Source organism: Variovorax sp. CCNWLW186 (assembly GCF_037203865.1).
GTDB lineage: Bacteria > Pseudomonadota > Gammaproteobacteria > Burkholderiales > Burkholderiaceae_C > Variovorax.
This window is the reverse complement of sequence record NZ_JBBCBO010000005.1, coordinates 1-57,671: the sequence shown is the minus strand read 5'-3', so window position 1 is coordinate 57,671 and position 57,671 is coordinate 1. Positions and strand designations below refer to the sequence as shown.

General features: G+C 66.6%; 48 protein-coding genes (1 of these 48 running past the window's edge). 26 read left to right on the top strand and 22 right to left on the bottom strand.

The window, feature by feature from the left end:
* From V9K97_RS08030 to V9K97_RS07995, 8 genes are all read right to left on the bottom strand, one after another.
* Positions 1–1,162, bottom strand: partial view of a DUF5682 family protein gene (locus V9K97_RS08030; RefSeq protein ID WP_337317414.1) — the beginning only. The gene continues 1,421 nt to the left of window position 1, outside the view; the window shows 1,162 of its 2,583 coding nt (coding positions 1–1,162); it begins with the start codon at positions 1,160–1,162; its stop codon lies beyond the left edge, outside the window.
* A complete protein-coding gene (locus V9K97_RS08025; RefSeq protein ID WP_337317413.1) occupies positions 1,153–2,274 on the bottom strand; it encodes an ATP-binding protein in 1,122 nt (373 codons plus the stop codon). Before V9K97_RS08025 ends, V9K97_RS08030 begins: the two co-directional genes overlap by 10 nt.
* A complete protein-coding gene (locus tag V9K97_RS08020; protein WP_337317411.1) occupies positions 2,271–4,130 on the bottom strand; it encodes a VanW family protein in 1,860 nt (619 codons plus the stop codon). Before V9K97_RS08020 ends, V9K97_RS08025 begins: the two co-directional genes overlap by 4 nt.
* The gene (locus V9K97_RS08015; RefSeq protein WP_337296514.1) at positions 4,127–4,732 is read right to left on the bottom strand and encodes a DUF6891 domain-containing protein; all 606 of its coding nucleotides are present in this window, start codon (positions 4,730–4,732) and stop codon (positions 4,127–4,129) included. The genes V9K97_RS08020 and V9K97_RS08015 overlap by 4 nt, the downstream gene beginning before the upstream one ends.
* 21 nt (positions 4,733–4,753) lie before the next feature.
* The gene (locus tag V9K97_RS08010; RefSeq protein ID WP_337317410.1) at positions 4,754–8,581 is read right to left on the bottom strand and encodes a DUF4132 domain-containing protein; all 3,828 of its coding nucleotides are present in this window, start codon (positions 8,579–8,581) and stop codon (positions 4,754–4,756) included.
* A gap of 94 nt (positions 8,582–8,675) precedes the next feature.
* Positions 8,676–10,778, bottom strand: coding sequence for an SWIM zinc finger family protein (locus tag V9K97_RS08005; protein ID WP_337317408.1), 2,103 nt, complete (start codon positions 10,776–10,778; stop codon positions 8,676–8,678).
* The gene (locus V9K97_RS08000; protein ID WP_258503608.1) at positions 10,754–11,881 is read right to left on the bottom strand and encodes a VWA domain-containing protein; all 1,128 of its coding nucleotides are present in this window, start codon (positions 11,879–11,881) and stop codon (positions 10,754–10,756) included. Before V9K97_RS08000 ends, V9K97_RS08005 begins: the two co-directional genes overlap by 25 nt.
* Before the next feature lie 153 nt (positions 11,882–12,034).
* The gene (locus V9K97_RS07995; RefSeq protein WP_126748835.1) at positions 12,035–12,415 is read right to left on the bottom strand and encodes a helicase SNF2; all 381 of its coding nucleotides are present in this window, start codon (positions 12,413–12,415) and stop codon (positions 12,035–12,037) included.
* Positions 12,416–12,755: 340 nt separating this feature from the next.
* Here V9K97_RS07995 and V9K97_RS07990 point away from each other — a divergent pair, with 340 nt between their 5' ends.
* Entirely contained in the window at positions 12,756–13,469 is a 714-nt protein-coding gene (locus V9K97_RS07990) for a YebC/PmpR family DNA-binding transcriptional regulator (RefSeq protein WP_157611670.1), read from the top strand.
* Here V9K97_RS07990 and V9K97_RS07985 read toward each other — a convergent pair.
* Complete coding sequence (locus tag V9K97_RS07985; protein WP_337317594.1) at positions 13,466–15,388, bottom strand: sensor histidine kinase; 1,923 nt, start codon at positions 15,386–15,388, stop codon at positions 13,466–13,468. The genes V9K97_RS07990 and V9K97_RS07985 overlap by 4 nt on opposite strands.
* Before the next feature lie 383 nt (positions 15,389–15,771).
* On the opposite strand from V9K97_RS07985, the gene V9K97_RS07980 reads away from it, so the two are divergent.
* From V9K97_RS07980 to V9K97_RS07960, 5 genes are all read left to right on the top strand, one after another.
* Complete coding sequence (locus tag V9K97_RS07980) at positions 15,772–16,278, top strand: Csu type fimbrial protein (RefSeq protein WP_337296518.1); 507 nt, start codon at positions 15,772–15,774, stop codon at positions 16,276–16,278.
* Positions 16,279–16,330: 52 nt separating this feature from the next.
* Complete coding sequence (locus tag V9K97_RS07975) at positions 16,331–17,017, top strand: fimbrial biogenesis chaperone (RefSeq protein ID WP_337317407.1); 687 nt, start codon at positions 16,331–16,333, stop codon at positions 17,015–17,017.
* Between the two features lie 40 nt (positions 17,018–17,057).
* A complete protein-coding gene (locus V9K97_RS07970; RefSeq protein ID WP_337317405.1) occupies positions 17,058–19,376 on the top strand; it encodes a fimbria/pilus outer membrane usher protein in 2,319 nt (772 codons plus the stop codon).
* Positions 19,373–20,389 (top strand): Csu type fimbrial protein, encoded by a 1,017-nt coding sequence (locus V9K97_RS07965; protein ID WP_337317404.1) that lies wholly within the window; start codon positions 19,373–19,375, stop codon positions 20,387–20,389. The genes V9K97_RS07970 and V9K97_RS07965 overlap by 4 nt, the downstream gene beginning before the upstream one ends.
* 166 nt (positions 20,390–20,555) lie before the next feature.
* The gene (locus tag V9K97_RS07960; protein WP_258503601.1) at positions 20,556–21,026 is read left to right on the top strand and encodes a hypothetical protein; all 471 of its coding nucleotides are present in this window, start codon (positions 20,556–20,558) and stop codon (positions 21,024–21,026) included.
* Between the two features lie 28 nt (positions 21,027–21,054).
* On the opposite strand, the gene V9K97_RS07955 is transcribed toward V9K97_RS07960, so the two are convergent.
* Positions 21,055–21,801, bottom strand: coding sequence for an SDR family oxidoreductase (locus tag V9K97_RS07955; RefSeq protein ID WP_337317402.1), 747 nt, complete (start codon positions 21,799–21,801; stop codon positions 21,055–21,057).
* Positions 21,802–21,959: 158 nt separating this feature from the next.
* Complete coding sequence (locus tag V9K97_RS07950; protein WP_337317401.1) at positions 21,960–22,865, bottom strand: AraC family transcriptional regulator; 906 nt, start codon at positions 22,863–22,865, stop codon at positions 21,960–21,962.
* 152 nt (positions 22,866–23,017) lie between these two features.
* Here V9K97_RS07950 and V9K97_RS07945 point away from each other — a divergent pair, with 152 nt between their 5' ends.
* Positions 23,018–23,854: an oxidoreductase gene (locus tag V9K97_RS07945; protein WP_337317400.1), complete on the top strand. Its 837-nt coding sequence runs from the start codon at positions 23,018–23,020 to the stop codon at positions 23,852–23,854.
* Positions 23,855–23,887: 33 nt separating this feature from the next.
* Here V9K97_RS07945 and V9K97_RS07940 read toward each other — a convergent pair whose 3' ends face one another.
* Together V9K97_RS07940 and V9K97_RS07935 are read right to left on the bottom strand one after the other, a co-directional pair.
* Positions 23,888–24,697, bottom strand: coding sequence for an AraC family transcriptional regulator (locus tag V9K97_RS07940; protein ID WP_337317398.1), 810 nt, complete (start codon positions 24,695–24,697; stop codon positions 23,888–23,890).
* A gap of 232 nt (positions 24,698–24,929) precedes the next feature.
* Positions 24,930–25,373, bottom strand: coding sequence for a DoxX family protein (locus tag V9K97_RS07935; protein WP_337317397.1), 444 nt, complete (start codon positions 25,371–25,373; stop codon positions 24,930–24,932).
* 309 nt (positions 25,374–25,682) lie between these two features.
* On the opposite strand from V9K97_RS07935, the gene V9K97_RS07930 reads away from it, so the two are divergent.
* The 4 genes from V9K97_RS07930 to V9K97_RS07915 are packed head-to-tail and all read left to right on the top strand — an operon-like array spanning position 25,683 to position 28,695.
* Entirely contained in the window at positions 25,683–26,459 is a 777-nt protein-coding gene (locus tag V9K97_RS07930; protein WP_337317395.1) for an SDR family NAD(P)-dependent oxidoreductase, read from the top strand.
* A gap of 22 nt (positions 26,460–26,481) precedes the next feature.
* A complete protein-coding gene (locus tag V9K97_RS07925) occupies positions 26,482–26,916 on the top strand; it encodes an ester cyclase (protein WP_337317394.1) in 435 nt (144 codons plus the stop codon).
* Between the two features lie 10 nt (positions 26,917–26,926).
* Entirely contained in the window at positions 26,927–27,700 is a 774-nt protein-coding gene (locus V9K97_RS07920; protein ID WP_337317392.1) for an SDR family oxidoreductase, read from the top strand.
* Positions 27,701–27,738: 38 nt separating this feature from the next.
* Positions 27,739–28,695 carry a zinc-binding dehydrogenase gene (locus V9K97_RS07915; protein ID WP_337317391.1) on the top strand — a complete coding sequence of 319 codons (957 nt, stop codon included), beginning with the start codon at positions 27,739–27,741 and terminating at the stop codon, positions 28,693–28,695.
* Positions 28,696–28,745: 50 nt separating this feature from the next.
* Here the strand turns inward: V9K97_RS07915 and V9K97_RS07910 are convergent, their stop codons facing one another.
* Both V9K97_RS07910 and V9K97_RS07905 read right to left on the bottom strand, forming a co-directional pair.
* The gene (locus tag V9K97_RS07910; protein ID WP_337317389.1) at positions 28,746–28,874 is read right to left on the bottom strand and encodes a hypothetical protein; all 129 of its coding nucleotides are present in this window, start codon (positions 28,872–28,874) and stop codon (positions 28,746–28,748) included.
* Positions 28,871–29,773, bottom strand: coding sequence for a pirin family protein (locus tag V9K97_RS07905; protein ID WP_337317388.1), 903 nt, complete (start codon positions 29,771–29,773; stop codon positions 28,871–28,873). Before V9K97_RS07905 ends, V9K97_RS07910 begins: the two co-directional genes overlap by 4 nt.
* A gap of 101 nt (positions 29,774–29,874) precedes the next feature.
* Between V9K97_RS07905 and V9K97_RS07900 the strand changes: the two genes are divergently transcribed.
* Positions 29,875–30,786, top strand: coding sequence for a LysR family transcriptional regulator (locus V9K97_RS07900; protein ID WP_337317386.1), 912 nt, complete (start codon positions 29,875–29,877; stop codon positions 30,784–30,786).
* A gap of 31 nt (positions 30,787–30,817) precedes the next feature.
* Here the strand turns inward: V9K97_RS07900 and wrbA are convergent, their stop codons facing one another.
* Positions 30,818–31,417, bottom strand: a complete 600-nt coding sequence (wrbA, locus tag V9K97_RS07895; RefSeq protein WP_337317385.1) for an NAD(P)H:quinone oxidoreductase — start codon at positions 31,415–31,417, stop codon at positions 30,818–30,820.
* Positions 31,418–31,628: 211 nt separating this feature from the next.
* A complete protein-coding gene (gene ssb / locus V9K97_RS07890) occupies positions 31,629–32,180 on the bottom strand; it encodes a single-stranded DNA-binding protein (protein WP_337296522.1) in 552 nt (183 codons plus the stop codon).
* Positions 32,181–32,353: 173 nt separating this feature from the next.
* On the opposite strand from ssb, the gene uvrA reads away from it, so the two are divergent.
* Positions 32,354–35,470 carry an excinuclease ABC subunit UvrA gene (gene uvrA / locus V9K97_RS07885; RefSeq protein WP_337317383.1) on the top strand — a complete coding sequence of 1,039 codons (3,117 nt, stop codon included), beginning with the start codon at positions 32,354–32,356 and terminating at the stop codon, positions 35,468–35,470.
* 53 nt (positions 35,471–35,523) lie between these two features.
* A complete protein-coding gene (locus tag V9K97_RS07880; RefSeq protein WP_337317382.1) occupies positions 35,524–36,417 on the top strand; it encodes a DMT family transporter in 894 nt (297 codons plus the stop codon).
* A gap of 10 nt (positions 36,418–36,427) precedes the next feature.
* On the opposite strand, the gene V9K97_RS07875 is transcribed toward V9K97_RS07880, so the two are convergent.
* The 3 genes from V9K97_RS07875 to V9K97_RS07865 are packed head-to-tail and all read right to left on the bottom strand — an operon-like array spanning position 36,428 to position 40,433.
* Complete coding sequence (locus tag V9K97_RS07875; protein WP_274708928.1) at positions 36,428–37,165, bottom strand: GntR family transcriptional regulator; 738 nt, start codon at positions 37,163–37,165, stop codon at positions 36,428–36,430.
* A gap of 20 nt (positions 37,166–37,185) precedes the next feature.
* On the bottom strand, positions 37,186–38,949 hold the full coding sequence (locus V9K97_RS07870) for a glycerol-3-phosphate dehydrogenase/oxidase (protein WP_337317380.1): 1,764 nt from the start codon (positions 38,947–38,949) through the stop codon (positions 37,186–37,188).
* The gene (locus tag V9K97_RS07865) at positions 38,946–40,433 is read right to left on the bottom strand and encodes an FGGY family carbohydrate kinase (protein WP_337317378.1); all 1,488 of its coding nucleotides are present in this window, start codon (positions 40,431–40,433) and stop codon (positions 38,946–38,948) included. Before V9K97_RS07865 ends, V9K97_RS07870 begins: the two co-directional genes overlap by 4 nt.
* A 180-nt stretch (positions 40,434–40,613) precedes the next feature.
* On the opposite strand from V9K97_RS07865, the gene V9K97_RS07860 reads away from it, so the two are divergent.
* The 12 genes from V9K97_RS07860 to V9K97_RS07805 all read left to right on the top strand — a co-directional run bounded on the left by V9K97_RS07860 (position 40,614) and on the right by V9K97_RS07805 (position 56,134).
* A complete protein-coding gene (locus V9K97_RS07860) occupies positions 40,614–41,654 on the top strand; it encodes a substrate-binding domain-containing protein (protein WP_337317377.1) in 1,041 nt (346 codons plus the stop codon).
* Positions 41,655–41,715: 61 nt separating this feature from the next.
* The gene (locus V9K97_RS07855; protein ID WP_337317375.1) at positions 41,716–43,227 is read left to right on the top strand and encodes a sugar ABC transporter ATP-binding protein; all 1,512 of its coding nucleotides are present in this window, start codon (positions 41,716–41,718) and stop codon (positions 43,225–43,227) included.
* Complete coding sequence (locus V9K97_RS07850) at positions 43,224–44,240, top strand: ABC transporter permease (protein ID WP_337317374.1); 1,017 nt, start codon at positions 43,224–43,226, stop codon at positions 44,238–44,240. Before V9K97_RS07855 ends, V9K97_RS07850 begins: the two co-directional genes overlap by 4 nt.
* Positions 44,241–44,248: 8 nt before the next feature.
* Positions 44,249–45,229 carry an aldo/keto reductase gene (locus V9K97_RS07845; RefSeq protein ID WP_337317372.1) on the top strand — a complete coding sequence of 327 codons (981 nt, stop codon included), beginning with the start codon at positions 44,249–44,251 and terminating at the stop codon, positions 45,227–45,229.
* A gap of 43 nt (positions 45,230–45,272) precedes the next feature.
* Entirely contained in the window at positions 45,273–46,124 is an 852-nt protein-coding gene (locus V9K97_RS07840) for a class I fructose-bisphosphate aldolase (RefSeq protein ID WP_337317370.1), read from the top strand.
* Positions 46,125–46,274: 150 nt separating this feature from the next.
* Positions 46,275–51,008 (top strand): LamG-like jellyroll fold domain-containing protein, encoded by a 4,734-nt coding sequence (locus tag V9K97_RS07835; RefSeq protein ID WP_337317368.1) that lies wholly within the window; start codon positions 46,275–46,277, stop codon positions 51,006–51,008.
* A 142-nt stretch (positions 51,009–51,150) separates the two neighbouring features.
* On the top strand, positions 51,151–51,390 hold the full coding sequence (atpE, locus tag V9K97_RS07830; protein WP_337296532.1) for a F0F1 ATP synthase subunit C: 240 nt from the start codon (positions 51,151–51,153) through the stop codon (positions 51,388–51,390).
* Positions 51,391–51,561: 171 nt separating this feature from the next.
* On the top strand, positions 51,562–52,767 hold the full coding sequence (locus tag V9K97_RS07825; RefSeq protein WP_258503586.1) for an ABC transporter substrate-binding protein: 1,206 nt from the start codon (positions 51,562–51,564) through the stop codon (positions 52,765–52,767).
* The gene (locus V9K97_RS07820; RefSeq protein WP_337296533.1) at positions 52,764–53,684 is read left to right on the top strand and encodes a branched-chain amino acid ABC transporter permease; all 921 of its coding nucleotides are present in this window, start codon (positions 52,764–52,766) and stop codon (positions 53,682–53,684) included. The genes V9K97_RS07825 and V9K97_RS07820 overlap by 4 nt, the downstream gene beginning before the upstream one ends.
* Before the next feature lies 1 nt (position 53,685).
* Positions 53,686–54,666, top strand: coding sequence for a branched-chain amino acid ABC transporter permease (locus V9K97_RS07815; protein WP_337317366.1), 981 nt, complete (start codon positions 53,686–53,688; stop codon positions 54,664–54,666).
* Positions 54,663–55,418, top strand: coding sequence for an ABC transporter ATP-binding protein (locus tag V9K97_RS07810; RefSeq protein WP_337317364.1), 756 nt, complete (start codon positions 54,663–54,665; stop codon positions 55,416–55,418). The genes V9K97_RS07815 and V9K97_RS07810 overlap by 4 nt, the downstream gene beginning before the upstream one ends.
* The gene (locus V9K97_RS07805) at positions 55,415–56,134 is read left to right on the top strand and encodes an ABC transporter ATP-binding protein (protein WP_337317362.1); all 720 of its coding nucleotides are present in this window, start codon (positions 55,415–55,417) and stop codon (positions 56,132–56,134) included. The genes V9K97_RS07810 and V9K97_RS07805 overlap by 4 nt, the downstream gene beginning before the upstream one ends.
* An 11-nt stretch (positions 56,135–56,145) precedes the next feature.
* Here the strand turns inward: V9K97_RS07805 and V9K97_RS07800 are convergent, their stop codons facing one another.
* On the bottom strand, positions 56,146–56,754 hold the full coding sequence (locus V9K97_RS07800; protein WP_337317360.1) for a class I SAM-dependent methyltransferase: 609 nt from the start codon (positions 56,752–56,754) through the stop codon (positions 56,146–56,148).
* Positions 56,755–56,803: 49 nt separating this feature from the next.
* Positions 56,804–57,517: an SDR family oxidoreductase gene (locus V9K97_RS07795; protein ID WP_337317358.1), complete on the bottom strand. Its 714-nt coding sequence runs from the start codon at positions 57,515–57,517 to the stop codon at positions 56,804–56,806.
* Positions 57,518–57,671 lie beyond the last annotated feature (154 nt).

Here is a 57,671-nt window from a genome sequence, read left to right as displayed (position 1 = left end):
CCTGCCGGCCGGGACCGGCATTGCCGCGCAGCGCCGCAAGCCGCATGGCCTGCGCGGCGGCGGCCTGCACGAGCGCGGTGGACACCGCATCGGCATGGTCCTGCGCGCGGGTCTGGCGCGCAAAGCGGGTGAGGCTGTCGAGCGCCACCGCGGCAAACGGGTCGGCGTCGCCGGCTTCAAGGCGCTCCCACACCTGCTGGTAGTAGCCGGGTGATGGCATGCCCGAGGCATAGCCGTTGAGCGCGTCGAGCCGCTCGAAGCTGTAGCGGATCAGCCATGCGTTGTCTGGTGCGTCCTTGCCGGAGGGCACCCTCGAGGGCTTGGCCTTCTGCCACTGATTGACCAGCTCGAGCGTGTGGAAGCCGCCGGTGACGACCACGATCGGCCCCTCGACCTCGTTGCGCCAGCGGCGGATGTGCGCCGCCATGTGGCGCTCCCGCGGCAGGCTCAGCTCGGCCTCGAGCACCTCGGGCTCGTAGTCGAGCCGCGCCATCGCGCACCAGCTGAACACGTCCGAAAAGAAGGCGCGCCAGTCGCCGAGAGCGGCCGACGTGCGCAGTTCGAACAGCCGGTCCCACAGCTCCTGGTGGTCGACGCAGCCGAGCTGGGCGGCCATGGCGTTCAGGTAGCGGCTGTGTGCGAAATGGCGCTCTTCCATAAGGCTGCGCGCTGCGTCGCGTGCATCGCCCTCACCCTGGTCGCCTTCCTCGCGTTCGTCGCGATGCCAGGCCTTGTCGCTCCAGGGAAGATCGATCAGCCCCAGGCGTGCGCCGAGCGCCGCGCCTTCGCGCACGGCAATCCACTCGGGGCTGTAGTCGCAGAACGGAAAGAACGACGCACGCGATTCCGTGCGCGTCTTCTCTTCCGAATCGGGGTCGTCGACCGGCACCTGCCGGGTGCTCTGGCACAGCCATGCAACGGGAGTCGCGGTCTGCGCGTGCTGCAGCAGCGGCAGCAGGGCGTTCAGGTCGTCCGGTCCTTCGATCAGCACAGCCGCCGGCCTGATCTCGCGCAGCAGCGCCCTCAATGCGAATGCGCAGGCCGGGCTGTGGTGCCTCACGGGCACGAAGAACACGCCCTCGCCATCCTCGCCGAACAGCCGGCCGCGCGCGGCTTCCAGCGCCGCAGGCAGAACGCTGCCGGCTTCCGCAGCTACTGCCACAGCGCGCGCGCCGCGTCGTGAAAGGTCTTCCATTGCGCGTCGCGCTTGCCGCGTTCGCGCACCACCGTGTCGAAGTAGTGGCGCACGCGCTTCACATCGTCGGTGCTGTCCTTCAGAACCACCCCTTGCAGCTGGCCCGCGATCTCGCGCGCAGTGAGCTGGCCGCCGTTGAAATGGCGCGCCTGCAGGGCCGCCGCATAAGCCACGTTCACGGCCTCCGCGGTGGACATGACGGCATCGAGGCCCTTGATGGCGGTGCCATCCTGCGTCTGGCCCGAGCGCAGTTCCTGGAAGGTGGTGACCAGCAGCGCCACCACGTCGCGCGGCACATCGACCGGCGATTCGCCGCCGCCGTCGAGTTCGCGCTTCAACTGGGCCATCACCAGCTCGACCTCGAACGAATGGTCGCGGATGGGCTTTACCGTTTCGAAGTTGAAGCGGCGCTTGAGCGCGGACGACATCTCGTGCACGCCGCGGTCGCGCAGGTTGGCCGTGGCAATGATGTTGAAGCCGCGCTGTGCATAGAGCCGGGCATCGTCGCCCAGCTCCGGAATCATGAGCTGCTTGTCGCTCATCAGCGAAATCAGCACGTCCTGGATCTCGGGCGGGCAGCGCGTGATTTCCTCGAAGCGCACCAGCTTGCCCGCGCGCATGGCCTGGTAGAGCGGAGAAGGCACCAGCGCGCGCTGGCTCGGCCCCTCGGCCAGCAGCAGCGCGTAGTTCCAGCTGTACTTGATGTGGTCTTCGGTGGTGCCGGCCGTGCCCTGCACCGTGAGCCCCGAATCGCCGCTGATGGCGGCCGCGAGCAGTTCCGAGAGCAGCGACTTGGCGGTGCCCGGCTCGCCCACCAGCATCAGGCCCTGGTGGCCCATGAGCGTGACGATGGCGCGGTCCACCAGCGGATCGTCGCCGTAGAACTTGCGGCTCACCTGCAGCTTTTCGTCGCCGAGGATGAAGCGCCGCACCGCGCGCGGCGAGAGCTTCCATCCGGTGGGCCGCGCATCGGTATCGGCCGCATGCAGGCGCGCAAGCTCGTCCGCATAGCGCGCCTCCGGGGCCAGGCGCACGGCCTGCGTTGCAGGGGAAGAAGACGGTGATGTGCCGGTGCTCATGATGGTGTTGCTGCTGGTTGCTTCTGTAGGTCGGCGTGGGTGATCGTAGCCGCTGGTGCGGTGGCGATCGAGGCGCGCAGCGCAGCGCGCAGGCCTTCCACGTCTCCCGCCTTGACCTGGCGCACGCCCGCAAGACCTGCAAGGCCGCAGGCGGTCGAGGCCACGACCGGCACATGGGCCGCCAGTGCGCGGAGGAGCGCGCGCGGCGCATGCTCGACATGGGCTGGCAGCACGACCACGCAAGCGCCGCGGAGCCAGTCGCCGCCGCGCCACTCCATATGGTCGACGCGGTCGATGCCGCGCCACATTTGCGTGTCTCCCGAGGGCGAGCCCAGCACGCGCAGGCGGCAGGGCCAACCCTGAAGCGCGGCAGCCAGTTCGCGCGCGCCCTTGCGGGCAAGCGAACTCGCGGCAAACACGATCAGCGGCGGTTCATCGCTCGTAGCAACAGGTTGTGCGTTGGATTGCACGGCCGGTTGCACCCAGTCGAGCCGCACCACCGAGGCCTGCGGTGCAGCAAGGGACAGGTGGTCCGCGGTTTCCGCATGCGGCGTAACCAACGCCGCCGCCCGCGCCAACGCGGCACCCTCGGCCCGCACCAGCGCGGGCGCGGCGCGAAAGTCGCGCAGCGTGGCGTCTTCGGGCCATTGCCGTGCGGCCGCATCGAGCCGCCGTTCGATCTCCGCCATCGGCAAGGCGCCGGCCAGCACCGTGATGCGGCGGCCGTCGAGTGCGCCGGTCTGCTGAAGGTGCGGGAGGAAGGCCTGGTCCACCACCAGTTGCGTGTGTTCGGGTTTCAGGCGCGCGCCAAAGGCCAGCGCCAGCCAGCGCTGGCCGTCGACCACGCTGGCCTGCCGCCGGCCTGCGTGGCGCGCCCAGAGCCGCTGCCACAGTGCGCGGCGCAGGCTCGTCCACCAAGGGCGGATCGCCGCGGAGCCGTCCGGCCGAAGGGCGGCTGGCAGCGGCCGCCAGAATGCGAGCCGCATCGGCACCGGCTGCATGCGGTCTGCACCGGCATGGTGTGCGTCCAGGTAGCGCGCAAATTCGGGTGTGACGGCGTCGAGCAGCACGGCCGTGCGCCCTTGCTGTGCAACCAGGGGCGGTGGCCGATGGCGAAAGCAATCCGTCTGCTCGCAACTCAGGCAGCCGCGCGCCATCGGCAGCGCCTGGCTGGCGCCCTCCCGCACCACCCTCGGCATGCCGGGCGGCGCCACCGGCACCGCCAGGGGCGAACGCGCACGAATGCGCAGCACCAGCTCGGTGGCGGTCAGCTCCACCTCGAGCCGCCAGTCATGCCTGGCGCGCACCTTCAGGTCGACGTAGTTCCAGAACACCGTTGCGTCGACTGCATCGTCCGCGGCTTCGGCCGCCTGCTCGACCCGCGCCGTATGGCCATGCCGCTCCACGAGCTCAAGGCCCGCACGCGCCGCGGCGGTGGCAAGCGCGTTCGACAGCTGGCAAAGGCCGCCGGCCAGCGTAGGGACCACGCAACCCGCACGCAGCTCCCGGCCCGCCACGAAGCCGCGCCCTGCGCCCGGCCGGCCCAGCTGGCGCCAGAAGCTCAGCACCTCGCCGGCCGGCACCTCGACAGCGTCGAAAGCGCGGCGCGCCACGCGCAGGTTCTGCACCTTGCCGGCCACCAGAGGGAATTCGTCATCGCGGCCGTCGGACCAGAGCGCGGTGCGGTACTGCGCCAGCACGGGCGCATCGGCCAGGGCCTGAGTGCCGCCAGGCCAACGCCGTGCCGAGGGCCGCAGCGCCTCGCGCAATGCATGAGCCGTAGCCAGCAGCCTGGAGCGCAGCCAGAAATCGACAGCGTCGATGCGGCGCGGCGGCTGCCAGGCTTCGGCGCTCACACCGAGGGGCCTCGCTTGCGCCACTGGCCCAGGTCGGCTTCGATGCGCTGGCTGACGTCGCCGTTCCAGCGGGCCTCGAAACCGGCCGCGCACAACAGCTCGACGATGCGGTGGCCGATGGCGACGGTGTTGGCCTCGCGCTGTTCGATCTCCGGGATCATGCCGCCGCTGAACGCCAGGTGCATGCGGCCGGTGCGCACCGCAGAGTCCAGGTCCTGCGAGTGATAGAAGCAGCAGCCGCGAATGCCCGATTCCAGGCGCCCCGCGGCGCGCCACTGTTCGCGCACATCGTCATGGCCGTCGGACAGCGTGTTGCCGGCGCGGTGCAGGGCAATGATCTTTTCGCTGCGCAACTGGGCGAACACGGCTTCGAGGCGGTCGTACTCCGTCTGCTCGGGCCACCGGGCCTCGTCGGCACGCTTGGCGGCGCAGATGCGCGCGGCCTCGGCCTTGACCCAGGCGCGGTCCTCGCCCGTGAGCTCGTCCGGGTCGAGATACTCGTCGGTGATCAGCCACTCGACGTCGGCATCGGGATAAAAGCCGCACCACACGAGCTCGTGGATGCGTGCGCGCGTATCTTCAGGGTCGAGTGTGAGGGCCATGCGTGTCTGGATTGCCGCTGCCTACCAGGGCATCTTCTTTTCCCAGCCCGCATCGAACCCGGCGCAGGCCTGGGCAATGGCCAGGTAATCGGCATAGGCCTCGGCCAGCAGCACCGGCGGCACGCTCGACAGCGGCAGCGCACGGTCGCTGTAGCCGCGGGTCTTCATGTCCTCGAAGCCCAGTGTCTTGAGCGCTGCGGGCACGTTTTCCTCCGGCAGGGTATTGCCCGAGAACTCGATGGCCACGCGCACGCCGGCCGACGAGAATTCCTTGGTGTACTGATAGAAGAAGCCGCCGTCCTCGGCCTGCGCGCGCTGATAACCGAGCTTGGCAAAGCTGCCGCGCAGCGTGAAGGTGTCGCTGATCCAGCCCAGCCGGTCGTTGATCTCGCTCACCGGCTGGCCCTTGTCGTCGGTGAACGCAACGGCCGGCGGCTTGCGCGTCATCTGGGCGAAGAGCGGCACCAGCTTGTAGTCCTTGAAGTGCTTGTTCCACGCGGCGGCCGTGGCCTCATCGACCAGCGAGGCATGGCCCAGGCGCAGCTGGCTGTCGGCCGCGAGCTCGACCTCGTCGTCCTGCGTGTCGATCAGGCTGCCGTCCTCGGTAGGGCGGAAGCTGCCGCGCACCGCGCCTTCCGCGTCCAGCTCGAGCCACACGAGCCGCTGTATCAGCCGCCCGGCAATCGGGTGCCGGTGCAGGTATTCGCGCCACTCGCCCTGCGGCCAGACACGGCCCGTGCACATGGCCTCGAACAGCCGCGCGGTCTGCAGGTCGATGACCTGCTTGAGCTCTTTCTTGCTGGTCGAGAACTGCGCCTTCGCGTCCTTGATGAGCGCGGGGTCGTCGTTCTGGCGCGGCTCGGGCAGCGCCTTGACGACCTTGCCTTCGGGGTTGCGCAGTTCGGGCTTCATCGCGGCGTCGAGCACCATGGTGAAGATGCGGTCGCCGTACGCGAGTTCGAGCTTGCCGGTGTCGTCCAGGCCCGCGGTGGGAATGGTGCGGTCGGCGAGCTGGTCCTGCGTCCAGCTGTTGCGGTCGGCAATCTGCTGCACCAGCGCGCGCGCCTTCTCCTGGACCGAGGCCGTGCGGTAACGGCGCGATAGGCCCAGCAGCAGCTGGATCACCACCGGATCGTTGCCCGGCGCCACGCCTTCGAGCATGGCTTCGATCTGCGAACGACGCTGGTAGTGGTCGCGCATGTACTGCTGCAGCAGCGTGACGACCTCGTGCCCCGGCGTGTGGGCCGTCAGGGCGAGGATGCCTTTTTCGCCGATCGCGCTGCCGAGGTATTCGCTCATCTTCTCGCGCTTGCACTCTTCGAAGACCTGATCCTGCGTCTTCTGGAAGTCGGCTTCGTAGTACTGCTTGTGCTCGGCCTTCGCGTTCTGGTAGCGCTGCTGGTTGCCCTGGTAGCGCTGCGGCGCGTTGGCGTTGGCATGCGCAATGCCTTCGTCGAGCGTGGGGTGGCGCGTGTCGTGCGCAATGAACTGGCGCAGCACCAAACTGCCGACGGCCTGGCGACTGGCTGCGTCGAGCAGGCCGAGGTAGCGCGTGAGCAGCGCGTTGCCGCCCGGCTCCTTGAGCTTGCAGGCGAGCACCACCCACCAGCGCACGATTTCGGGTTCTACCGGGCTGCCGTCCAGCCATTTGCAGGCGGGCAGTGCGTCGAGGGAGAACCACGCAAGGCCCGCCGGAGGCTTGGCCTTCAGGCCCTTCTTCGCCTCGGCCAGAAGAATCGCAGGTGCAAGGCGCGCGGAGATGTCGTCCCCCAGCGCCTCGAGCGCCGTGAGGTAGGCCGCCCGCACGGTCTCGCGGGTTTCCTTTTCGAGCGCCTTGGTGATCGCGGGCACGGCATCGGCGTACTTGAGCTCGGCCAGCCAGTTGGCGGCCTCGATGCGCACCTCGCTCTTCGTAGAGCCGAGCGACTCGACCACACGACGGCCGATATCGGGCAGCATCGACAGCGCCTTCTGCGCGGCGGCACGGTGCGTCTTGCCTTCGCCGAGCGCCAGCTCCATCACGCGCGGCAGCCAGCGTGCCTGCACGGTCGGAAAGATGGCCAGTGTGCGCAGCGTGGCGTTCAGGTCGAGCTGGGTCTGGCGGCCTTCGCGCTTTGGCGGCGCGACAAGGCCCAGGCCTTCGTCGATGTACTCGGGGTGCTCCGCGAAGAAGGGCCACACGCGGTCGGCGGGCAGCACCTCGACCGCGGTGGGCTGGTTCCAATACTGGTAGAGCGCGGTGTGGGCCACATCGTCGATCGGCATGCCGGAGCGCTGGAGCAACTCGGCCAGCGCGCGCAGGTCGACCGAGCCCACGGGCTGGCGGGCGAGCCACTTGTGAAAGCCGTCGTCGAACCAGAAGCTGCTCCAGTGGCGCGACACGGCCAGCCAGCGGATCAGGTGCGGCATGCCGAACCCGGGCATTGCCTGCAGGCGATTGCCGAAGCCCACCACCTGGTGCAGCTGGCCATTCTTCACGCGGTTCTGGTCGTGCTTGCTGCCCTGCCCGTTGAGCACGCGCACGGCCACGCGCATGTCCTCGTCGGTGAGCTTCTTGTGGGCGGCGTAGTTGTCCTGGCGCCACTTGTACCTGTAGGTCTGCTTGGAGGCCTTGTTCTCCTCGATCTCGGCCTCGGCCGCGAGGCGGTTCTTCTCGAGCAGCTCGAGTCGGTTGGCAATGAGCAGTTGCACCGCCTCTTCGCCGAGCGGAATGTCCTCGAAGGGCTGCCAGGCCGGCGGCTCGGGCAATTCGAGCTCGCCCGCATCGCCCGCCGCGTCGAGCCGCGACATGGCCGAGCGGATGGCCTGCTGCACGGCCTTGCTGGTTTCGGTCTCGGCGGCCGCGGCAAGCAGCGCGCGCGCCGCGTCGCCCGGCAAGCGAGCAAGCAGCTCGGCGGCCTGCGTGCGCTGGGTGGTGTCGCCGTCTTTCAGCAGCTGCCCGAGGAGTTCGAGCCGCTGCGCCTCGGCAATGCCCTCAAGGTGCGGCGTCGCCTCGGCGCGCACTGTCTTGCTGCCGTCGATGGCCAGGCGCACGAAGAGCGGTGCAAAGTCGTTCAAGAGCGCCTTTTCCTTGCCGATGCGCCTGGCCAGCAGAACGCGGCCCGCGGCCGACAGCTTCGCGGGCAATGCCTCGGTGGCCTCGCGCTGGCTGCGCATGTAGTCGGCCACGGCAGGGGCGTCGACCAGGCCGTCGAGCCGGTCGTGGTACCAGCTGTCCAGGCCCTTGCGCTCGAAGACCTCTTGCAGCGCGAGGTGCGGGTCGAGCCCTTCGTGCGCGAGCAGGGCGGCAATGAGATGCACGTTCCACGCGGGCCGGTGCTTGGCAAGATCGCGGTCGGCGGCGTTGCTGGAGCCGCTCTTGTTGAAGCTCGCGAACACCGCGTCGTTGACGAGGTACTGAAGCCACTCCGGCACCGGCGCGCCGGGATGCTCGAGCGATTGCCCGCCGTCGGCCGCCGCAAGCAGCTTGCCCAGCCGCACCAGCACATCGAGCGGGGGCGCACCGGCATTCACGCTGGCGTAGAAGCGGCCGCGCTGCTCGAGGCTCTGGTTGCCGATCTTCTCCAGCGGCTTGTTCTGGTAGTTGCTGTAGCCCCAGCGCAGGCGGCCGGGGGCTCCGAGCAGTTGCCCGGGCTCGAAGGACCTGGCAGCCTGCAGATCGAGCAGCACGGTTTCCTGCGTGCCGTCGACGAGGAATGCGGCGGCCTTGTCGGGCAGCTCCTTGCCTGCTTTTTCGAGCGGCTCGAAGGCCTGCTTCAACAGCTGCGCCTGCTCGCGCGTCAGGCCGTTGGCGGCTGCGGGGCCGGCGCCGCCCGTGACGGCGCCCAAGATCTTGTCCAGAAATCCCATGCGTTCTCCTCGTTCTCCTGGGGGCTGATTTTGGCAGTTGGACGTGACGCTTTGGCCAACTCGCGGCCTGCGGAAGCAACCGAAGCCAAAGGTTCTAAGCCGGCTGCGCTTTTCTTTGCTCCGGCAAACCGTCGAGTTCACCAAGCAACTGGCACAGAAAGCCCAGCTTCAGCAACGGCACCGCGGCGGGCGCGGCAAGGTGCGCGCGCAGCGCACTCGACAGCACCTCCAGGCCGACCGAACCCGCGCGGTCGAGTGCATCGTGCAGGCGCTGCCGCTGCGCCACGGTCAACGCCATGCGCCCCGTGGCGGCCTGCGTCTCGGCCACCTCGGTCACGGGCGCGAGCAGGCGCGCCGCCAGCGTGGGCGAACCCACGGGCGCCGCCTGCCGTTGCTGCTGCCGCGCCTCGAACATGCGCAGGATCCGGTTGGCCAGCGACGTGGTGCGCGCGGCCTCGTCGGCAAAGTCGAGCGACACGGCCTGCAACGCCTTCTTCGCATTGCTGCTCAGCACGGCAATGGGCATGAGTTCGGTGCTCGCGGCGGAGCGCTCGATGCGCACCAGCACCCCGTGCACCGGCGCGCGGCGCGCGGTGAGACGGTCGAGGTTGTCGACGCGCTGCCGGTGCTCCGGACCGACTGGAATGCCAAGCCGCAGCCATTGGCCCGCGTCGTCCTGCACCAGCCAGTCGAGGCGCTGCTGTGCTTCGTCGAGCACCGGCGGACGCGTATCGGAAGGCCGCAGCAGCACTGCATCGAAAGGCTCGGCCGCGAGGCCGGTGGCGCCGCGCAGGCGCTCGCCGAGTTCGGACCAGTTGCCGCAGCCGATCGACTTCAGCCGCGGATCGTCGGCCGCCCACGCGGGCAGGGGCTGCGCTCGCGTGGCGCCGCTGACCGCCAGGCGGCCGTGTTCGGCGAGGCGAGGTTGCTCGAGGCGCAGGGCGGCTTCGCACACGCTTTGCGCGGCGCCCGCGCCGGACCACAGCGCGTTGGCGGACCATGCGCCGCTGCGCGTGAAGGCCGTGTCGCTGCCGTCGGGCCGGGCCAGCGACGCCTGCAGCACGCGCGCACCGGCCAGGTCCCAGAACGCCACGGTGAGCCCGCGCGCGCCGCCGCGCGTCTGCCACCAGTGGGCACCGAGCGGCAGCAGGTCGAGGGCGGCCGATTCGTCGAAGTCGCGCTTGAGCCGGCCGCGCAATGCCACGGCGAGCTCGCCCTCGGCCCGCGCAAGCGCCGCGCACAGCGCATGGATGCGCGCCATGAGCGCGAAGGCGTCGCGCTCCTCGGCGCGGTGGTCGCGCCGCACCAGCAGGTCGACCGTGCCGCCAAGGTTGCGCAACAAGGCCGCCAGGCGCGGCAAGCCCTCGCCGCGCGCCGACATGTTGAGTGCCAGGAGGCGCGCCGACGTCAGCTCGCTCACATGCGAGAGGCCGCCCGTGAGCAGTTCTTCCAACATCGATTCGACCTGCAGCAGGAACGCACGCTCCCGCTCGCCGAGGCGCGCGGTGTCTTCGACCGGCGCGGGCCGCGCGCCCTCGGGCCATGCGAGGGGCTGCGCGTGCGCGCTGCGCAGCGCCGCAATGGCGACCAGGTGCACCGCCTTGCGCTCCGCGGCAGGTACCTCGGACACCATGCCCGCATAGCCTGCACCCGCCACCCATCGGCATGAGGCGCCGAGCTCGGGCAAGTCCATGACGAGGGTGCCGCCCTGCACCCGCCATTCGACGACGCTGCTGGCAGCCGCTGCGGCGCGCCGCACGGCCGCCGCGCCCGCGGCCTTGAAGAGTGCCGCGGCATCGAGCGCGAGGATTTCCGCGAGCGGGTCGGCAACGGGCGGCGCCTGTCTGTCTTCCTGCTCGGGCGAGGGCGCTCCGGCTGCGATGCCCGAAGCCGCCGGCTCCAACGCCCGCAGCCACAGCGCCGCGCCGAGTATGTGCTTGCAGATGCCCGGAGCCGGACAGTCGCAGCGCGCCTGCTGCGGGCCGCGCGCATCGAGCTGCACGCGCTGGCCGTCGGCCGCCACCACGCCGCTCTCCGCGCCCTCGCCGCCCTGCTCCGCCCATGCGACCTTGCCCGCCTCCACATCCTTTGCGGCGCGCCGCAGCAGGCCGGGGTTGGCGAGCGTGGCCAGCGTGTCGTCGTCGTAGGCGCGGTAGCCGTCGTACCAGTCCATCAGTTCATCACTTCCGCGAGCCACTGCGCAAAATGCGTAGGCGTAAGGGCCGCCACGTGCATGCCCTTGTCGGCCAGGCGCTGCGCCATTTGCCTGTCGTACACCGGGTTGGCCGATTCGTCGAGCGCGGCCAGCCCGAGCAGCTTGACGCGCGCCTGTGCCATGCGTTGCACAGCGGCCAGGAGCGGTCCGGGCGCGGCGCCTTCCATGAAGTCGCTGATGAGCGCGAACACGGTGCGCTGCGGGTTGCCCACCAGCGACTCGCAATACGCCACCGCACGGCCGATGTCGGTGCCGCCGCCGAGCTGCACCGTGAGCAGCACCTCGACGGGATCGTGCGCCAGGTGGGTGAGGTCGACCACGCTGGTGTCGAACACCACCAGCTTCACACGCACCGCGGGCAGCGAGCTCATGATGCCGGCAATGACGGCGCTGTAGATCACCGAATCCATCATCGAGCCGCTCTGGTCGACGCAAAGCACCACGTCCCAGGGAAGGTTGCGCTTCACGCGCGCGTTGAAGCGCGGATGCTCGATGACGAGTTGCTTGCGCTCCACGTCGTAGTGCTTCAGGTTGGCCGCGATGGTGGCGCGCGCATCGAAGTTCTGCGCACTCTTGATGTGCGAGCGCCGCATGCGGTTGCGCCGGCCGACCAGCGCGTTGACGAAGTCGTTCCTGAGCTTGCGCGTGATCTCGTCGACGGTCTTCTGGATCACCTCGCGCACCGCGTCGCGCATCTGGCCCGACAGCCGTCCGCGCATGCCGAGCAGCGCCTTGGCAAGGCCGGGCGTGGCGTCGAGCGAGCGCAGCACCGCCGGGTCGGAAAGCAGGTCGGTCAGTTGGTAGCGATCGATTGCCTGCGTCTGCATGCGCTCGAACACCTCTTGCGGAAAGAGACTGCGCGAGCGGTTGAGCCAGTCGACCGCGCGCAACTGGCTCGGGTCGAGCGAGCCCGGGCCGCCGCTGGATCTGGCGAGGCCGCGGCCTTCGTATTCGCGGCCGTAGAGGTATTCCAGGGCCTGGTCGAGCTTCCAGTCGCCCGCCGAGAACTGCGTCTGCGACAGGGGTTGCGCCGCATAGCGGCCGAGGATCAGGCGCCAGCGGCGCAGGGTTTCTTCGGACGACATGCGCAATGCATTCGCAAGGACAGGTGGAAGGAACGGTCAGGGAAGAGAGGAGCGCAGGCAGCTTATCAGACGGCCAAGTACGCCAAGGCAGAAAAGAAAAAGCCGGCCCATGCTTTCGCATGGCCGGCTTCTGGAGCAGACGCTCGCCGAGGATTACAGCGGCAGCGAGTCGCCGCGAGCAGCAGCGCGGGCTGCGGCACGCACCGTGGCGCGGTCCACCGTGCTGGCGACGATGGGTGCGACGCCGGCGGAAGCGCCTTCGGCATACGGATCGGCGCTGCGGGCGGCTGCAACGGCGTCGGCACGGACTGCATCGCGGCTGGTCGACGAGACGAACACCTGAGCCGGGCCTGCGTTGGCGCCGGTGGCGTAGGGGTTGGCGCTGTGCGCGGCAACCACGGCCTGGCTGGCGACTTCGGCGCGGCTGGCGGCCGAGGTCAGTTGATGCACGCCTTCATAGGTTTCGGCGTGGGCGGCACCGGCAACGGCCATGAGGGCAACAGCAACGGCGGAGAGGATCTTCGAGGCGTTCATTTTGATTTCCTTCAATTCAGTTCAGTTTTGACTTTGGATGATTTCGAACCGGTCTTGGGTGGGTCACCGTCCCTTCGGGGGGCGGCCACCTCGCTCGGGGCCCTGTTCACCCAGATCGGCTTGGGGGCCGGTCTGTGAGATGAATTGTGCGCCGTTCTCTAAGTAAAAACCCTCATCAAAAGGAACCTCGGCGTTCACAGAACGGAAACAATGGCAGCGTCAGGAGGCACAAGACCTGAGCTACCTGGAAGAAAATCTCTGCCTGCGGGCTCCGGCTAAAGTAGTCGCCCCAAACCGGCTGTCCAGCAACGCCGTACACACAACACACAGGAACATCAGCATGGGCGCACAGTGGAAAGCAAAGCACAAGGACCTGGCCGCCAATGCCAAGGGCCGGCTGTTCGGAAAACTGGCCAAGGAAATCATGATCGCCGCGCGCAGCGGCGCCGATCCGGCCTCGAACGCACGGCTGCGGCTGGTGGTGGAGCAGGCCCGCAAGGTCTCGATGCCCAAGGACACGCTGGACCGCGCCATCAAGAAGGGCGCCGGGCTCACAGGCGAGGCGGTGAATTTCGAGCATGTGATCTATGAAGGCTTTGCGCCGCACCAGGTGCCGGTGATGGTCGAATGCCTCACCGACAACGTGAACCGCACCGCGCCTGAAATGCGCGTGCTGTTCCGCAAGGGCCAGCTGGGCACCTCGGGCTCGGTGTCATGGGATTTCGACCATCTGGGCATGATCGAGGCCGAGCCTTCGCGACCGGACGCCGACGCCGAAGTGGCCGCCATCGAAGCGGGCGCGCAAGATTTCGAGCCGGCCGGCGAGAACGGTGCCACCGTGTTCCTGACCGACCCCACCGATCTCGACCTCGTCAGCCGCGCGCTGCCGGCCCAGGGCTTCACCGTGCTCTCGGCCAAGCTGGGCTACAAGCCCAAGAACCCGGTCGATCCCGCCAGCCTGAGCGCCGAACACCTGGAAGAGGTCGAAGTCTTCCTGGCGGCCATCGACGCGAACGACGACGTGCAGAACGTGTTCGTGGGCCTTGCGGGCTAGGCGCCGAGCGGGGCCGCGGAAGCTGCGCCGGCCGGCTGCCCTCCGCGCTTGAGCGGCAACCACAGACTGAAAAGCGTGCCCTCCGCCCCCGAGCGCCAGGAGACGGTGCCGCCGACCACCTGGGCCCGGCGCTGCTGGTTCTGCATGCCGCGGCCTCCGGCCTCGCGCATTGCCTTTTCGACATCGAACCCGTGGCCGTTGTCTTCGATGGTGACCTGCACGCCTGAGGCATCCGCCGCGGTGCCCACTCGAATCTCGGTGGCGCGGGTGTGGCGCAGGATGTTGGCAATGCTCTCCTGCACGATGCGCAATATGTGCAGCGCGCTGGTCGGGTCGAGCCAGTCCAGCGCAGGGAGCTCCTGCACGTTCCACTGCAGGGCGACACCCGAGCTCTCGAGCCGGGGGCCCAGCCGGTAGCGCAGCGTGGCCAGCAACAGCAGCAGGTCGTCCTCGAGCGGCTCCATCGAGTCGATGGTCAGCTTCAGGTCGTCCAGGCAGCTCTTGAGTACCTGCGAGACCTTGTCATCGCTCATGCCGCCGCTCTCCACCGAGCGAATGGCGCTGATCAGCGACGAGCCCAGGCCGTCGTGCATGTCCTGCATCAGGCGCTGGCGCTCGTCGCTGATGGTCTGCAGCTTCTCGACTTCGCGCAGCCGCTGGTGGCTGCGTTCCAGCTCGGCTTCGCGCGCGCGCAGGCGCTCGGCCAGGCCGGCGTTGACCCGCTCCACCTCGGCAATGGCGTTGACGTAGCGCCGATACATCAGCACTCCGAACACGCTGAACGTCACTGCGTTGGTGTACGCGCCGAGGTACCAGCCTTCGGGGCTGACGAAGTTGTTCTGCAGCAGCCAGTCGGACACGCCCAGCAGCACGCAGGCGCCGATGCCGACAGCCACCAGCCGCCCTTCGCTGGAACGCTTCCAGGCGCTGATGCCGCCCACCAGCGCCACGGCCACGCCCATCAACGCCGCCCCGATGTAGATCAGCGGCGTGACTTGCGGGGTGTTTCTCAATATGGCGGGGCCCGGCAGCGTCAGCACGCCGATCAGCACCGTCCAGGCGACCACCGCAAAGGTCAGCCACCTGAGCGGCCGGCCGTGCAGCTGGCGCAAGGCGAAGTGCACCACCGCCACCAGCCAGAACAGCGAGTTGACGGTCAGCCAGGCGAACCAGTCGTTGGCAATCGGGACCGCCACATAGAAATGCAGGCTCCGCAGGAACGAAGTGATCGCGAGGTTGAAGAAGAGCAGGTAGCCGATTTCATGGCTGCGCCTGAACCACACGAACAGGGCGAACACGCCCACGGCCATGAAGGCCGCGCTGAGCATGGCCGGCAGATCCTGCTGGAGCCACTGCCGCATGCGATGGCGCACTTCCAGCGCCTCCACGGGGCCGAGCCACAGCGACGAAACCGCCACCTGCACGGTTCGCGTGTGCTCGATCCGAAGCAGGATCTCGTCCAGCGGCTCGCCGTCGGGCGCCTTGCCCAGCAGCACCCACAGCGGCGTGCGGGTGCTGTTCCAGAGCAAGCCTTGCACTTGCGCGCGGTAGGCCAGCCGCCCGTTGGCATACACCGCAATGGGGCCGTCCGTCTTGATGCGCGCGCCATACAACGCAAGCGGTGCCGACGTGGTGGGCAGTTCGCGCGCTGAAAGCCGCAGCCAGGTGATGCGGGTTGCGCCTGTGGATGCGCTGCCGTCGGCCTGGCGCAGCAAGGCGGCGGGAAGCGCGCGAGGCAGTTCGACGGGTTGCCAGGCGAGCGGAAGGGCCTTGCTGTCCACGGCAAGCGGCAACGGACCAAAGCGCGGCGCGGCCGCATCCTCCTCCTGCCAGTCGGCCCGCACCATGTGCAGGACCGCCGATTCATGCTCGGCGTCGGTCGCGCTGAAGTAGGCCGCCATGGCCACCAGCAGCGCCATGGAAACGACGAGCACCGCGTTCGCCCAGAACGATGCGAAGCGGTATCTGGACAAATGCTCGAGGAGACGCGCGCGCAACCGGCGCGGGAATGTGGAACTCATCGGCGCGTGGCCGGCGCAGCGCGGCCATGGCAGTTCACGGACGTGTCCTCCAAATCAGATTGGCAACATTTTGTCCGCGTTCAAGACTGTTGTTTACGCTTTTTTCGGACGAAACGGACCGAGCCCAATCCATCAGATGTAACAGCGCTTGTTAAAAACTTCGGCCGCATTGCAACTAAATGTGCAATTGTGTGAACTATTCTACTATTCAGCTGCGACAATCGTTGGCACCATCCGCACCCGTTCTCCCGTCGTTTCCTTAACAACTGTTGGCATCTCTCATGAAAAAACCTTCCCTTCTCCTCGCTTCCATTCTCGCAATCACCGCCACCAGCGCTGCCATGGCTGCAACCTCCGGCGGCTCGTTTCAGGTTCTGATCACCGTCGCCAAGGCCTGCTCGGTTACCGCAGGTAACGCCTCCAACATCGACTTCGGTACGGTCAACTCGTCCGCCACCGGCCTGGTTGCTTCCAGCAACATCAGCGTTACATGTTCCAAGACGACGCCCTACAACGTGGGCCTGATGCCTTCGAACACCAACACCGCGGGTGCCGGTGTGATGTCCGCCCCTCCTGGCAATCCCGACACCGTCGCCTACCAACTGCGTTCGGTCAGCGCCACAGGTCCGGTCTGGGGCAACACCGCCACCCCCACCACGGTGGGCAACGGCGTGGCCGGCACCGGCACGGGCGCGGCGCAGGTGATCCCTGTGTTCGCCACGGTCGCTAACGCCAATGTGACCCCTGGTTCCTACTCGGACACCGTGACCGTCCAGGTCAACTACTGATCGACTGCCCGTGCACCACTTGCTCCGTTACACCGCCGCCCTCGCGCTCGCCTTGGCGCACGCGTTCGCCTCGGCGAGCGGACTGCAGGTTTCGCCGGTCACGCTGACGCTCCAGGCCTCGCAAAACGCCGAGGGCCTTTGGCTCAGCAACACCGGCGACACGGTGGTGCACGCCCAGGTACGTGTCTATCAGTGGACGCAGGAAGACGGCGCCGAAAAGCTGACACCCTCGCGCGAACTTCTCGTAAGTCCGCCGATGGTCCAACTCGACGCGTCGGCGCGGCAACTGATTCGCGTCATCCGCACCGGCGTTCCCGCCGGTCCGGTCGAAGGCTCGTACCGGGTCATCATCGATGAGCTGCCGGTCGAGATGAAGGAAAAGAAGGGCCTGCAGCTGGTGCTGCGTTATTCGGTGCCCATCTTCATCGCGGCCGCGGGCGCGCAGTCGCCCGCACCCCAGCTCACATGGTCCCTTCGCAGGGAAGAAGGCCAGGCCGTGCTCGAAGTCGCCAACAAAGGCGGCATGCATGCCCAGCTGGCCGATCTGGATTTTGTCGATACCGTCGGCCGCCGCACTCCGGTGCATGCCGGACTGATGGGCTATGTCCTGCCCGGCGCGCGCATGCGCTGGCCGCTGAAGACATCCACAGAAACATTCGCCCTCGGGGGCGTTCTGGAAACGAAGATCAATGGCAACGCGACGCAGGAAAACATCCCGCCGCTCCCACGCGTCCGCTAAGCGCCTGCTGCCACTGTTGCTTCTTTCCGGTCTGGCGTCCTTGGCCGCTCAGGCCCAGAACGTTGCAGCCGTGTCCAGCTCGCTGGTGGCCGCGTCCGCGGAAGAAAACCTCGCCGGAACCGGCGGCGGCGACCTCTACCTGGAACTGAGCCTCAACGGCAATCCCCAGGGACTGGTTCATTTCGGCCTGCGCGGGAACGAACTCTGGGCCGCCGCCGCCACGCTGCGGCAGCTGGGCTTCGTGCTGCCGCCGGGCGTGTCCGACCCCGTGCCGCTCAAGAGCCTGCCGGGCGTACAGATCGACTACGACGCTGCGGGCCAGCGTCTGGCGATCGTTGCCGCGGCCGATGTGCTGCGCCTGCCCACGACCGTGGTCGACACGTCGAGCATCGTTGCATCGAAGGCCAATGCGGCGCCCGGCCTGCTGCTCAACTACGACCTTTACGGCACCCAGGGCCGGGGCAATACGTCCAGCTTCAACGCGCTGACCGAACTGCGCGCGTTCAGCGGCAGCGCCGTGTTCAGCAACACGCTGATGTCCCGAGCAGCGCGCCTTCCGGGAGAAGGCTGGCAGCATGACTCCGTGCGGCTCGACACCACCTGGAGCAAGTCGTTCCCCGATGACATGCTGACGCTCCGCGTGGGCGACACCACCACGGCTTCGCTGCCGTGGTCGCGCTCCACCCGCATCGGCGGCATCCAGCTTTCGCGCAACTTTGCGCTGCAACCGTATCGCACCACCACGCCGCTGCCGGCGTTCCTGGGGTCGGCCACGCTGCCATCGCAGGTGGAGCTGTACATCAACGGCCTGCGCCAGTACTCGGGCCAGGTGCCGGCCGGGCCTTTCCAGCTCAAGACGGTGCCGAGCATCAACGGTGCCGGCAACGCGCAAGTGGTGCTCACCGACGCCTTCGGCCGCGCCACGACGCTCGATTTTTCGCTCTACGACACGCAGCGGCTGCTGCAGGCGGGCCTTTCCGACTGGTCCGTCGATCTCGGCATGGTGCGCAAGAGCTACGGCCTGCGCTCCTTCGACTACGGCAGCGATCCCGCGGCCAGCGGCACCTGGCGCTACGGTGTGAGCAACAGCTTCACGCTGGAGGCGCATGGCGAGGCGACCCGGGGCCTGGTCAAGGGCGGCGTCGGCGGCGCATGGCTGCTCGGCCAGAGCGGCGTGGTCGCAGGCGCCGTGGCGCACAGCAGCTACGGCGGAGAGCAGGGTTCCCTGATGAACCTGGGCTACAGCTGGCGCGACAACCAATTCAACTTTGCCGTCGAAGGCACCCGCACGCGCGGCGAGTACCGCGACGTTGCATCCCTCTACGGCGGCCCGCCGCCGCGCGGTTCGGGCCGCGCCTCCATCGGCTACACCACAGGCAGCTTCGGCAGCTTCGGCCTCAGCTACCTTTACCTGCGCTATCCCGCGCAGCAGGCAACGCGCCTGGCAAGCGTCTATTGGTTCAGGGCCGTGGGCCGCAATGCCTCGGTGAACGTCAGCCTAAACCAGAACCTGGATGACCGCCGCGAGCGCAGTCTCTTCGTCGGGTTCACCTGGGCGCTGGACGGCAACGTCACGGCCAGCGCCGGCCTTCAGCGCGAGCGCGACCGCAACATCTACACCGTCGATGCGCAGAGCTCCACACCGGGCGAAGGCGGCATCGGCTGGCGCGCGGGCCTGCGCCAAGGCGGTGGCCAGAACGGCGGACAGGCCGAGATCGATTACCTGGGCCGCTATGGCCGCGCCATGGCCGGCATCAGCGTGCTCGGCGACAGCCGCTTTGCCTATGCCGGAGCCACCGGCTCGGTCGTGTTCATGGGCGGCCAGCCGTTCGCGGCCCGCCGCATCGACGACGCGTTCGCGGTGGTCTCCACCGACGGCATCGCGGGCGTGCCGGTAAGGCTGGAGAACCGTGACATCGGCACCACCGACGGCAACGGCATGCTGCTGGTGGCCCCGCTCAGCGCCTATCAGAACAACCAGCTTTCCATCGACCCCATGCAATTGCCCGCCGACGTGAGGATCGAACGCGTGAAGACCATTGCCACGCCGAGCGACCGCGCCGGCACGCTGGTGCGCTTCGGCATCACGCCGGTCAGCGCGGCCGCACTGCTCCTGGTGGACGAGACGGGCAAGCCCCTGCCGCTGGGCAGCCGCGTGCGCGCCAACGCACAGGGCGGCGAGCCCGCCCTGGTCGGGTTCGACGGCGCGGTGTACCTCGAATCGCTCCAGCCCCGGAACACGCTCGACGTACAGACGCCTTCTGGCCGCTGCCGCGCGAGCTTCGACTATCGCAAGGAAGCCTCGGGAATTCCGCAGATCGGCCCGCTGCGCTGCGCCAAGGAGACCAAGACGCCATGAGCCTTCTGACCCGCTCGTTGAAGGGCCTCGGCCTGCCCCTGCTCTGTGCATTTCTGTGGTGGCTGCCTGCGGACAACGCGCAGGCGGTGGTCACCTGCACTGCGAACATGTCGAACGTGGCTTTCGGCAGTGTCGAACTTGTCGACGGGAGCGCGCCGCCTTCGGCCAATGCAACGCTGACCTACACCTGCAACAACACCGGCAACAACGCCGAGTTCGCCAGGGTCTGCTTCAACATCGGCGATGGCGATGAAGGCCTGACGAACTTCAATCCGCGCATCATGAAGAACGCCGCCGGAAACAACTTGCGGTTCCAGCTCTACCAGGCCACGAGCGGCACCATCTGGGGTTCGAACGGCAACGCAGCGGTGCCCAATCCCCTGGTCGTCACGATGAGCATTCCCCGCCGGTCGAGCACCTCGGGAAGCGCCACCATGCGCGGGGAACTGCTTCCCCTGCAGAGCACAGTGCCTCCGGGTGCCTACCAGGACAACTTCGGCGGTATCCACACCTCTATTACGCTCTCGTCGAGCACAAGCGCCACGCCGGCGACGTGCAACACCTCGATGACGGACAACTTCGCTTTCTCGGTCACCGCAACCGTCGCCAAAAGCTGCCTGGTCACCGCCGATCCACTGAACTTCGGCACAGTCAACGGCCTGCCGGGCCAGGCCGACAGGGACCAGACCAGCACGATCAACGTCACCTGCACCACGCCCACCCCGTACACGGTTGCGCTGACTCCTTCGAACGGCTCGACAACCGGCGCAGGAACGATGACGCCGACAGGCGGCGTACCCGGCAACGCCGACGCGGTGCCCTACCGGCTCTATCGCAACGCCGCGCGCACCGCCATCTGGGGCAGCGTCACGGGCACGGGCGGCAACGTCGCTACGGGCACCGGCAATGGAGCCGCCCAGGCGCTGACCTTGTATGGCCGCGTTCTGGGCACCAGCGCCAACGTGCGGCCGGACAGCTACCGCGACGTGGTGACGGTCAGCGTCACCTACTGAACTCCGCCGGCAAGCAAGCCGGTGCGGAAAAACCTGCTAGCCAACAGCAGGTTATGGGTAAAGAATGGCTCGGACGGCCTTCATTTTCCCGCGACTCTGCCGATAAACCAGGACGGGGCATCAATGCGATGCCCTCCACCCGGTTGCGACGAGAGGAGGAGTTCCAATGTCCGGAAACATGTCCGCTGCAGGTGCAACTGCCCTGCGCCCGACGCGAATAGCGCCACCGTTGGCTGCCGCCGGCATGCTGCTGCTCTTGCTGCCACTGCCGCTGCGGCTCAGTTCCGCGGAGCCGACGCACGGCATGAACAGTTCCACGGCCCGCTTCACCATCTCGATGGTCGTTCTGCCGACCTTCAAGGTGCTCGAGGTCACACCGGTCAAGGGCGGACATGAATACCGCGTGTGGACCAACATGAAGTCGGTGGTCATCAAGGGCCGCGAGTACCGGTTCGACAAGATCGGCGAAACGACGCTCATGGTGGCCGGAAACGATGCCGACGGCCGCGATAGCCTCGCTTCCGCCTGGCAAGGCGTCATCGGTGCCATGGCGGCGACCACGGGCTCCGCCCCGTCGCAAACTGCCGCTCCGGCCGGCGACGGCAGCAATGCGATGCGGGTGACGGTGACCTACTGACCTACTGCCCGAAAGCCGCCCCGATCCCTCACCAGGGCTGGTCGGTCGGCAATACGAACAGTTCGGCCACGTTCACGTGCGCAGGCGCCTGCAGCGCGAACATCACCGTGTCGGCGATGTTGTCGCCGCTCAGGAAAGACATCTGGTCGCGCAGCCCTTCCATCTGGCCGCGGTAGCCCTCGTCGGAGATGTGCTCGAACAGCTCGGTATCGACCGCGCCCGGCTGGATACTGGTCAAGCGGATGTTGTGCTTCTTGCCGACTTCCAGGCGCAGGCCTTCGGTAAACGCCGAGACGGCATGCTTCGTCGCGCAATAGACCGCCAGCCCGGCAAATACCTTGCGGCCGGCAATCGACGACGTATTGACGATGTGGCCGGAGCCCCGCTCGATCAGGTGAGGCAGCGTTGCAGCCGTACTGTTCATCAGGCCCTTCACGTTGACGTCCACCATGCGGTGCCATTCGTCGACCTTCAAGGCTTCGACATCCGAGATCGGCATGAGGCCGGCGTTGTTGAACACGATGTCCAGCCCGCCAAAGGCTTGCACGAGCTTTGCCACGCCCGCTTCCACAGATGCACGATCGACCACATCCATCTCGATGGCGATGGCTTCGCCTCCGCTCGTCTCGATCCGGTCGGCCAGCTTGTCGAGTCGATCGACGCGGCGGGCGGCAAGCCCCACCTTTGCACCCGCTGCCGCCAGCTTGAGCGCCGTCGCGGCGCCTATGCCACTTGAAGCACCGGTGACCAGAGCGATTTTTCCATTGAGTTCCATGACAGTTCCTTGCGGTAGTTGAGTTGGAAAGCGCGGCGGCTGCAGACTCGGGTTGTCTGTGCAGCTGCCACGGTTGTCATGGTGCCGAGGGGGCCCCGAGCGGTCGCTCGCCGATTTGCTGTCGATATCGAAGATTTGCTGCGAAAGCGAGGTGCCGGTCAGCGCCCGCTGCGGTAGTCGCTCGGGAGCACGCCCACCTCCTTGCGGAACACCTGCGCAAAGTGGCTGGGGCTCGCGTACCCGACCTCCAGGCCGATCTCCACGATGGGCGTCTCCGTTTCCCTCAGAAGACGCCGTGCACGCTCCATGCGCAGCCGTGCCAGGTATTGAGACGGGGAGAAGCCCGTGCTCTTCTTGAAAGCCCGCGAAAAATGGGCCTCGCTGAGCTGCGCCGCTTTTGCCAGGCGCTTGAGGTCGAGCTCCTGGTCGATGCGCTCCTGCATTGCAGCGAGCACCCGGTGGATCTTGAAGGCCGGCAGTCCCCCGTGCGGGGTGGCCGGATGCCGCGTGCCGCTTGCATAGGCCCTCACCAGGTGAACTGCAAGGCTGCTCGCAAGGCCCTGCACGAGCATGGTGCTCGGCACTCGGCGCTCCAGCAACTCGTTGCGAAGCAGGCCCATCTGGCCGGCGACGACCTCGTCTGCGGCGCCGGAGACTTCCCTGAGCGGAACGAGCGGGCTCTCGGGCCCATGCACATCGATGGCCGCCCTTCTCATCAGCGGGAGCCCCAGGTAGACGTGCATCACGCGGAACGGCTCGCTCGTCAGCGTGCGCCAGCGCAGCTCGCATGGTCGCGGAGATGTCTGCAGGAAGAACTCGCCTGCGCGCACCTCGTTGGCCATCCATTCGCCTTCGATCTGCCGCTCCTCCACCAGCGCCGAACCGGAGACGACCCACACGATGAGCGGCTCTGGAACAGCCGGAATGAGCAAGCTGTCCTGCACCGGCCGCCTGGTGAAGATCTGCACCAGGAGATCGCGCCAAGGCCGGCCCTTGCTGGTTGCAACGAGATCGCCGGGCACGCGCTCGTCAAGCGCTTCGGCGGTACTGAGTTGAAGGTCCATGGTTCAGCGTATTCAATACTCCAAAGATTCTCCAGTCCGTCGGTTTGTGCAAGTCCCCGCCAGAAACGGGCATGCGACCGAGGGCCTCGGTTCCTACGATCACTCCATGTTCAACCGGCGTGTGAATCACGCAGCAACTTGGAGAGTGAAAAATGAGCAAGGTCTGGTTCATCACGGGTGCTGGCCGCGGTATTGGCGCACAGATCGCCAAGGCAGCCCTGGCGGCTGGAGACAAGGTTGTGGCAACGGGTCGCGATACCGCCCAGCTTGAAAAACTTTACGGCGAGTTCGGCAGCAGCGCCCTGTGCCTCCCGCTCGACGCCACGCGCGAGCAAGATGCCATTGCCGCCGCCCGGGAGGCTGGCTCTCGATTCGGAAGCATCGACGTACTCGTCAACAACGCAGGCTACGGCCAACTTGGCCTGTTCGAAGAAGTCTCGGGCGAGGACGTGGAGCGCCAGTTCCACACGAACGTCTTCGGCATGATGCACGTGACGCGTGCCGTGCTGCCGGTCATGCGCAAGCAGCGCGGCGGTCACATCCTGAACCTCGCGTCGGTGGGGGGCTTCATGGGCTTCGACGGAGCGTCGATCTACTGTGCCGCCAAGTTTGCAGTGGAAGGCTTCTCCGAATCCCTTGCCCTCGAGGTTGCGCCCTTCGGCATCAAGGTGACCATCGTCGAGCCGGGATTCTTTCGTACCGACTTCCTGGACAAGAAGTCGGTCCAGTATGGCTCCCGCAAGATCGCCGACTATGCGGAGTTTTCGAGCAGCTCGCGTTCGGCCTACGAGAGCTACAACCACAAGCAACCCGGCGATCCGGCGAAGCTCGGCCGTGCCATCGTCGAGCTGGCCGGAATGCCGCAGCCGCCGCTCCACTTTGCGGCCGGCACCGACGCCGTCGACTTTGCGGCGAAGACCTTCGAGCGCCGCCGCGCCGAGATCGATACCTACGCCGCGCTCTCGGTCACGACAGACGGGGACTTCTGACGCCATCGTGCCGGCGGCGCGTTCCCCGTTTTGCTAGCCGGCCATCATCTCGAAGCGGGACACATCCTTGGACGGAGGCACGCCGAACAGCCGGCTGTATTCGCGGCTGAACTGGGACGCGCTCTCGTAGCCCACCGAATAGCCCGCTTTCGAGACCTCGATGCCTTCGCTCAGCAGCAAGCGGCGAGCTTCCTGCAGGCGAAGCTGCTTCTGGTACTGCAGCGGGCTCATGGAGGTGACGGCCCGAAAGTGGTGGTGCAAGGAGGACGTGCTCATGCAGCATTCGCGTGCCAGGTCGTCCACCTTCAGGGGCTCCGCAAAGTTCGACTTGAGCCGGGAGACCGCCCGCATCACGCGGCCTGCGTGGCTGTCGGCCCTTGCCACCTGCGCAAGCCGCTCCCCCTGCTCGCTGCGCAAAAGCCTGTAGACGAGCTCGCGGGTAGCCAGCGGTGCGAGGGCGGCCACATCTTCAGGCGAGTCCAGCAAATGCATGAGCCTGATTGCAGCGTCCAGCATGCCGTTCGAAACGCTGCTCAGGAAAAGACCGCGAGGCGTGGCCGTGCGCCGTGCCGGCGGCGGCCCGAGCTGGAGAACCAGTTCGGAGATCTCCGCAGGATCCAGGTCCAGCCTGAAGCACAAATACGGCTCGCCGGGTTTTGCATGAGTGACCTGCGCGCTGATGGGCAAGTCGGTCGAGAAGACCAGGAACCGCGAGGCGTCATAGCTATACACCTCATCCCTCAGCATGACCCGCTTTGCGCCCTGCGCAATGATGCAGACAGCCGGCTGGTGAAGGGCGTGGACCAGCTCGTCGCTGGGTGCAGAGAGCTTGATGGCCGACACGCGCGGAATCGAAGTCGGGCAGATGCCCTCTCTCGGGGCATGCCGCGCGACGAGCGAAGCCAATTCCCGGACCCGCGCGGCATCGGGCGGCGAAACATGTGGCAGAGCGGAAGAACCAGGGGCTGCGGCTGTGGAATTCAGGTTCAAAGAATCCATGCTGGGCGTTGCATCGGTCGATGTGAAGACCCGAAATCCTAACAACAAGCGGGCCCGCCAGCCGCTTGCCGGCGCCTCAGCGAGCGGCGCCCAGTGCAACCGGAAGCTCGGCGCGACTCTCATCCAGGCTGAAACTGCCGGCGCCGAAAGCAACCACCTGCAGCAGCCCGCCGGCCAGCGCGAGGTTCTTGAGGAAATGGAACAACTGGTTCTGGTCGCCCAGTGCGCTGTGGAAGATCACCGCGGAAACCACCGAGAACAGCGCCAGTGCGGCAGCCACCCAGCGCGTGCGGTATCCCGCGACCAGCAGCAGGGCCCCGCCGAGCTCCATGGCAAGCGCGCCGGCGTACGCCAGCTCCGGCAGCGGAATGCCTACGGATGCGATGTAGCCGATGGTGCCGGCCGGCGCCATGAGCTTGCCCGCGCCACTGATCAGGAAGATGGCGGCCATGAGCAGACGCCCGATGAATGGCGCCACGGAGGCTGACGAGAGGATGGAAGCGTTGTTTGTGGATTGCATGACGAGGGACTCCTATAAGTTCGAGACAGGGTGAAAAGAACGGTGAGGTGCGCCAGGCAAGCCCGGTGCGTTCCGACCGCTGAGACGAACTTTAGGAATTTCTCGTGTAGCTGAGTAGCCTATATTTTTAGATGCAATGGATCTGATTTATCGATAGGTCGCCTCCAAGTCCATATTGATCCAGGAGGGCCAGAACTTATCGTCCAAGACGATGCTTTCCATCGAAACAAATAGGCTATCGCAATCGATCACCCATCCCTACTCTTCAGGTCATGCAGCAATCAGCTGCACAACACCAAGGAGTAGCAGATGGAACTTAAGGACTTCGATAACAAGGTGGTGCTGGTCACCGGCGCGGGCTCCGGCATCGGCCGCGAGGCCGCCCGGGCATTTGCCGGACGCGGTGCGACCGTCGTGGCGGCAGACCTGAACCAGGGCGGATTGGACGAAACCACGCGCCTGATCGCCGAGCTCGGCGGGCGAGCGCTTGCCGTCACGGCGGACGTCTCCGACGAGCCGCAGGTGCGCGGCCTGATTGCACGTGTGCAGAAGGATTTCGGCCGCCTGGACGTCGCTTTCAACAACGCGGGAATCACGGGCCAGGCGCACCGCGTGGAGGACTACCCGACCGACGACTTCGACCGCGTGATCGCGGTGAACCTCAGGAGCGTGTTTATCGGCATGAAGCACCAGATTCCGCTGTTGCGCCGTACCGGAGGGGGAGCCATCGTGAATACGGCTTCCGTCGCGGCCTTGACCGGGCCAGGCGGCATGAGCGCGTATGCCGCTTCGAAGCACGGCGTGCATGGGCTCACCCGAGTTGCGGCAATGGAAAACGCCGCCCACGGTCTTCGCATCAACGCCTTGGCACCGGGCTGGACCGAAACCCCCATGGTTGCCGCCGCAAGCGCACAGAACCCCGGCTTCACCCGGTTGGCCACGTCGGCCATTCCGGCGAAACGGGGTGCCCGGCCCGCAGAGATCGCCGCGGCCGCGGTATGGCTCGCCTCCGAAGCCTCCTCCTACGTCATGGGTCAGATGCTCGTCGTGGACGGCGGAATGACCATCGGCGGATTCGAACTCTGAAACACATCACGAAGGAAACACCATGAACAGCATCAACATCGATATCGGCGAAGCAGCAAAGACGGTCATTCGCCGCAATACGGACGACGTTCAAGGCAAGGGCAACTGGGCCTTGTTCGACGAGCTTTTTTCCGACGCATTTCTTGATCACACCCCGCAACCGAATTGCACGCCGGACAAGGCCGGCGCGCTGGGCCTCTACAAGAAGCTTCGCGAAGCTTTTCCTGATTTCCATGCCGTGATCCATTGGCAGCGTGCGGACGGCGACGTGGTGACAACCTACAAGACGTACCACGGCACGCACCGCGGCGACTTCCTGGGGGTTGCCGCAACCGGCAAGGCCATCCATTTCGAAACCGTCGACGCGATGCGCGTGCAAGACGGAAAGATCACCGAACACTGGGGCGTTGCCAACCTGTACTCGGTCCTGCAACAACTGAACGCACTGCCTCAATAAAGAGATCCATATGAACACGAACATCCTGCAGAACAAGGTCGTCGTGGTGACGGGTGCCGCAAGCGGCATCGGCCGCGCCATTGCAGTCAATGCCGCGAGGCATGGCGCCAAGGCCGTCATCGTCTCGGACATCAGCCGCGAGCCGCGCGAAGGCGGCGTGCCGACCACCGAGGAGATCGAAGCCCTGGGCGTTGCCACCGCTTTCGTCAAGGCCGACGTGAGCAAGAAGGAAGAAGTCGACGCCCTGGTCGATGCATCGGCACCGTTCGGCGGAGTGGATGTGATGGTCGCCAATGCGGGCATCACCCTTCGCGCCGACGGTTTCGATGTTTCTTCGGACGACTTCCGCAAACTGATGGCGGTCAACCTCGATGGCACGCTCTTCAGCGCCCAGGCCGCAGCCCGCCAGATGAAGGCCAACGGCAAGCAGGGAAGCATCGTGCTCATGGCCAGCATGGGCGGGTTGTCGGGCGCCGGCATCACGGTGGCGTATTCAACGAGCAAGGGCGGCGTCGTGTTGATGGCCAAGTCGCTTGCGGACGCGCTCGGGCCCGATGGCATTCGCGTGAACGCCGTTGCTCCCGGAACCATCGACACCCATCTTCTGCGAACCAGCCCGGGCATTGCAGAAGCGGCCGAGGGTTTCCGGCAACGCACGCCCCTCAGGCGGCTCGGCCAACCTTCGGAGATTGGCGATGCGGTGGCGTTCCTCGGCTCCGACCTTTCGAGCTACATCACCGGAACCGCCCTGCTGGTCGACGGAGGCCTGCTGGCCGTCATCTGAAAATCCAACACCTTTCCATTCGAATACAGAAAGTCATCATGAACACCACCATCCGCTTTCATTCCTACGGCGGCCCCGAAGTCCTCGAGGCCGAGAACCAGCCGGATGTCGGCGCCCCGTCCGAAGGGCAAGTGCGCCTTCGTCACCTGGCCATCGGCGTGAACTTCATCGACACGATGTTCCGCAGCGGCATCGTCCCCGTTCCGCTGCCGGCGGTTCCCGGCGTGGAAGGCGTCGGCATCGTCGAGGCCATCGGGTCGGGCGTCGGCGGCCTCGCGGTAGGCCAGCGCGTTGCCTACTATCTCGCGCCGGGCAGCTACACCCAGGAGCGACTGATCGGCGCAAGTGCATTGGTGCCGGTGCCCGACGACATCGGCGCCGGGCAGATCGCAGCCGTTCTAACCAAGGGCCTGACCGCCTGGGCCGGGCTGAACGGCTACCACCGGCTGCAAACCGGCGAGACGATCCTCGTGCAGGGCGCCTCGAGCGGCGTTGGCAGCCTGCTCGCGCGCTGGGCAAAGGCGCGCGGCGCCACGGTCATCGGCACCGCAGGAAGCTCGGAAAAGCGCCAGGCGCTGGAAGGCACCATCGACCATGTGCTGCCCTCGGATGCGCAAGACCTGGCGCAGCGGGTGCGCGAGATCGCGCCCGGCGGCGTCGATGTGGTCTATGAGTTCGTCGGGAGGTCGACGTTCGACGCAACGCTTGCTTCGGTCAAGGATGGCGGCGTGGTCGTGTCCATTGGCGCGGCCTCCGGCGCGCCGGTCTTCGACAAGGAAGCGGCCGCAAAGCGAGGACTGAAGATGGTCGGCGGCCCGATGGCGCCTTTCCTGGCGGGCCAGGTCTCGCAGGCTGTGGACGACGTGTTCGATGCTTTCAGGGCTGGTGTATTGGGCGATGTTCCGTTTACGGAGTACGCCCTGCGCGATGCATCCGAGGCGCATGCGGCCATTGCGGCGCGCACGAAGACGGGAGCCTTGGTGCTGATGCCCTGAACGCAGCACCAACCCATCACTAAAAAGAGATGCCTGGCCAGGCATCTTTTTTATTGCAGCAGTTGTCCGAGCCAGAAGGCCAGTACCGCCGCGGCCATGGTCACCACGAGGCAAGGCAGGATGAAAAGGCCAACGCCCAGTTCTTCGTGGTGTGCCTCGATGTACTTCCAGAACTTCATGAAACGCTCCTGGCAAGATTGGCATCCGACACGGGCGGCAAGCGCCCTTCATGCCGGAGGCGGCTGCCGATGCGTGCGATTTCCGCCTCGCCCCTGCGAAGCGCCTCTACCGAGGTGTGTACGGAGTAGTAGCCCAGCACGAGGCTGTGAGGGTGCTTCACTGCAGAGCCAAGAACGAATTCGACCTCGCCCTCTGCTTCGAATTCCAAGATGCCGTCATTGCTGTCGAAGACGGCCAACTCGTTCTTGAGGCGCTCGCCCGCCACCCTGAGCACGCCGCGATCGACATGCACCCAAGCCACGTCCTGGCCAGCTGGCGGCGTATAGCGCCAGTGCTGTCCGCTGCCGAGGCGCACATGAAGAAGATCGATGCCAGCGGGCGAATCGACGGGCGACCGGACGCCGGCATGGCGTCCGAGCACCAACCTGGCGGGGCCTATCGCAGGCACGGCCGCAGGCGGCAGGTATTGGCTGTAGGCAGGACCGTTTTCCAGTTCCGGCGGCAGTGCGACCCAGACCTGGTAGCCGCGGAAGGGGGCGCCGCTCGACGGGCTCGCGTCGTGCCACACGCCGCTGCCCGCGCGCATCCACTCGATGCTTCCGCCCGACAGGGTTCCGGCTGCTCCCGTGGTGTCCTCATAGCGCAGATCGCCGGAGAGCAGCACGGTGACCGTTGCAATGCCGGAATGGGGGTGCATCGGAAAGAGCGAGCCTTGCTTCGGCACCATGTCGAAATGGTCGACAAACACGAAAGGCTTGATCAGCTCTCCGATGTCCGAAGGGCTGACGAGGCGTGTCACGGGCCCATGCGTGCGCCCGTTGGTGCGAGCCACGACGCGGCGATTGCCGCGTGCAGGCGAGCGCTGCGGCGCGGGCGGAACGAAGGTCGTCTGGGTCATTGGAATTTCCTTTGGGTTGGTAGAACGACCAAAGGTTAAGGACTGGACTTCCCTCTGCGAAGCCTATATCTTTCGATGCAAACCATCTAAAGAGGCGATACATGCTTGACGGCGTTTCCATGGATCAGCTGCGCACATTCATTGCGGCAGCGGATGAAGGCAGTTTCTCGGCCGCAGGTCGCCGGCTGCGCCGCGCCCAATCTGTCGTGAGCCAGACCCTGGCCAACCTCGAAGGCCAGATCGACGTTCAGCTGTTCGACCGGAGCGCCCGGTATCCACAGTTGACCGAAGCCGGCATTGCCCTTCTGGCGGAGGCACGCCGGGTGGTATCCGGCATGGACGGCTTCAAGGCCAAGGCCCGCACCATGGCCGAGGGCCTGGAGCCGGAGCTCTCGGTGGTCGTCGATGTGATGTATCCGATGGAATCGCTGACAACGGCGGTGGGCCTCTTTCGCGCCGCATTCCCGCACACGCCGCTCAGGCTCTACGTCGAGGCGCTTGGCGCCGTGGTTCAGCCGGTGCTGAAAGGGAGCTGCCGTATCGGCATCATGGGTTCGATGCCGACAGTGCCGGAAGGCGTGGATACCGAAAAACTGCTGGATGTACCCATGCTCACGGTGGTGGCGCCATTCCACCCGCTGGCCAATCACAAGGGGCCGATATCGTCGGCCGAACTGTCGCAGCATGTGCAGCTGGTACTCACCGACCGCACGGCCATGACGGAAGGAAAGAGCTTCGGCGTGTTTTCCGCCCTCACCTGGAAGCTGGCCGATCTGGGCGCAAAGCATGCGTTTCTGCGCGCCGGTTTCGGCTGGGGGCACATGCCCGCCGCAATGGTGCGCGCCGACCTGGAAGCCGGCGCGCTGGTGCCGATCACGCTCGAGATGTTCCACCCCAAGACACCTCCCATCGCAATGCTCGCCGTTTACAGGAAGGACATGCCTCCCGGACCGGCTGGCAGGTGGTTCCTCGAGCAGCTGCGGGATGCGGGCCAGTTGTCCCGTCGCAGCTGACTCCGCGCCCCGCGACGCGCCTTCTCCGGCCTCAGCCGTGCAGCTTGGCCGCCGTACGGGCCACCAGCTCGCCCTGGTGCCGGGCACCGGCCAGGTCGATGGCCGTGGGCTGCCGCGAGCCGTCGCCGCCCGCGACGGTGGTAGCCCCGTAAGGCGCGCCGCCAACGATCTCGTCCACGCTCATCTGGCCCGCATGGCTATAGGGCAGCCCGACGATGGTCATGCCGAAGTGCAGCAGGTTGGTGATGATCGAGAACAGCGTCGTCTCCTGGCCGCCGTGCTGCGTGGCGCTCGACGTGAATGCAGCTCCAACCTTTCCGTTCAGCGCGCCCCGCGCCCAGAGGCCGCCCGCCTGATCCAGGAATGCCGCCATCTGCGAGGACATCCGCCCGAACCGGGTACCCGTGCCGACCACGATGGCGTCGTAGTTCTCAAGCTCGGCGACCGTTGCCACGGGTGCGGCCTGGTCCAGCTTGAAATGAGCGTTGCGTGCGATGGCTTCCGGCACGGTTTCCGGAACGCGCTTGACGTCGACTTGTGCGCCGGTGCTGCGGGCACCCTCGGCAATGGCTTGCGCGAGGGTTTCGATGTGTCCGTAGGACGAGTAATAGAGAACAAGAATCTTGGCCATTTGATGAAGCTCCTTTGCGTTTTAGGCAACTCGGCGAGTTGCAGTGCACAAAGAATAGCTTTGCAACAGCCATCAAAACAGCCTTTAATTTTCGATGGAAAGTATCGTCTTCATCGATAGGTCATGGCACGGTTTGCGCAAGATCCGCTTTGCAAATGCAAAAAGGCCGCCTCGGGTGAGGCGACCTTTGTTCAAAGATCCGAAAGTCGGCTCAGAACGGAATATCGTCGTCCATGTCGTCGAAGCCCGACGAAGACTTGGCCGGAGCCTGGCGCGGCGCCGCCGCAGGAGCGCGCGGTGCCGCGGCGGGTGCACGGGGGGCGTAGCCGCCGCCACCACCGCCGCCTTGCGAGTAGCCGCCACCGCCGCCGCCGCCCTGCGAATAACCGCCGTCGTCCTCCGGACCGCCCGACGGGCCGCCCTGGCCCTGGCGGCTGCCCAGCATCTGCATCTGGTCGGCGCGGATTTCGGTGGTGTATTTCTCGATGCCGTCCTTGTCGGTCCACTTGCGCGTGCGCAGGCTGCCTTCGACATACACCTGCGAGCCCTTGCGCAGGTATTGGCCGGCAATTTCGGCCAGGCGGCCGTTGAAAACGATGCGGTGCCACTCGGTGGCTTCGCGCATTTCGCCGCTTTGCTTGTCTTTCCAGCGATCGGTGGTGGCCACGGTGACGTTCGCGACCTGGTCGCCGCTCGGGAAGGTACGCATTTCTGGGTCGCGCCCCAGGTTGCCGACGACGATGACTTTATTGACCGATGCCATATGCACTGCCCCTGATAAGTAGATGGAGGAGAAGGAAAAGTAGAACCCGACATTGTGCCCGATGGCGGCCGCCCGGGTGCCGCCGCCTGGCGCCCCGGAAGCACCGGCCGAGGAGCGCCTCATGAAACCGGCCTCAACCCGCCCCCTCGCCATGAAATGCCGCTCGGACTATCATGTCCGGTTGCCCTCGGACGATCGCCCCCTTGAATTCCAAAGCCATTGAAGACATCGCCGCCAACGAGGAGAGCGCACGCGACGCGCGACTCGAACGCGACACCTACCTAGGCGCGGTGCTTGCGCAACAGCGCATCAGCATCCGTGGTGCGCGCACCCACAACCTGAAGAACGTCGACCTCGACATTCCGCGCAACAAGCTGGTGGTGATCACCGGCCTGTCGGGCTCGGGCAAGTCGAGCCTGGCTTTCGACACGCTGTATGCCGAAGGGCAGCGGCGCTACGTGGAAAGCCTCTCGGCCTATGCGCGGCAGTTCCTGCAGCTCATGGACAAGCCCGACGTCGACGTGATCGAGGGCCTGTCGCCCGCCATCAGCATCGAGCAGAAGGCCACCAGCCACAACCCGCGCTCCACCGTGGGCACGGTGACCGAGATCCACGACTACCTGCGCCTGCTTTATGCGCGCGCCGGCACGCCCTACTGCCCCGAGCACCACCTGCCGCTGCAGGCGCAAACGGTGTCGCAGATGGTCGATGCCACGCTCGCCATTGCCAATGAGCCGCGCCTGATGATCCTGGCGCCCGTGGCGCGCGAGAAGAAGGGCGAGTTCCTCGAACTCTTCGCCGAGATGCAGGCCGCGGGCTACGTGCGCTTCAGGGTCGACGGGCAGACCTACGAATACAACGACCTGCCCAAGCTCAAAAAGACCGAGAAACACGACATCGACGTGGTCATCGACCGCCTGCGCGCGCGCCCCGACATGCAGCAGCGCCTGGCCGAGAGCTTCGAGGCGGCGCTGCGGTTAGCCGAAGGCCGCGCCATTGCGCTGGAGCTGGGCACGGAGGGCGCGCCCGACAAGGAGCACCTGTTCAACGCCAAGTTCGCCTGTCCGATCTGCCACTACTCGCTGTCGGAGCTGGAGCCGCGCCTTTTCTCGTTCAACTCGCCCGTGGGCGCCTGCCCGAGCTGCGACGGCCTCGGCCACCGCGAGGTGTTCGACCCGGCGCGCGTGGTGGCCTTCCCTTCGCTCTCGCTGGCCAGTGGCGCCATCAAGGGCTGGGACCGCCGCAACAGCTACTACTTCAGCATGATCGAGAGCGTCGCGAAGCACTACAAGTTCGACGTCGACGCGCCCTTCGAATCCTTGCCCGCCTCGGTGCAGCAGGTGCTGCTGCACGGCTCGGCGGCCGAAGAGATCAAATTCAACTACACCATGGAGTCGGGCAACTTCGCGGGCAAGAAGCTCACGAAAAAGCACCCCTTCGAGGGGATCATCCCGAACATGACGCGGCGCTACCGCGAGACCGATTCGGTGATGGTGCGCGAAGACCTTGCGCGCTTTCGCAACCTGCAGCCCTGCCCCGACTGCGGCGGCTCGCGCCTCCGGCCCGAGGCGCGCAACGTGTTCCTGGTGGACGAGGCCAATCGCCCTGCCGATGGCGGCGAACCGCCGCGCATGGCGATCTTCGAACTGAGCCATCTCACGCTGCGCGATTCGCTCGCCTGGTTCCAGAACCTGAAGCTGCGCGGCGCCAAGGCCGACATTGCCGACAAGGTGGTGCGCGAAATCGGCCTGCGCCTGAAGTTCCTGAACGACGTGGGCCTGAACTACCTGAGCCTGGACCGCAGCGCCGAGACGCTATCGGGCGGCGAGGCGCAGCGTATTCGCCTGGCCTCGCAAATCGGCTCCGGCCTTACGGGCGTGATGTACGTGCTCGACGAGCCGAGCATCGGCCTGCACCAGCGCGACAATGACCGCCTCATCGGCACGCTGAAGCACCTGCGCGACATCGGCAACAGCGTGATCGTGGTCGAGCACGACGAAGACATGATCCATGCCGCCGACCACGTGATCGACATGGGCCCCGGTGCCGGCGTGCACGGCGGCCGCGTGATGGCGCAGGGCACCTATGCCGAGGTGTCGGCCAACCCCGATTCGCTCACCGGCCAGTACCTGTCGGGCACGAAGAAGATCGAAGTGCCCAAGCACCGCACCGCCTGGCTGCCGGTCGTGAAGAAGCCTGCCTTCAACGAAGGCAAGAAGGCCTCGCGCTTTCCGCCGAGCCCCGCGGCCGAGCGGCGCGCCGCGCGCGAAGCGGCGCACCTCGCCTCGCAGACCGATCTGCAGGAAATCCGCGTGGTCGGCGCCACCGGCAACAACCTGAAGAACGTGAGCGTGGCCTTTCCGGTCGGCCTGCTCACCTGTGTGACGGGCGTTTCGGGCTCGGGCAAGTCGACGCTGGTGAACGACACGCTCTACACCGCCGTGGCGCGCACGCTGTACCGCGCGCACGAAGAACCGGCCGCACACGAGTCGGTAGAGGGCATCGAGTATTTCGACAAGGTCATCAATGTCGACCAGAGCCCCATCGGCCGCACGCCGCGCAGCAACCCGGCCACCTACACGGGCCTGTTCACGCCGATTCGCGAGCTGATGGCCGAGACCAACACCGCGCGCGAACGCGGCTACGGCCCGGGCCGCTTCAGCTTCAATGTGGCGGGCGGCCGCTGCGAAGCCTGCCAGGGCGACGGCGTGGTGAAGGTCGAAATGCACTTTCTGCCCGACGTGTACGTGCCCTGCGAGGTGTGCCACGGCCAGCGCTACAACCGCGAGACGCTCGAGGTTCAGTACAAGGGCAAGAACATCGCGCAGATCCTCGAGATGACGGTCGAGGTGGCGCACGAATTCTTGAAGGCCGTGCCGACCATCGAGCGCAAGCTGCGCACGCTGCTTGACGTGGGCCTTTCGTACATCAAGCTCGGCCAGTCGGCCACCACGCTCTCGGGCGGCGAGGCGCAGCGCGTGAAGCTGGCGCTGGAGCTCAGCAAGCGCGACACGGGCCGCACGCTCTACATCCTGGACGAACCGACCACCGGCCTGCACTTTGCCGACATCGAGCTGCTGCTGAAAGTGCTGCACCAGCTGCGCGACGCGGGCAACACCATCGTGGTGATCGAGCACAACCTGGACGTCATCAAGACGGCCGACTGGCTGATCGACATGGGCCCGGAGGGTGGCGCGGGCGGCGGCACGGTGGTGGGCGAAGGCACGCCGGAAGATATCGCCGCGAATGAAGCCAGCCACACGGGGCGTTACCTCAAGCGGCTGCTGTAGTAGCCGCACCGGCTCCCTGCACGAATGCGCAAGCCGCGCCACAATCGCGGCCCATGCCTTCCTTCACGCCGCGCCAGTTCGTCCTGCTCGTTCTCCTGACCCTTGCATGGGGCCTCAACTGGCCCGTGATGAAAATCGGCGTGGCGGACTATCCGCCGCTCGCGTTCCGCGCCATTTCCATCTGGCTCGGCCTGCCGGTACTGGGCCTCGCGCTGGTGTGGATGAAGGTGCCCTTTCGCGTGCCGCGAAGCGCATGGCCCGAACTGGTGTGGCTGGGCGCCACCAACATGTTCGTCTGGCATGCCTGCATCATTCTTGCGGTGAAGGCGCTCTCTGGCGGGCGCGCGGCAATCCTCGGCTACACGATGCCGGTGTTCTCGGCGGTGATCGGCGCAGTGCTGTTCTCTGCCGTGCTCACGCGGCGCGCATGGATCGGCGTGGGTGCCTGCGCGGTGGGCGTGGGCCTGCTGCTCTGGCACGAGCTCACCGACTTTGCGGGGCGGCCCGGCTACGTCGCGCTCGCACTGGCGGCTGCCGCCACATGGGCGCTGGGCACGCAGCTGCTGCGGCACACGCGCATCGGGCTGCCCACGCTCACGCTTTCGTTCTGGATGACGGCGATGACGGCCGTCGTGATGACGGTGCTCACTTTTCTCTTCGAGCGCGACCAGTGGCGCTGGCCCGGCCCCGTGACCTGGGGTTCGATTCTCTACAACGCGGTGCTGATCTTCGGCTTTGCACACGCGGCGTGGTTCTACCTGGCGCGCGGCCTTCCGCCGGTGGCATCGACGCTGAGCGTGATGTTCATTCCCGTGCTCGGCGTGTTCAGCGGCGCGGTGTGGCTCGGCGAGGTCGTCCACTGGCAGGACTGGGTGGCCGTCGCGCTGATGATGGTGGCGATTGCCTCGGTGCTCTGGCCTTCGCGCAGCGCCGCCGCCAAGGCCTGACGAAGACGGCTCAGGTCGTCGTCTGCACGTGCAGCCGGCTCGTCTTGCAGCGGTGCAGCGCGCGGTAGTGCTCCAGCGGCCGCCCGTTGGCGCCGTAGGCAATCGACTCGATGCGCAGCAGCGGCTCGGGCTGCGGCAGGTCGAGCAGCTTGCAGGTTTCGGCATCGGGCAGCACCGCATCGATCCAGCGCTCGGCGCGCACCAGGCGCAGCCCGTATTGCCGGCGCAGCACGTCGTACAGCGAACGGTCTTCCAGGCGTGCGCGGTGCAGCCCGGGGGCCAGGTCGGCCGGCACCACGGTTTCGACCAGCAGGCGCAGCTCGCCGTCCACGCTGCGCAGGCGCTTGAGCGCCACCACCTGCGTGTCGTCGGCCAGGCCCAGCGACGCGGCCTCTTGCGCAGTGGGCGCGCGCAGTTCCTGCATGAGGATCTGCGTGCGCACCGAGCGGCCCTTGCGCTCCATCTCGTCGGAGAAGCCCAGCACGGTGGAAACAAAGTCTTCGTCGCGCTCGCGTGCCGACACAAAGGCGCCGCGCCCCTTGATCTTGTAGATGAGGTTGTTGCGCACCAGGTCGGCCAGTGCCTCGCGCACCACGATGCGCGAAATGCCGAACTGCTCGCCCAGTTCCGCCTCGGACGGCAGCTTGGCGCCGATGGGCAGCACGCCTTGCAGGATCTGCAGGCGAATGGTGTCGCGAAACTGCGCCCACAGCGGCGATTCGGAGTTGCGGTCGAGTACGGTCGACATGTCGTTGGGACTGTTCACTTTTAGGCTTGGCCAAGCACTGGGTTGGCCATCAATGATGCATCGAAAGAAGGTTGTTCGCCTGCCGGCACGGCATGAAGGCGTACGTTGTGCCGCTCGCGCAGCGCCGTGGTGCAGGCGCACAGCTCGTTATGGGCATGCACAGCGTCCCAGCCCAGCGCCTCGGCTGCAATAGCCGCAATCTCGGCCAGGGCTGCGTCGGTGACCAGGCCGCGAATGGCCAGCAGCGTGCGGCGAATCACGAGATCGTCCAGGTGCACCACGCCGGTTTCAAGGCACAGGTACGACAGCTCGGCCGCCGAATAATCCGGCGCATGCGCGAGCGGCACATCACCCGACGCCGCAAGGCGCTGCGCCAGCGGCAGCGCCTTGGAGCCGTAGCGTGCCAGCAGGTTCAGCGCGCGCGCGCGGCCCATGCCGGAGGCCGCCATCATCTTCTCGATGAAACGGTCGGTCGCCGCTGCATCGGCGGGCAGTTCCGCACCGCCGCCAATGGGCAGCAGCTCGGTCGATGCGGTACGCGAGCGGCCGAGCAGCTGCAGCACTTCGTTGGTGGCTTCTTCGGCCAGCGAGCGAAAGGTGGTCCACTTGCCGCCGACCAGGCCGACGATGGCAATGTCGCGCGTCGCATTCGGCGGATCGACCACGACAGAATGGTCGCGCGAAATCTGGCCCGGCTTGTCCGCATCGGAGCGCGCAAGCGGCCGCACGCCCACGTAGGTGTAGACCACGTCGCCGCGGCCGAAGGCCATGTTGGGGAACACCTCGCGCAGCACATCGATCAGGTAGTCGACCTCCGCCGGCTCGGTGACGATCTGGTCCGGGTCTTCCACCGGGATGTCGGTGGAGCCCACCAGCACGCGGTCCAGGAACGGGTAGACGATGCACACGCGCCCATCCACCGCCTCGAAGTAGGCCATGCGGCCGTCGAGCGCGTCGCGCAGCGCCGGGTGGTCGAGCACCAGGTGCGAGCCCTTGGTGCCCATCACGCGCGGGCCGGCACCGCCGAGCACCGCCGCGCTGCGGTCGAGCCATGCACCGGTGGCGTTCACCACGGTGTCGGCCGTCACGCGCACGAGTGCGCCGGTGATCTCGTCGCGCAGCGTGAGGATGTTGCCCGCGCAGCCCATCACGCGGCAGTAGTTCGCGGCAGCGGAGCGCGGCTGGTCGCGGCAGGCATCGCCGATGAGCTCAAGGATGAGCCATTCGGGATGGCTGATCCATGCATCGAAGAAAGTGGCGGTCCAGCGGATGGCCGCGCGGAACAAACCGCGGTCGGCCGACGGCACGCGGCCGATGCGGTGCCCCGGCATCACGCGCTGGCGGCGTCCCAGCAGGTCGTAGAGCCGCAGGCCCAGCGCCACGGCCAGGAGCCCGCGTGTGCGCTGCGGCGGTGTGCGGCCGAAGAACTTGAGCGCGCTGCTCATCAGCCCGCCGAAGAAGTTGGCGAGCGGCACCACCGTCTTGAGCGGCCGCACCAGGTGCGGCGCATTGCGCAGCAGCAGGTTGCGTTCGCGCGTGGCTTCGGCCACCAATGAGAAGCTGCCGCTCTCCAGGTAGCGCAGGCCGCCGTGGATCATGCGTGAAGGCGCGCTGCTGGCGCCGGCGCCGAAGTCGCCCTTGTCGACGATCAGGCAATCGACGCGCTGCAGCGAAAGGTCGCGGAACACACCGACGCCGTTGATGCCGGCGCCCACGATCACGGTGGAGAAATGCCGCCCCGCCAGCGAGGCGGGACGCACGAAGGGCAATTGCCAGGCGCTCATTTCGCGCCTCCCGCAAGGTGGGTGAATACAGGTGACATGCTGTCGATCAGTTCGTTGAAACCGGCGTTGAAATCCGCATGGGCGCTGGCGTCCCGTGCATTGGGTTCGATCACTTCGCAGGGCGCGAGCAACGGGCTGCCCTGGGCTGCGTCGTCGAGGCCTTGCGACATGGCTGCGTAGATTGCGGCGCCGCGCGCGCCGGTCTCGTCGTCTGCGCAGCGCTCGACCGGGCGGCCAAGAAAGGCCGCCAGCAGGCGCACCAGGCGTGCATCGCCCGCGCCGCCGCCGAGCACCGTCGTCTCGCCGACTGCGAGGCCGGCCGCGGCAAGGCGCGCCGTGTGCCGCGCATGCAGTGCCGCAACGGAATCGACCACGGCACGCGCCATGTCGGCGCGTGTGTGATGGCTCTTGAGACCGACAAAGCCGGCGGTCACGCCACCGCCTCCGTTGACGAAGGGCACAAAGCGCAGGCCGCCGGCGCCGAGCGGCACCGTCATGGCCAGATCGACCACCGCGCGTGAATCGGGCAGTGCGAGCACGCCGGCCAGCCAGGCGATGTTGGCCATCGAGGAGGGGCTGTTCTCCATGTAGAGCCGCTCGTTGGTGCGGCCGAAATTCACGATGGCGGCGACGGGGGGTTTGGGCTCGAGCACCGGACCGATGACGGCATTGACGCACCATGTGCCGAACACCGACACCGAGTGGCCGCGCGCTTCCGCGCCAATCGCCGTCATGGAGGCGAGCAGGTCGATGGCGCCCATCGCCACCGGAATGCCCGCGGGCAACCCGCACAGCGCCGCCTCCGAAGGCCCCAGTTTTCCGATGACGGTGCCGCTCGGCACGATGGGGCCGAAGGCATGTGCGCCAAGCTCCGCAATGCCCGATGCATCGAAGGCCGCCTGCGACCAGTTGCCGGTGGCGAGCGACACCAGCCCGGCAGTGCTTGCATCGCTCGCGTCAGTGGCAATCTCGCCGGTGAGCAAAAAGCCGAGGTAGTCCTTGGCGAAAAGCAGGCGGCGCAGCTCACCGCGCTGCACGGCATCGGCGCCCAGCAACTCGGCGGCGATTACCGTCGGCTGCCCGGGCCAGGGGCTGCAGCCCACCTCTTCGAACAACTGCGCACCGTGGCTTGCCGCGAGGGCGCGCGCCCGGGCATCGGCACGCTGGTCGGTCGATGCAACGGCGCGGCCGCCCGCGAGCTGGTTGTCGGCATCGAGCGCATAGAGGCCGGCGCCGTGGCCGGTGCAGGCCATGGCGCGAACCTCGGCCGTGCGCGGGCCGAGCTGTTGGGCAACATCGCGCAGCACATGCGTCAGCGCGGCGCGGATGGCAGGTGCGCCCACCTCGCAGCCGCCGCCGGCCAGCCGGTCGTGCGGCAGGGGCATGCGGGACAACGCAACGGTGCGGCCGCTCGCAGCTTCGAGGGCCAGCGCCTTCAGGCTGCTCGAGCCCATGTCGACGCCGATCAATATGTTTGGCTTCATGTCATAACAGCTTCTGCGACTTGAAAGCGACTCGCCAGTAGCGTTTCCCCTAGTTATCGCGGCAAACAACCCGCGATTACATTCTACCTGTCATAACAACCGTCGTGACAACGAGGTCCCAAAGATCTGCTCTCCAAAGGCAGGTCGCAAGCTCTGCCAGTCAACGCGAGGAGACACAAGATGAGGCGAAATTTCCTGAAGTCCGCTGCGGCCGCCGGTATCGGCTTGGCCGGCACCAGCGCATTTGCGCAGTCCGCACCCACCACCGCCGCCACCGGATTGCGCGGCAACGCCAGCGACGTGTACGTGATGAACGTGATGGTGTCGGGCGTCGAATACTGGTTCCCGGTCTACGAGATGATGAAGCAGCTCGGCCGCACGCTGGGCGTGCGCACGCGCTACACCGGCACGCCCGAGTACGACGTGAACAAACAGCTGGCCTCGTTCGAGCAGGAACTCGCGCGCAAGCCCGCGGGCATCCTGCTGCACCCGATGAACCCCGATCCGTTCATCGAGCCGATCAACCGGGCGGTGGCCATGGGCATCCCGGTCGTGACCTTCGCGGCCGACTCGCCCAACTCCAAGCGCGCCTCCTTCGTCACCTCTGACAACGACCGCGAAGGCACGCAGGCGGCTGACGCGATTGCGGCGGCACTGGGCGGCAAGGGCGAATATGCGGTGCTCGAGAACCCCGGCCAGGACAACCACGACCGCCGCATCGCGGCCTTCATCAACCGCATGAAGACCAAGCACGCGGGCATGAAGCTGGTCGGCCGCGCCGCCAGCAACCAGGACCCGAGCAAGGCCTACCAGGCGGTGCTGAGCCTGGCGCAGGCCAACCCGAACCTCGGCGCACTGTTCATGCCCGAAGCCAACTCGGCGTTGGGTGCGGCGCAGGCCAAGATCGAATCGAAGAAGAACATCCGGGTGATGTGCTGCGACGTGAACGCCAAGATCCTCGACATGATCAAGGCCGGCGACGTGTTCGGTGCCATCAACCCGAACCAGGGCATGCAGGGCTACATGGGCATGATGATGCTGTTCCTGGCCAAGAACCCTTCGCTCATCGACCCGATGAACGACGCCAAGCGCAACGGCACCAATCCCATGTCGGTGCCGTTCCTGGACAACGGCCTCTCGGTGGTCAGCAAGGCCAACGCCGACGACTTCTACTGGGACAAGTACCTCGCACGCCGCGGCACCAAGGGAATCGGCGAATGAGCGCAGCGCCGGGCCGCCCCAAGCAAGGTCGCACCGCAGCGCATGGCGCGGAGGTTGCCGAGTGACCACGTTGCTCGAACTGCGCGGCATCAGCAAGCGCTTCGGCGCTTCGCGCGCGCTCTCGGGCGTGGACTTCTCGCTGCATGCGGGCGAGATCCACGCCCTGTGCGGCGAAAACGGCGCGGGCAAGTCGACGCTGATGAACATCATCGACGGCATCCACCGGCCCGACGAAGGCGACATCGTTCTCAACGGCGAGAAGGTGGTCATCGACGGCCCTGCGCATGCCATGCGCCTGGGCATCGGACTGGTGCACCAGGAGATCGCGCTGTGCGGCGACGCCACCGTGGCCGAGAACATCTTCATGCCCGAGATCAACGCGGGCAAGCAGGCGTGGATGAACTACGCCAGCCTGAACGCGCGTGCCGCCGAAGTGCTGGCGCGGCTCGGGCAGGACATCGACCCTGCCGCGCCGGTGAGCGAACTCAGCATTTCAAGCCAGCAGCTGGTGGAGATTGCCAAGGCGCTCACGCTGGACTGCAAGGTGCTGATCCTCGACGAACCCACGGCCGCGCTCACCGACAACGAATCGGCCGCGCTCTTTCGCGTGCTGCACGACCTGAAGGCCCAAGGCATCGGCATCATCTACATCAGCCACCGCATGGCTGAAATATTCACGCACTGCGACCGCGTCACCGTGCTGCGCGACGGGCGCAACGTGCATTGCGGCCCGCTGGCCGGGCTGACGGCCGACGAGCTGGTGCGCCGCATGGTGGGCCGCGAGCTCGGCAACTACTACCCGCCCAAGCAAGCCGGCGCCGAGCCCTCAGGCCCCGTGCTGGAGGTGGCCAACATCGGCGACCGCGAGCGCGTGCACGGCATCTCGTTTGCGCTGAAGCGCGGCGAGATCCTCGGCATTGCCGGGTTGATGGGTGCCGGGCGCAGCGAACTGGCCGAGACCGTGTGCGGCCTGCGCGCCGCCACGCAAGGCACGGTGCGCCTGAACGGCAAGGCGCTCGCCATCCGCAAGTACAGCGACGCGCTGCGCGAAGGCATTGCCTACCTCAGCGAAGACCGAAAGGCCGCGGGCGTGTACCTCGACCTGCCGATTGCGCAGAACATCTCTTCGATGGCGCTGCGGCGCGTGAGCTCCGCCTGGGGCCTGCTGCAGCGTTCGGCCGAGCACCGCCTGGCACGCGAGTTGGGCGCCAAGCTCAACCTCAAGTCGGACGGCGTGGCCATCGAGGTGTCGAGCCTTTCGGGCGGCAACCAGCAGAAGGTGGCCATTGCCAAGCTGCTGGCCACAAACCCTTCGGTGCTGCTGATGGACGAGCCCACGCGCGGCGTGGACGTGGGCGCGAAGTCCGAGATTCACCACATCCTGCGTGAGCTCGCGAACCAGGGCGTGGGCGTGATCGTGATTTCTTCGGAGCTGCCCGAGATCATCGGCCTGTGCGACCGGGCGCTGGTGATCCGCGATGGTCGATTGGCCGGCGAATTGAATTCCAACGAAATGACGGAGGAAGCCCTGTTGCGGCTCGCCTCCGGACTCTGCGAACAGGAGATGGCATGAACTATCCGGCACAACTCGATGCGGGCATCGCGCCCAGGCAGTCAGGAGGCGGGCCCGTGAAGCCTACCAACAAGCTCACGAGCATGCGCGAGATGGGCCTGCTACTGATCATCGCGGTGCTTTGCGTGGCAATGAGCTTCGCGTCGCCCTACTTCCTTACCTGGGAGAACGTGCGCGCGATGCTGCTGTCGTTCTCCATCGAGGGCATCGTGGTGGTCGGCATGACTATTCTGCTGATCGTCGGCGGCATCGATCTTTCGGTGGGCTCGGTGGTGTGCTTTGCGATGGTGGTCACGGGCAAGCTCTTCTTGATGGGCGTGGACCCGTGGATTGCGAGCCTGGTGGCCATCGGCGCGAGCGGACTCATCGGCGCAATGATCGGCGGCTGCGTCACGCGCATCGGGCTCAACCACTTCATCGCATCGCTGGCCTTCATGGTGATCGTGCGCGGGCTGTGCCTCGCGCTCACGCAGGGCACGCCGCAGTCGCTGTTCTCGCTGCCGGCCGAGTTCAAGTTCATCGGGCAGGGCACGCTGTTCGGCGTTCCCGCCGTCATCCTGATCTTTGTCGCCATCGTCGTCGTGAGCGACTTCGTGCTGCGCCGCTCGACCCTGCTGCGGCGCGTGTTTTACACCGGCAGCAACGAGAAGGCGGCGCTGTATTCGGGCATTCGCGTGGGCCGCGTGAAGTTCTGGGTCACGGTGCTGTGCGCCGCGTCGGCCGGCCTTGCCGGCGTGATCTACACGGCACGCTTCGGTGCGGCCACGCCCACCTTCGGCGTGGGCATGGAACTCAACGTGATTGCCGCGGCGGTGATCGGCGGGGCCAGCCTCAAGGGCGGCTCGGGCACGGTGCTGGGCGCGGTGCTCGGCCTGGCGCTGCTGTCGGTGGTGACCAGCTCGCTGATCCTGCTGGACGTTTCGCCCTACTGGCAGGACGTGATCAAGGGCCTGATCCTGCTCGCGGCCGTGACCATCGACCACCTGTTGAACACGAGAAAGAAGACCAGATGAAGAGCGAGATGAAGAAGACAACACTCGGCCCGTCGGGCATCGAATGCTCGGCCATTGGCCTGGGCACCTGGGCCATGGGCGGATGGATGTGGGGCGGCGGGGACAACGCGGCGGCCGTCGTCTCCATCCAGGCCTCGCTGGACGCGGGCGTGAACCTGATCGACACCGCGCCGGCCTACGGCCTCGGGCGCTCGGAAAGCATTGTGGGCACCGCGCTCAAGGGGCGCCGCCACGAAGCCGTCATCACGACCAAGTGCGGCTTGGTGTGGCACACGCAGAAGGGCACGCATTTCTTCGAGGAAGACGGCCACCCGGTGTACCGCTATCTTGGCCGCGATTCGATCTTCCATGAATGCGAAGAGAGCCTGAAGCGCCTGCAGACCGACTACATCGACCTCTACATCACGCACTGGCAGGACAGCACCACCCCCGTGGCCGAAACCATGGATGCGCTGCTCGACCTGAAGAAGCAGGGAAAGATCCGCGCCATTGGCGTGAGCAACGTGAGCCCCGAGACGCTCTCCGAATATCTTCGCCATGGCCCGGTCGATGCGGCGCAGGAGCGCTACAGCCTGATCGACCGCGAGATCGAAACCACGCTCGCGCCCTTGTGCAGCGAGCACAACGTGGCAGTGCTGGGCTACTCGTCGCTGGCACTCGGCCTGCTAGCCGGCCCGATCGATCCGGCACGCGAGTTCAAGGGTGACGACCAGCGTGCCACCAACCCGCGCTTCAGCGAAGCCAACCGTTCGAAGCTCAAGGCCTTCTTCGAAGAACTCGAGCCCGTGCGCGCAAGGCTCGGCTGCTCGTTCGGCCAGATGATGATCGCGTGGACCGTCGCGCGAGGCACCGTGGCCGTCGCGCTGTGCGGCGCACGCGTGCGCCAGCAGGCCATCGAGAACGCCGGTGCCGGCGCGGTCGAGCTGGGCGACGACGTGCTGCGGCAAATCGATGCCGCAGCCAAGCGACACCTCGGCGCACTCGCCTGACCTTCCCCCTTCTTTTTTCCGATCCCAACAAGGAGTTCTTTCCATGTCGAAAGACAAGACAGCGCGGCTCAACCGGCTGCTGACCAATGGCCGCTGCCTGGACATAGCCCTGGACCACGGCGTGTGCAACGAGCCTTCGTTCCTCGACGGCCTGGAGGACATGCCCCAGGTCATGGACAAGCTCCTGGCTGCCGGGCCCGACGCGATCCAGCTCAACTACGGGCAGTCCGACCTGCTGCAGGACCGCCCGGGCCGCAACAAGCCCGCGCTGGTGATGCGCATCGACATGGGCAACCCCTACAACGCCACGCTGCACCGCGTGATGTGGGCCCAGCTGCAGAACGAGCATGACCCGGTGCTGCCGGCTGTGCAGCGCGACGCGGCCTGCGTGGTGGTCAACCTCTTCATGCTGCCGAACGAGCCCGACCTGTTTCGCCAGTGCGTGCAGAACATCGCACGCGTGCGCGCCGACTGCGACCGCTACGGCATGCCGCTGATGATCGAGCCGCTGGTGATGCAGTCGCCCACGCCGGGCAGCCGCTACCAGGTCGACGGCGACGCCGAGAAGATCGTCACGCTGGTGCGCCTTGCGCGCGAGATGGGCGCCGACATCGTCAAGGCCGACCCGACCAGCGACCCCGCCGATTTCCACCGCGTGGTGCAGGCGGCGCGTTGCCCCGTGCTCGTGCGCGGCGGTGGGCGCGAAGACCTGCAGCAGGTGTTTGCGCGCTCGCGCGCACTGCTCGACCAGGGCGCCGTCGGCATGGTGTACGGGCGCAATGTGTACCAGCACGCCAACCCCTCGGCGGTGGTGAGTGCGCTGATGGCCATGATCCACCGCGGCGCCAGCGCCAAGGAGGCGTGGGCCCTCTACGAATCGAGCGGCGCCAAGTAAGACAAAGAGCGAGCGCCGGCGCAAGAAACCAAGAAGAAGTCAGCACGGCAGGCGATGCACCCGTCGCCCGCCGGGGTGCGTCCTGCGCGCGCACTGGAGAGGGTCGAGCAACGGGTTGCCCTGCGAACTTCTAACAATCTGGAGGCGACGATGAAGATCCGGTATTTCTTGATGGCGTTCCTGGCTCCGCTCGTCACATTGCTGACGCATGCGGCCATCACCGGGGTCAGCCCGATGACCACCCTCGACAACATGGGGACGGCCGTCGCCGAAGCCATGGCCGATCCGCTCCCGCTGCAGGGGCCGGGCCTCGGCAATCTCACCTACACATCGGCCGAGCTGTTCAAGCCGGTGTCGGTGATCACCAGTCCCAACCACCCGCTCGATCCGGCGCACAGCAGCGCCTACGAGTCGCGCGAGGTGCCCGCCACGTACCCGGGCCGCAAGGACTACGGCATGAACGCGGGCATCATGATCAACGGCTACTTTCTCACCTCGTTCGCGCCGGACAGCGGCCTGGGCCCGGGCGGCTTTTTGCTGTACGACGTGTCGAACCCGCGCCAGATCCAGCTCGTCAAGAAGATCTACGAGCCCGATGACGCGACAGGTGGTCGCACCAAGGAGTTCCGCGAAACGCACTCCTTCGGCACCGCGAAGATCGGCGGCAAGACGTACGTGGTGCTGCCCAGCATCAACGGTGTCGAGTTCTGGGACTTCACCGACATCAACGACATCAAGCAGGTGAAGAAGCTGGCGCTGCCCGGCGTCAACTCCGGCGACTACGAGAACGTCGCCTGGCAGCTCTGGTGGCAGGCGCCCTACCTGTACGTGGCCTCCGCGGGACGCGGCATGTTCATCGTCGACGCCACCGACCCCGCAAACGCCGTGGTTGCGAACCGCGGCGCGGGCAAGCCCAACCCGGTGCCCACGGGCGAGCTCGGCAATTTCCGGATCGGCCCGATCTTCACCATGGGCAACCACATGGTGCTGACCGCGATGGAAAGCAACGGCGGGTTCGCGAGCCTGGACATCTCCGACCCGCTCAACCCCAAGGTGCTCGATTCCATCGTGGGCACCACGCCGTTCTACTACGCCACCTGCTTCGACGGCAAAAGCCTGCACGTCTCGACGCGCGGCGGCGGCGCCAAGATGTACAGCTACGACCTGGGCGACCGCTCGCGCTTCGTGGCCGAGGACAACCGGCTGGTCATCGACGAGCAGCTGTACTGCGCCACGCAGGACAATTACGTGATCCAGGGCGCGCAAACCCGCATCCACAAGGTCGACGTGAGCAACCCGCTGAACCACGTCGAGGTGGGCCGCGGCAGCATCCTGCGCGAAGATGACCCGAACTTCTCGCATTCGGACAACGGCCAGGTCGCGATGTTCGGCAACCTCGTCTTCGTGGGCAATGACCACGGCTCGGGCAGCGGCTTCATCGTGCATGCGGTGGACCCCGACATCACCAAGCCTGAAGTGAAACAGGTGTCACCCGCCAACGGCGCGAAGCAGCAGGCGCTCACCTCGCGCATCGGCGTCGGCATGACCGACAGCATCCGCCCCGAGAGCGTCAATGCCAACACCTTCGTCGTGCGCGCGGTGGGCGGCAACACGCTCGCGGGCACCTACAGCGTGCAGCTGGGCATCATCAACTTCCATCCCGAGCAGCCTCTGCAGCCGGGCACCAGCTATGAAGTGTTCCTGCCCGCCAACGGCGTGAAGGACTATGCGGGCAACGCCATCGGCGCCGACTTCAAGTCGGTTTTCAACACCGGCAACGCGACCGACATCAACCTGCAGCACTACTGGACGCTGGCGGGCAACCTCTCCGACCAGATCGGCAGCAACAACGGCACGCCGGCCTCGGGCGACGCGTTCGAGAGCATCGGCATGAACTTTGCGGCGCGCACCGCCGGCGTGCCGCTGAAGAACGACACCGTGGCCACGGTGCTCGGCGGCACCGCCTCGCTGAGCTTCTACATGAAGACCACGCAGGCCGGCAGTGCCAACCCATGGACCGCGCCCGGCATCTTCGGGCGCGACCAGGCCAACGGCGCGGACGACGTGTTCTGGGGCTGGATCGACGGCAGCGGCTTCATGAATCTCTCGGTGGCCAACAAGGCCACCAACAACCCGGGCACACGTTCGCAGGCGGCCGTGAACGACGGCAATTGGCACCACGTGGTGATGACCCGCGACGCGGCCTCGGGCGCGCAGACCATGTACGTGGACGGCGTGAAGACCAGTTCCACCGGCCTCACCGGCACCAAGGGGCTGGCGAACAAGTTCCAGGTCATGGGCCAGATCCAGGGCAACACCGATCTGTTCAAGGGCACGCTGGCGGAAGTGCGCGTGTACAGCCGCGTGCTCACCGACGGCGAAGTGGCCACGCTGCGCGGCCAGGCCGTCATCGGCGACCCGGGCATCGGCGGCGGGCCGAAGATCGTCAACGGCCAGTTGGTGTTCGACCCCGCCACGCTCGGCAGCAGCGGCGCGCAGTTCCGCTGGAACTTCGGCGACGGCACGCAGACGGCCTATTCCACCCAGCCGCGCTATACCTACACGTACACGCGGCCGGGCCACTACACCGTGACGCTGACGGTCCGCGACGCGAGCGGGCGCGAGACCTTCTACACCTACAACCTCACGGTGATCGTCCCGACCACGCCGCGGGCGCCCACGCACACCACCAACATCGCGGGCGATGCGAATTCGGTCTACTCGGTCAACCCCGACAGCGGCACGGTCGCCGCCATCGACGCACAGACCCTGGCCAAGCGCTGGGAAGTGCGCGTGGGCGACGAGCCGAAAACGCTGGCCGTGGGCCCCGATGGGCGCATCTGGGTCACGGTGCAGGGCGAGGACAAGCTGGTGGCGCTCAGCGCGGCCGACGGCAGCCTCTCGGCGACCGTGCCGCTGGCCTACGGCAGCGGCCCCTACGGCGTGGCCTTCACCCCCGACGGCGCGAAGGGCCTGCTGACCCTGGAGAGCAAGTCGGTGCTGATGAGCTTCGAACCGAGCAACGGCGCCACCACCGGGGCGGTTGCGCTCGCGGGGAATCTGCGAGGAATAGCAGTAAGTTCAGACGCACAGGTGGCGTATGTCACTCGCTTCAAGTCGCAGATGACCGGCGGCCAGCTGCACAAGGTGAACCTGCAGAGCATGAGCGCCATGAGCACCATTGCGCTGCCGGTGGACACCACCACCGTGGACACCGAGAGCCGCGCGCGCGGCGTGGCCAACTACCTGAGCCAGGTGGTGATCTCGCCCGACGGCCGGCGCGCGGTGCTGCCCTCGAAGAAGGACAACATCGTGCGCGGCAAGTTCAGGGACGGCAACAACCTGCTGCACGACCAGACGGTGCGCTCCATCCTCTCGCAGGTCAACCTGCAGACCGCCGCGGAAGTGTTCGACGAGCAGATCGACTTCGATGACCGCGCGCCCGCGCGCGCCGCGCTGTTTTCTCCCTCGGGCGACTACCTGTTCGTGGCGCAGATGGAAGGCAACCGCGTGGCGATCGTCGACCCCTACAGCCGCGCGGTTCGCGGCGAGATCAACGCCAGCAGCGCGCCGCACGGCCTGTACCTGGATGCGGCACGCAAGCGGCTGTTCGTCAACAACTTCCTGGCGCGCTCGGTGTCGGTGCACGACGTGGCCCTGGTGCTGAGTTCGGAGAGCAATGCCGCGACCTTCCTGCAGAACGTGTCGACGGTGGCGCAGGAGCCCATGGCGGCCGCGGCCTTGCGCGGCAAGCAGGTGTTCTACAACGCCTCCGACCGGCGCATGAGCAAGGACAACTACATCTCGTGCGCAAGCTGCCATGCCGATGGCGGCGACGACGGCATGGTGTGGGACTTCACGCAGCGCGGTGAAGGTCTTCGACGCACCATCAGCCTCATGGGCAAGCGCGGCGCCGGCCACGGCAAGATGCACTGGACCGCCAACTTCGACGAGGTGCAGGACTTCGAGAACGACATCCGCAACGAATTCGGCGGAACGGGCTTCCTGAGCAATGCCGACTTCGCGGCCACCTCCGATCCGTTGGGCGCGCCCAAGGCCGGCAAGAACGCGCAGCTGGACGACCTTGCGGCCTACCTGGGTTCGCTGAACAAGTACATGCGCAGCCCGGCGCGTGCGGCGGACGGCAGCCTGAGCGTGGAGGCGGCGCGAGGCCAGACGGTGTTCAACACGGCGCAGTGCGCCACCTGCCACACCGGAGGCACCTTCCGCGACGGCCTCAGGCACGACGTGGGCACGATCCAGCTCTCCTCCGGCAAGGGCATCAACCAGCCGCTGGCGGGCCTGGGCTTCGACACGCCCACGCTCTCGGGCACCTGGAATACCACGGCCTTCTTCCACAACGGGCAGGCGGCCACCTTGCAGGACGTGTTGAGCGGCGGCCACGGCAACGCGTCGAGCTTGCCGGCAAATGATGTGGTCGCGCTGCGCGAGTACGTGCGATCGCTGGACACGGCCCCGGCCGTGGTCACGCGCCTGCGCTCGGACCTGAACCCCACGATGTGCGTGAACATCAAGGGTGCGCTCACCACCAGCGGCACAACGGCGGTGCAATGGCCCTGCGGCAACGCGGGCAACGAGAAGTTCACGGTGAACAGCATCACCGGGGGCTACGTGCAGTTCGTGGCCGAACACAGCGGCCTGTGCCTGGCGCAGAACGGTACGGCGACCACCAACGCGCCGGTGGTGCAGGTGGCCTGCTCGGCCGGCAACACGGCGCAGTGGAGCCTGGTGGGCGGAAGCATCAAGAACCGCGCCTCGGGCTCGTGCCTGGACGTGCCGAACGCTTCCACGGCGCAAGACACCGCGCTCATCACCTGGACCTGCAACGGCGGCACGAACCAGAGCTGGACCCAGCTGCCCTGACGCGCTGACGCTCCCTTGAAAAAGCCGGCCGCCCTTCGCGGCCGGCTTTTTTTCGTCCTGCCGATGACCTCTGACGTCATGGACCGCACGCACCCGCTTTGAGAAAGTACCTCCATCGATCAACCAACCAGGAGAAAACACCATGACCGGCTTCAACATCCTTCCGCTCGCAGTGGCCCTGCTGATCGGCATCGCGGCGCTCGGCTCCTGCCTGGGCATTGCCCTCGTCGGTCAGAAGTTTCTCGAAAGCACCGCGCGCCAGCCCGAGATGATCGACGCGCTGCAGACCAAGTTCTTCCTGGTGGCCGGCGTGACCGACGGCGCGTTCATCATCGCCACCGGCATCGGCCTGTGGTTTGCCACGGCCAGCCCCTTCGGCTGAGGCGATCCGCGCACCAGGAAGTGACACGATTCACTGGCACCATTCGTGCTAGCACCGTTGACACCGAATTGTTTATGGTTAAAGTATTTAGCTATCAACGGTTCGATGTTCCTGGCACCGCATGGCGCGGTGCCGGTGCATCGTTTCACCCTTCCTTTGCCCGGAGAACCCATGAGCCACCCGTCCCCGAAGTTGCCCGCGCTGCCGCGCACCCTGCTTTCGCTGCTGCTCTGCGGTGCAGCCCTTGGCGGTGCGGCATCCGCCATGGCCGCGCCCGTCAAGGTGGGCCTGGCGCTCGACATCTCGGGCCCGTTCGCGGCGCTGGGCGCCGAAGCGCGCGACGGCTTTGCGCTCGGCATCAAGCAGCTGGGCGGCAAGCTCGGCGGGCAGGACGTGGAGTTTGTGCAAGCCGACATGGCCGGCAGCCCCGACCAGGCCAAGCAGCTGGTCGACCGCATGATCCAGCGCGACAAGATCGATATTTTCAGCGGCCCCATCGGCTCGAACGTGGCGCTGGCCGTCGGCCCGACGCTGTTCAACGCCAAGGTGCCGTACCTTTCGGCCAACGCCGGCCCCAGCCAGTTTGCGGGCGCCCAGTGCAATGCGTACTTCTTCGGCACGGCATACCAGAACGACCAGTTCCATGAGGCCGCCGGCAAGTTCGCACAGGACCGCGGCTTCAAGAAGACCGTGCTGATCGCTCCCAACTATCCCGCCGGCAAAGATGCACTCGGCGGCTTCAAGCGCCAGTTCAAGGGCCAGGTGGCCGACGAGCTCTACACCAAGCTCGGCCAGATCGACTATGCCGCCGAGCTCGCGCAGCTGCGCGCGGCCAAGCCCGACTCGATCTACTTCTTCCTGCCCGGCGCAATGGGCATCAACTTCATCAAGCAGTTCGTGGGCGCGGGCCTCTCGAAGGACATCACGCTCGTGACCAGCGGCTTCTCGGCCGACGAAGACGTGATCGGCGCCGTGGGCGAGCCAATGCTCGGCCTGTTCAACACCTCGCACTGGGCGCACGACCTGGACAATGCCGCCAACAAGGCTTTCGTGGCCGCCTTCCGCAAGGAGTACAACGGCCGCTATCCGTCGGTGTACGCGGCGCAGGCGTATGACGCCATTCTTGCGATGGACGCTGCCGTGAAGCAGGCCGGCGGCAACGCGCAAAACCGCGAAGCCGTGGTGGCGGCTCTCAAGAAGGCCAACTACGCCTCGACGCGCGGCAACTTCAAGTATGCGAACAATCACTTTCCGATCGAGAACTTCTATCTGCGCGTGATCGGCAAGGATGCACAGGGCAAGGTCACGAACAAGCTGATCAACACGGTCCTGACCAACTACGGCGACTCGTACGCCGACAAGTGCCCCCTCAAGTGAGCGGCATCCTCGTTCTCGAGCAGCTGCTCAATGGCCTCGGCTATGGGCTGATGCTGTTCCTGCTGGCGGCGGGACTCACGCTGGTGTTCGGCATCATGGACGTGCTGAACCTGGCGCACGGCTCGCTCTTCATGTCGGGCGCCTACGTGGCGGCCGAGGCGCACACGCGCACCGGTTCGTTCACCGCGGCCATCGTCATTGCGGTGGCCGTGACGGTGGTGGTGGCGCTGCTGCTCGAAGTGCTGCTGATGCGGCGCCTCTACACGCGTGACCACCTGGCGCAGGTGCTCGCCACCTTCGGCGTCATCCTGGTGGCGGACGACATCGTCAAGATGGCTTGGGGCCCTTCGCCGGTGATGGCTTCGACGCCGGCCGCCCTCTCCGGGCCTATCGAGCTGGTGGACGGCCTGCCCTACCCGGCGTACCGCCTCGTGATCCTGGCCGGCGGGCTGCTGGTGGCGCTTGCGCTCTACCTGCTGGTCAACCACACGCGCATCGGCATGCGGGTGCGCGCGGGCGCTTCGGACCGGCCGATGGCCGAGCTGATGGGCGTGCGCGTGGGCCGCATCTTCAACGGCGTGTTCCTGCTCGGCGCGGCGCTGGCTGCACTGGCCGGCGCGCTGATGGGGCCCATCGTCGCGGTGCAGGTGGGCATGGGCGAAGCCATCCTGATTCCGGCGCTGGTGGTGCTGGTGATCGGCGGCATCGGCTCGGTGCGCGGCGCCTTCGTGGCCGCGCTGCTGGTGGGCGTGGTCGACACCATCGGCCGCGCGTTCGTGCCGATGCTGCTGCGTGCCACGCTGCCACCGGCCACGGCCGCCGACCTGGGCCCACTGTTCGCCGAAGTCGCGATGTACGCGCTGATGGTGGTCGTCCTCATCTTCCGGCCCTCCGGCCTTTTCTCCGCACGGTCGTGACATGAAGTCTTCCTCGCGCTATATCGGGCTCGGGCTGCTCTTTGTGCTGCTCGCAGCGTTTCCGCTGGTCGCACCGCTGCTCGGGCTCGACTTCTACATCGGCTTCGTGCGGCGCGTGCTCGTGGTGGCGCTGGCCGCCGCGAGCCTCAATTTCATCCTCGGCTTCGGCGGCATGGTGGCGCTCGGGCATGCGGGCTTCATCGGCATGGGCGCGTACACGGTGGTGGCGCTCAGCGATGCGGGCGTGATGTCGGCATGGGTGATGTGGCCGCTGGCCGCGCTGGTCGCCGGCTTGGTTGCGGCGCTGATCGGCACGGTGGCGCTGCGCACGCGCGGCGTGTACTTCATCATGACCACGCTGGCGTTTGCGCAGATGCTCTACTTCGTGGTGGTGTCGCTGCGGCGCTATGGCGGCGACGACGGCTACACGCTGATGAGCCGGCCGACGTTGTTGCCCGGGCTCGACCTGGGCAACGAGTCGAACTTCTATTGGGTGGTGCTGGTGATTGTGACGCTGGCGCTCTGGTGGCTGCAGCGCGCAACGCAGTCGCGCTTCGGCCATGCGCTCATGGGCATTCGCGACAACGAGACGCGCATGCGGGCACTGGGTTACCCGGTGTTCCGGCTGCAGCTCGTGGCCTTCACGATTGCCGGCGCCATTGCGGGGCTGGCGGGCGCGCTGCTTGCAGGCGGCAACGGGTTCGTGAGCCCGGCGACGATGCACTGGACGCAATCGGCCACGCTGCTTGTGATGGTCGTCATCGGCGGGCTGGGGCGCAGCTGGGGCGGGCCGGTGGGCGCCATCGTGTGGCTGCTGCTTGAAGAGTTCTTGAAGCAGCACACCGAGCACTGGCACATGCCGCTCGGGTTGCTGTTGGTTGCTGTTGCGTTGTGGGCGCCAAAAGGGCTTGCTGCACTCTACAAGCGCCGCCTGCCCCTCACCCCGGCCCTCTCCCCAGAGGGGCGAGGGAGCAAGACATGAGCCTTTTCAGAATCGAAGGGTTGGTCAAGCGCTTTGGCGGCTTGCTCGCAACCGACCATGTGAACCTGACCGTGGAGCGCGGCGAAGTGCATGCGCTCATCGGGCCGAACGGTGCGGGCAAGACCACGCTGGTCAACCTGATCACCGGGCTGCTCAAGGCCGATGCCGGGCGCATCCTGCTGGACGAGAAGGACATCACAGGCTTCAAGGACCACCAGCGCGTGGCGGCCGGCATGTCGCGCTGCTTTCAGGTAACGCGCGTGTTTGCCAAGGAAACGGTGCACGACAACCTCATGCTCGCGGCGCAGGCCCATGCGGGCAGCAGCCTGCGCTTCATGGCACCGCGTGCGAACGAGCGCGCCCTGGTGGAGCGTGCCGTGGCACTGGCCGAACGCGTCGGCCTGGGCGCCGAACGCCACCGCATCGCGGGCACCCTGCCGCACGGCGCGCAGCGCGCGCTCGATGTGGCGCTGGCGCTTGCCGCCGAGCCCAAGCTGCTGCTGCTCGACGAGCCGATGGCCGGCATGGGGCCTGACGAATCGGCGCGCATGGTGGAGCTGATCGAATCGCTGCGCGAGTCGATGGCCATCCTCTTGATCGAGCACGACATGGACGCAGTGTTCCGCCTGGCCGACCGGCTCACGGTGCTGGTGCAAGGGCGCGTGCTGATGAGCGGCACGGCCGACGAAGTGCGCGGGCACCCCGACGTGCAGGCGGTGTATCTCGGTACGGAAGCAGAGGGCCACGCATGAACGCGACCACCACATTGCTCGACGCGAAATCCGTCGAGGCGGGCTACGGCGCGAGTCAGGTGCTGTTCGGCATCGACCTGAAGATCGGCGCCGGCGAAGTGCTCGCGCTGCTCGGCCGCAACGGCATGGGCAAGAGCACGCTGCTGAAGGTGCTGACCGGCACGCTCGCGCCGATGCGCGGCAGCGTGCACTTCGGCGGCGATGCCATCGGCGGCCACAAGCCGGATGCCATCGCGCGGCGCGGCGTGGCCATCGTGCCCGAGGGGCGGCATGTGTTTCCGAACCTCAGCGTCGACGAGCACCTGCGCGCCTTCGCACGCCCCCGGCCGGGCAGCGCGCCGCGATGGACGGTCGATGCGCTGTACGCCCTGTTTCCGCGTCTCGCGGAACGCAAGGCCAATGCGGGCAACCAGCTTTCGGGCGGCGAGCAGCAGATGCTGGCGATTGCGCGTGCGCTCTCCACGCATCCGCGCCTGTTGATCCTCGACGAGGCTACCGAGGGCCTGGCACCTGTCATCCGCGAGGAGATCTGGCATTGCATCGCCACGCTCAAGGCAGAGGGTGAGGCGATCCTGGTGGTCGACAAGTACGTGCAGCGCCTGCTGCCGCTGGCCGACCGCCATGTGATCCTGGAACGCGGGCGCGTGGTGTGGCAGGGCGACTCGGCCGCACTCGACGCCGACCGTTCGCTCTGGACGCGCTACCTGGGCGTGTAGATTTCGGTTCGCTACAGCGGACGGCACGCCAGGAAGTTGGCCCACGTCACGTTGCCGCGGCCGATCCACTGGCTGCTCCACTGCGTGTGCAGGCCCGCTGCTGCAAGCGTCTCGGCGAACCGGTCCTTCGCCCAGTACACGGTCTGGTAGTCGCCATTCGTCTCGCCTTCGCCGATGCGCATGGCCACCAGGAAGACGCCGCCGGGCTCGAGTGCGTTGAACACCTTGCGCAGGACCGGCGCGATCTGCGCGCGATCGACATGGATCAGAACGCACATCGCGAGGACTGCGCTATACGGCCCGCCCAGCGCATCCGTGACGACATTGAGCAGCTCGCCCTTCTTGCCGCGCTCCGCCTGCAGGTCGAGAAACGCCTGGACCGCATCGGTGCGCCTGACGACACCGCCCAGCGCCTCGACGAAGTCGGCGTCCTGCCCCGATCCGGAACCGATCTCGAGCACGGTGCCGCCGGCGGGCACGAGCTGCATCATGCGGCGCAGCGCATCCTCGATCTCGGGCGGCCGATGGCCCGCCACGATCGCGTTGTACTCGCGGGCCGCCCCTTCGTAGGACTCGATGGTGCGGCGCATGTTCTTCAGCGCAGGGTCGGGAATGTTCATGGGAGCCTTTCCAGTTTTTGAGGAAAGTTACCTACCTAAGCGCTCCACACTACACGGAGCGCGTGATGCCGCCATCCACGCGCAGGTTCTGGCCGGTGATGTAGCCCGCGCCTTCCGATGCGAGAAAGCCGATGACCGCAGCAATCTCGCTGCTCTTGCCGTAGCGGCCCATTGGAATGCGCGAGCGGAACTCGGGCTTCTCGGGCAAGCTGTCGATGAAGCCCGGAAGCACGTTGTTCATGCGAACATTCTGTGCGGCGTATTTGTCGGCAAATAGCTTGGTAAAGGCTGCGAGTCCTGCGCGGAACACGCCCGAGGTCGGAAACACCGGGTCGGGCTCGAATGCGGCAAAGGTCGAAATGTTGATGATGGTGCCGCCGCCCTGCTTCACCATGAGCGGCGCCACAAGGCGGCTCGGGCGCACGGCGCTCAGCAGATACACGTCCATGCCGCGGTGCCAGTCTTCATCGGTAATGTCGAGAATGGGTGCGCGGGGACCGTGGCCGGCGCTGTTGACCAGCACATCGACGCGCCCCCATTCTTCAGTGACCTTGTCGACCAATCGCTTCAGGTCGTCGTTCGACTGGTTGGAGCCAGTCACGCCAATGCCACCAAGCTCTGCGGCGAGCGCCTCGCCCTTTCCCGATGACGAGAGGATGGCGACGCGAAAGCCGTCGTCGGCAAGTTTGCGTGCTGCGGCGGCGCCCATGCCGCTGCCGCCGGCGGTGACTATGGCTACTTTTTTGGGTGCTTCGGGAGACATGCTGGGTCCTTGGTTTGCTTTGTGTGAGAGGCGTATTTAGCCAAGGATTTGGGGCGCGTGTACAGGCTGGGTACTTTTGTTCAGGGCGTGTGCAAAGGCCACCGGGTACTCCCCTCCGCGAATGTCCCCCGCCTTCGGCTCCTCCTTTATTTCG

Bases quoted from the DNA above. Each gene is read 5' to 3' on its own strand.
- V9K97_RS08025 (WP_337317413.1), bottom strand. From the start codon at position 2,274: ATGAGCACCGGCACATCACCGTCTTCTTCCCCTGCAACGCAGGCCGTG.
- V9K97_RS08015 (WP_337296514.1), bottom strand. From the start codon at position 4,732: ATGGCCCTCACACTCGACCCTGAAGATACGCGCGCACGCATCCACGAG.
- V9K97_RS08010 (WP_337317410.1), bottom strand. From the start codon at position 8,581: ATGGGATTTCTGGACAAGATCTTGGGCGCCGTCACGGGCGGCGCCGGC.
- V9K97_RS08000 (WP_258503608.1), bottom strand. From the start codon at position 11,881: ATGTCGTCCGAAGAAACCCTGCGCCGCTGGCGCCTGATCCTCGGCCGC.
- V9K97_RS07995 (WP_126748835.1), bottom strand. From the start codon at position 12,415: ATGAACGCCTCGAAGATCCTCTCCGCCGTTGCTGTTGCCCTCATGGCC.
- V9K97_RS07990 (WP_157611670.1), top strand. From the start codon at position 12,756: ATGGGCGCACAGTGGAAAGCAAAGCACAAGGACCTGGCCGCCAATGCC.
- V9K97_RS07985 (WP_337317594.1), bottom strand. From the start codon at position 15,388: ATGGCGCTGCTGGTGGCCATGGCGGCCTACTTCAGCGCGACCGACGCC.
- V9K97_RS07980 (WP_337296518.1), top strand. From the start codon at position 15,772: ATGAAAAAACCTTCCCTTCTCCTCGCTTCCATTCTCGCAATCACCGCC.
- V9K97_RS07965 (WP_337317404.1), top strand. From the start codon at position 19,373: ATGAGCCTTCTGACCCGCTCGTTGAAGGGCCTCGGCCTGCCCCTGCTC.
- V9K97_RS07960 (WP_258503601.1), top strand. From the start codon at position 20,556: ATGTCCGGAAACATGTCCGCTGCAGGTGCAACTGCCCTGCGCCCGACG.
- V9K97_RS07955 (WP_337317402.1), bottom strand. From the start codon at position 21,801: ATGGAACTCAATGGAAAAATCGCTCTGGTCACCGGTGCTTCAAGTGGC.
- V9K97_RS07950 (WP_337317401.1), bottom strand. From the start codon at position 22,865: ATGGACCTTCAACTCAGTACCGCCGAAGCGCTTGACGAGCGCGTGCCC.
- V9K97_RS07945 (WP_337317400.1), top strand. From the start codon at position 23,018: ATGAGCAAGGTCTGGTTCATCACGGGTGCTGGCCGCGGTATTGGCGCA.
- V9K97_RS07935 (WP_337317397.1), bottom strand. From the start codon at position 25,373: ATGCAATCCACAAACAACGCTTCCATCCTCTCGTCAGCCTCCGTGGCG.
- V9K97_RS07930 (WP_337317395.1), top strand. From the start codon at position 25,683: ATGGAACTTAAGGACTTCGATAACAAGGTGGTGCTGGTCACCGGCGCG.
- V9K97_RS07925 (WP_337317394.1), top strand. From the start codon at position 26,482: ATGAACAGCATCAACATCGATATCGGCGAAGCAGCAAAGACGGTCATT.
- V9K97_RS07920 (WP_337317392.1), top strand. From the start codon at position 26,927: ATGAACACGAACATCCTGCAGAACAAGGTCGTCGTGGTGACGGGTGCC.
- V9K97_RS07915 (WP_337317391.1), top strand. From the start codon at position 27,739: ATGAACACCACCATCCGCTTTCATTCCTACGGCGGCCCCGAAGTCCTC.
- V9K97_RS07910 (WP_337317389.1), bottom strand. From the start codon at position 28,874: ATGAAGTTCTGGAAGTACATCGAGGCACACCACGAAGAACTGGGCGTT.
- V9K97_RS07905 (WP_337317388.1), bottom strand. From the start codon at position 29,773: ATGACCCAGACGACCTTCGTTCCGCCCGCGCCGCAGCGCTCGCCTGCA.
- V9K97_RS07900 (WP_337317386.1), top strand. From the start codon at position 29,875: ATGCTTGACGGCGTTTCCATGGATCAGCTGCGCACATTCATTGCGGCA.
- wrbA (WP_337317385.1), bottom strand. From the start codon at position 31,417: ATGGCCAAGATTCTTGTTCTCTATTACTCGTCCTACGGACACATCGAA.
- ssb (WP_337296522.1), bottom strand. From the start codon at position 32,180: ATGGCATCGGTCAATAAAGTCATCGTCGTCGGCAACCTGGGGCGCGAC.
- uvrA (WP_337317383.1), top strand. From the start codon at position 32,354: ATGTCCGGTTGCCCTCGGACGATCGCCCCCTTGAATTCCAAAGCCATT.
- V9K97_RS07880 (WP_337317382.1), top strand. From the start codon at position 35,524: ATGCCTTCCTTCACGCCGCGCCAGTTCGTCCTGCTCGTTCTCCTGACC.
- V9K97_RS07875 (WP_274708928.1), bottom strand. From the start codon at position 37,165: ATGTCGACCGTACTCGACCGCAACTCCGAATCGCCGCTGTGGGCGCAG.
- V9K97_RS07870 (WP_337317380.1), bottom strand. From the start codon at position 38,949: ATGAGCGCCTGGCAATTGCCCTTCGTGCGTCCCGCCTCGCTGGCGGGG.
- V9K97_RS07865 (WP_337317378.1), bottom strand. From the start codon at position 40,433: ATGAAGCCAAACATATTGATCGGCGTCGACATGGGCTCGAGCAGCCTG.
- V9K97_RS07860 (WP_337317377.1), top strand. From the start codon at position 40,614: ATGAGGCGAAATTTCCTGAAGTCCGCTGCGGCCGCCGGTATCGGCTTG.
- V9K97_RS07850 (WP_337317374.1), top strand. From the start codon at position 43,224: ATGAACTATCCGGCACAACTCGATGCGGGCATCGCGCCCAGGCAGTCA.
- V9K97_RS07845 (WP_337317372.1), top strand. From the start codon at position 44,249: ATGAAGAAGACAACACTCGGCCCGTCGGGCATCGAATGCTCGGCCATT.
- V9K97_RS07840 (WP_337317370.1), top strand. From the start codon at position 45,273: ATGTCGAAAGACAAGACAGCGCGGCTCAACCGGCTGCTGACCAATGGC.
- V9K97_RS07835 (WP_337317368.1), top strand. From the start codon at position 46,275: ATGAAGATCCGGTATTTCTTGATGGCGTTCCTGGCTCCGCTCGTCACA.
- atpE (WP_337296532.1), top strand. From the start codon at position 51,151: ATGACCGGCTTCAACATCCTTCCGCTCGCAGTGGCCCTGCTGATCGGC.
- V9K97_RS07825 (WP_258503586.1), top strand. From the start codon at position 51,562: ATGAGCCACCCGTCCCCGAAGTTGCCCGCGCTGCCGCGCACCCTGCTT.
- V9K97_RS07815 (WP_337317366.1), top strand. From the start codon at position 53,686: ATGAAGTCTTCCTCGCGCTATATCGGGCTCGGGCTGCTCTTTGTGCTG.
- V9K97_RS07810 (WP_337317364.1), top strand. From the start codon at position 54,663: ATGAGCCTTTTCAGAATCGAAGGGTTGGTCAAGCGCTTTGGCGGCTTG.
- V9K97_RS07805 (WP_337317362.1), top strand. From the start codon at position 55,415: ATGAACGCGACCACCACATTGCTCGACGCGAAATCCGTCGAGGCGGGC.
- V9K97_RS07800 (WP_337317360.1), bottom strand. From the start codon at position 56,754: ATGAACATTCCCGACCCTGCGCTGAAGAACATGCGCCGCACCATCGAG.
- V9K97_RS07795 (WP_337317358.1), bottom strand. From the start codon at position 57,517: ATGTCTCCCGAAGCACCCAAAAAAGTAGCCATAGTCACCGCCGGCGGC.